Annotated in this window: 47 protein-coding genes, 3 tRNA genes, 3 pseudogenes and 1 riboswitch (1 of these 54 only partly in view); of the genes and pseudogenes, 31 read left to right on the forward strand and 22 right to left on the reverse strand. The window is 74.8% G+C overall.

The window, feature by feature from the left end; translation table 11 throughout:
* From ACZ5FU_RS21335 to ACZ5FU_RS21355, 5 genes are all read left to right on the forward strand, one after another.
* Window positions 1-139: the end of a transcriptional regulator gene (locus ACZ5FU_RS21335; protein ID WP_469046497.1), read on the forward strand. 446 nt of this gene lie to the left of the window's left edge; the window shows 139 of its 585 coding nt (coding positions 447-585); its start codon lies beyond the left edge, outside the window; it ends in the stop codon at window positions 137-139.
* A gap of 49 nt (window positions 140-188) precedes the next feature.
* The gene (locus tag ACZ5FU_RS21340) at window positions 189-662 is read left to right on the forward strand and encodes a GNAT family N-acetyltransferase (RefSeq protein ID WP_469046221.1); all 474 of its coding nucleotides are present in this window, start codon (window positions 189-191) and stop codon (window positions 660-662) included.
* Between the two features lie 30 nt (window positions 663-692).
* Window positions 693-1,052, forward strand: a complete 360-nt coding sequence (locus ACZ5FU_RS21345; protein ID WP_451531132.1) for an MmcQ/YjbR family DNA-binding protein — start codon at window positions 693-695, stop codon at window positions 1,050-1,052.
* 153 nt (window positions 1,053-1,205) lie between these two features.
* Window positions 1,206-1,279: transfer RNA gene (locus ACZ5FU_RS21350), tRNA-Pro, on the forward strand.
* A 224-nt stretch (window positions 1,280-1,503) separates the two neighbouring features.
* Window positions 1,504-3,321, forward strand: coding sequence for an ABC transporter ATP-binding protein (locus ACZ5FU_RS21355; RefSeq protein WP_468646948.1), 1,818 nt, complete (start codon window positions 1,504-1,506; stop codon window positions 3,319-3,321).
* 84 nt (window positions 3,322-3,405) lie between these two features.
* Here ACZ5FU_RS21355 and ACZ5FU_RS21360 read toward each other — a convergent pair whose 3' ends face one another.
* From ACZ5FU_RS21360 to ACZ5FU_RS21370, 3 genes and pseudogenes are all read right to left on the reverse strand, one after another.
* Window positions 3,406-3,792 (reverse strand): (2Fe-2S) ferredoxin domain-containing protein, encoded by a 387-nt coding sequence (locus tag ACZ5FU_RS21360; protein WP_451531137.1) that lies wholly within the window; start codon window positions 3,790-3,792, stop codon window positions 3,406-3,408.
* 47 nt (window positions 3,793-3,839) lie between these two features.
* On the reverse strand, window positions 3,840-4,379 hold the full coding sequence (locus ACZ5FU_RS21365; RefSeq protein ID WP_451531134.1) for an NUDIX hydrolase family protein: 540 nt from the start codon (window positions 4,377-4,379) through the stop codon (window positions 3,840-3,842).
* A 7-nt stretch (window positions 4,380-4,386) separates the two neighbouring features.
* Window positions 4,387-5,055: pseudogene (locus ACZ5FU_RS21370) on the reverse strand (amidohydrolase family protein); the annotation flags it as partial.
* Between the two features lie 211 nt (window positions 5,056-5,266).
* On the opposite strand from ACZ5FU_RS21370, the gene ACZ5FU_RS21375 reads away from it, so the two are divergent.
* Window positions 5,267-6,136 (forward strand): Cof-type HAD-IIB family hydrolase, encoded by an 870-nt coding sequence (locus ACZ5FU_RS21375; protein WP_469046223.1) that lies wholly within the window; start codon window positions 5,267-5,269, stop codon window positions 6,134-6,136.
* A gap of 78 nt (window positions 6,137-6,214) precedes the next feature.
* On the opposite strand, the gene ACZ5FU_RS21380 is transcribed toward ACZ5FU_RS21375, so the two are convergent.
* The 3 genes from ACZ5FU_RS21380 to ACZ5FU_RS21390 all read right to left on the reverse strand — a co-directional run bounded on the left by ACZ5FU_RS21380 (window position 6,215) and on the right by ACZ5FU_RS21390 (window position 7,427).
* Window positions 6,215-6,547 (reverse strand): DUF3140 domain-containing protein, encoded by a 333-nt coding sequence (locus ACZ5FU_RS21380; protein WP_451529322.1) that lies wholly within the window; start codon window positions 6,545-6,547, stop codon window positions 6,215-6,217.
* 110 nt (window positions 6,548-6,657) lie between these two features.
* Window positions 6,658-7,140, reverse strand: a complete 483-nt coding sequence (locus ACZ5FU_RS21385) for a Dps family protein (protein ID WP_451529323.1) — start codon at window positions 7,138-7,140, stop codon at window positions 6,658-6,660.
* Window positions 7,137-7,427 (reverse strand): WhiB family transcriptional regulator, encoded by a 291-nt coding sequence (locus tag ACZ5FU_RS21390; protein ID WP_451781176.1) that lies wholly within the window; start codon window positions 7,425-7,427, stop codon window positions 7,137-7,139. Before ACZ5FU_RS21390 ends, ACZ5FU_RS21385 begins: the two co-directional genes overlap by 4 nt.
* 224 nt (window positions 7,428-7,651) lie before the next feature.
* Between ACZ5FU_RS21390 and ACZ5FU_RS21395 the strand changes: the two genes are divergently transcribed.
* Both ACZ5FU_RS21395 and ACZ5FU_RS21400 read left to right on the forward strand, forming a co-directional pair.
* Window positions 7,652-8,839 carry a thiolase family protein gene (locus ACZ5FU_RS21395; RefSeq protein ID WP_469046499.1) on the forward strand — a complete coding sequence of 396 codons (1,188 nt, stop codon included), beginning with the start codon at window positions 7,652-7,654 and terminating at the stop codon, window positions 8,837-8,839.
* Between the two features lie 203 nt (window positions 8,840-9,042).
* Window positions 9,043-9,816 carry a sulfite exporter TauE/SafE family protein gene (locus tag ACZ5FU_RS21400; protein WP_451529325.1) on the forward strand — a complete coding sequence of 258 codons (774 nt, stop codon included), beginning with the start codon at window positions 9,043-9,045 and terminating at the stop codon, window positions 9,814-9,816.
* On the opposite strand, the gene ACZ5FU_RS21405 is transcribed toward ACZ5FU_RS21400, so the two are convergent.
* The gene (locus ACZ5FU_RS21405; protein ID WP_451529385.1) at window positions 9,805-10,602 is read right to left on the reverse strand and encodes an HAD-IIA family hydrolase; all 798 of its coding nucleotides are present in this window, start codon (window positions 10,600-10,602) and stop codon (window positions 9,805-9,807) included. The two genes, ACZ5FU_RS21400 and ACZ5FU_RS21405, sit on opposite strands and share 12 nt — an antisense overlap.
* A gap of 139 nt (window positions 10,603-10,741) precedes the next feature.
* On the opposite strand from ACZ5FU_RS21405, the gene ACZ5FU_RS21410 reads away from it, so the two are divergent.
* Window positions 10,742-11,488 (forward strand): cobalt-precorrin-6A reductase, encoded by a 747-nt coding sequence (locus tag ACZ5FU_RS21410; RefSeq protein WP_469046226.1) that lies wholly within the window; start codon window positions 10,742-10,744, stop codon window positions 11,486-11,488.
* A gap of 44 nt (window positions 11,489-11,532) precedes the next feature.
* Here the strand turns inward: ACZ5FU_RS21410 and ACZ5FU_RS21415 are convergent, their stop codons facing one another.
* Together ACZ5FU_RS21415 and ACZ5FU_RS21420 are read right to left on the reverse strand one after the other, a co-directional pair.
* On the reverse strand, window positions 11,533-12,195 hold the full coding sequence (locus tag ACZ5FU_RS21415; RefSeq protein WP_468646512.1) for a response regulator: 663 nt from the start codon (window positions 12,193-12,195) through the stop codon (window positions 11,533-11,535).
* Complete coding sequence (locus tag ACZ5FU_RS21420; RefSeq protein ID WP_451529328.1) at window positions 12,192-13,319, reverse strand: sensor histidine kinase; 1,128 nt, start codon at window positions 13,317-13,319, stop codon at window positions 12,192-12,194. The genes ACZ5FU_RS21415 and ACZ5FU_RS21420 overlap by 4 nt, the downstream gene beginning before the upstream one ends.
* A 268-nt stretch (window positions 13,320-13,587) precedes the next feature.
* Here ACZ5FU_RS21420 and ACZ5FU_RS21425 point away from each other — a divergent pair, with 268 nt between their 5' ends.
* A complete protein-coding gene (locus ACZ5FU_RS21425) occupies window positions 13,588-13,962 on the forward strand; it encodes a DUF6223 family protein (RefSeq protein ID WP_451529329.1) in 375 nt (124 codons plus the stop codon).
* Between the two features lie 366 nt (window positions 13,963-14,328).
* Window positions 14,329-15,158 (forward strand): IS5 family transposase gene (locus ACZ5FU_RS21430; RefSeq protein ID WP_469046501.1). Its coding sequence is split into 2 segments (ribosomal slippage): window positions 14,329-14,650 and window positions 14,650-15,158, totalling 831 coding nucleotides; the frame shifts between segments, so codons are not numbered across the junction.
* Between the two features lie 14 nt (window positions 15,159-15,172).
* Here ACZ5FU_RS21430 and ACZ5FU_RS21435 read toward each other — a convergent pair.
* The 3 genes from ACZ5FU_RS21435 to ACZ5FU_RS21445 form a co-directional block, all read right to left on the reverse strand.
* Window positions 15,173-15,730 (reverse strand): hypothetical protein, encoded by a 558-nt coding sequence (locus ACZ5FU_RS21435; protein WP_451529330.1) that lies wholly within the window; start codon window positions 15,728-15,730, stop codon window positions 15,173-15,175.
* A 92-nt stretch (window positions 15,731-15,822) separates the two neighbouring features.
* Entirely contained in the window at window positions 15,823-16,596 is a 774-nt protein-coding gene (gene cobF, locus ACZ5FU_RS21440; protein WP_451529331.1) for a precorrin-6A synthase (deacetylating), read from the reverse strand.
* 45 nt (window positions 16,597-16,641) lie between these two features.
* Window positions 16,642-17,166, reverse strand: a complete 525-nt coding sequence (locus tag ACZ5FU_RS21445) for a DUF309 domain-containing protein (RefSeq protein WP_451529332.1) — start codon at window positions 17,164-17,166, stop codon at window positions 16,642-16,644.
* Window positions 17,167-17,264: 98 nt separating this feature from the next.
* Here ACZ5FU_RS21445 and ACZ5FU_RS21450 point away from each other — a divergent pair.
* From ACZ5FU_RS21450 to ACZ5FU_RS21485, 8 genes are all read left to right on the forward strand, one after another.
* Window positions 17,265-17,341, forward strand: a tRNA-Pro gene (locus ACZ5FU_RS21450).
* 148 nt (window positions 17,342-17,489) lie between these two features.
* A complete protein-coding gene (locus tag ACZ5FU_RS21455) occupies window positions 17,490-18,062 on the forward strand; it encodes a TetR/AcrR family transcriptional regulator (RefSeq protein WP_451529333.1) in 573 nt (190 codons plus the stop codon).
* A gap of 208 nt (window positions 18,063-18,270) precedes the next feature.
* Complete coding sequence (locus ACZ5FU_RS21460; RefSeq protein WP_451529334.1) at window positions 18,271-19,449, forward strand: acyl-CoA dehydrogenase family protein; 1,179 nt, start codon at window positions 18,271-18,273, stop codon at window positions 19,447-19,449.
* 2 nt (window positions 19,450-19,451) lie between these two features.
* A complete protein-coding gene (locus ACZ5FU_RS21465; RefSeq protein WP_468837054.1) occupies window positions 19,452-20,210 on the forward strand; it encodes an SDR family NAD(P)-dependent oxidoreductase in 759 nt (252 codons plus the stop codon).
* Window positions 20,211-20,827: 617 nt separating this feature from the next.
* Entirely contained in the window at window positions 20,828-21,847 is a 1,020-nt protein-coding gene (locus ACZ5FU_RS21470; protein WP_469046227.1) for a substrate-binding domain-containing protein, read from the forward strand.
* A complete protein-coding gene (locus ACZ5FU_RS21475; RefSeq protein ID WP_469046228.1) occupies window positions 21,847-22,923 on the forward strand; it encodes an ABC transporter permease in 1,077 nt (358 codons plus the stop codon). The genes ACZ5FU_RS21470 and ACZ5FU_RS21475 overlap by 1 nt, the downstream gene beginning before the upstream one ends.
* A gap of 4 nt (window positions 22,924-22,927) precedes the next feature.
* Entirely contained in the window at window positions 22,928-23,842 is a 915-nt protein-coding gene (locus ACZ5FU_RS21480; RefSeq protein WP_469046230.1) for an ATP-binding cassette domain-containing protein, read from the forward strand.
* Between the two features lie 25 nt (window positions 23,843-23,867).
* The gene (locus ACZ5FU_RS21485) at window positions 23,868-24,467 is read left to right on the forward strand and encodes a GNAT family N-acetyltransferase (RefSeq protein ID WP_469046231.1); all 600 of its coding nucleotides are present in this window, start codon (window positions 23,868-23,870) and stop codon (window positions 24,465-24,467) included.
* Window positions 24,468-24,816: 349 nt separating this feature from the next.
* Here ACZ5FU_RS21485 and ACZ5FU_RS21490 read toward each other — a convergent pair whose 3' ends face one another.
* The 3 genes and pseudogenes from ACZ5FU_RS21490 to ACZ5FU_RS21500 form a co-directional block, all read right to left on the reverse strand.
* On the reverse strand, window positions 24,817-25,821 hold the full coding sequence (locus tag ACZ5FU_RS21490) for a Gfo/Idh/MocA family protein (protein ID WP_469046233.1): 1,005 nt from the start codon (window positions 25,819-25,821) through the stop codon (window positions 24,817-24,819).
* 92 nt (window positions 25,822-25,913) lie between these two features.
* Window positions 25,914-26,252 (reverse strand): annotated as a pseudogene (locus ACZ5FU_RS21495) (SDR family oxidoreductase); the annotation flags it as partial.
* Between the two features lie 5 nt (window positions 26,253-26,257).
* Window positions 26,258-26,662, reverse strand: a pseudogene (locus ACZ5FU_RS21500) (phytanoyl-CoA dioxygenase family protein); the annotation flags it as partial.
* Between the two features lie 190 nt (window positions 26,663-26,852).
* Between ACZ5FU_RS21500 and ACZ5FU_RS21505 the strand changes: the two are divergent.
* A complete protein-coding gene (locus ACZ5FU_RS21505; RefSeq protein WP_451529340.1) occupies window positions 26,853-27,884 on the forward strand; it encodes a LacI family DNA-binding transcriptional regulator in 1,032 nt (343 codons plus the stop codon).
* Between the two features lie 89 nt (window positions 27,885-27,973).
* Here ACZ5FU_RS21505 and ACZ5FU_RS21510 read toward each other — a convergent pair whose 3' ends face one another.
* The gene (locus ACZ5FU_RS21510) at window positions 27,974-29,134 is read right to left on the reverse strand and encodes a Gfo/Idh/MocA family protein (RefSeq protein ID WP_469046235.1); all 1,161 of its coding nucleotides are present in this window, start codon (window positions 29,132-29,134) and stop codon (window positions 27,974-27,976) included.
* Between the two features lie 272 nt (window positions 29,135-29,406).
* Here ACZ5FU_RS21510 and ACZ5FU_RS21515 point away from each other — a divergent pair, with 272 nt between their 5' ends.
* The 7 genes from ACZ5FU_RS21515 to lhgO all read left to right on the forward strand — a co-directional run bounded on the left by ACZ5FU_RS21515 (window position 29,407) and on the right by lhgO (window position 37,067).
* Window positions 29,407-30,057 carry a GntR family transcriptional regulator gene (locus tag ACZ5FU_RS21515; protein WP_451529342.1) on the forward strand — a complete coding sequence of 217 codons (651 nt, stop codon included), beginning with the start codon at window positions 29,407-29,409 and terminating at the stop codon, window positions 30,055-30,057.
* A 178-nt stretch (window positions 30,058-30,235) separates the two neighbouring features.
* Window positions 30,236-30,988: a PIG-L deacetylase family protein gene (locus ACZ5FU_RS21520; protein ID WP_451529343.1), complete on the forward strand. Its 753-nt coding sequence runs from the start codon at window positions 30,236-30,238 to the stop codon at window positions 30,986-30,988.
* Window positions 30,985-31,698 carry a 4-carboxy-4-hydroxy-2-oxoadipate aldolase/oxaloacetate decarboxylase gene (locus ACZ5FU_RS21525; protein ID WP_468646520.1) on the forward strand — a complete coding sequence of 238 codons (714 nt, stop codon included), beginning with the start codon at window positions 30,985-30,987 and terminating at the stop codon, window positions 31,696-31,698. Before ACZ5FU_RS21520 ends, ACZ5FU_RS21525 begins: the two co-directional genes overlap by 4 nt.
* Window positions 31,695-32,807, forward strand: coding sequence for a 4-oxalomesaconate tautomerase (locus ACZ5FU_RS21530; protein WP_469046237.1), 1,113 nt, complete (start codon window positions 31,695-31,697; stop codon window positions 32,805-32,807). The genes ACZ5FU_RS21525 and ACZ5FU_RS21530 overlap by 4 nt, the downstream gene beginning before the upstream one ends.
* Window positions 32,804-33,754 (forward strand): catechol 2,3-dioxygenase, encoded by a 951-nt coding sequence (locus ACZ5FU_RS21535; protein WP_451781193.1) that lies wholly within the window; start codon window positions 32,804-32,806, stop codon window positions 33,752-33,754. Before ACZ5FU_RS21530 ends, ACZ5FU_RS21535 begins: the two co-directional genes overlap by 4 nt.
* Window positions 33,755-33,965: 211 nt before the next feature.
* Complete coding sequence (locus tag ACZ5FU_RS21540; protein WP_469046239.1) at window positions 33,966-35,291, forward strand: MFS transporter; 1,326 nt, start codon at window positions 33,966-33,968, stop codon at window positions 35,289-35,291.
* Window positions 35,292-35,858: 567 nt separating this feature from the next.
* Window positions 35,859-37,067: an L-2-hydroxyglutarate oxidase gene (gene lhgO, locus ACZ5FU_RS21545; RefSeq protein WP_451529348.1), complete on the forward strand. Its 1,209-nt coding sequence runs from the start codon at window positions 35,859-35,861 to the stop codon at window positions 37,065-37,067.
* A gap of 84 nt (window positions 37,068-37,151) precedes the next feature.
* On the opposite strand, the gene ACZ5FU_RS21550 is transcribed toward lhgO, so the two are convergent.
* From ACZ5FU_RS21550 to ACZ5FU_RS21575, 6 genes are read right to left on the reverse strand one after another with little or no spacing between them, the layout of a single operon-like run.
* On the reverse strand, window positions 37,152-38,219 hold the full coding sequence (locus ACZ5FU_RS21550) for a class I SAM-dependent methyltransferase (protein ID WP_451781195.1): 1,068 nt from the start codon (window positions 38,217-38,219) through the stop codon (window positions 37,152-37,154).
* Window positions 38,216-39,379, reverse strand: a complete 1,164-nt coding sequence (locus ACZ5FU_RS21555) for a glycosyltransferase (protein ID WP_468646524.1) — start codon at window positions 39,377-39,379, stop codon at window positions 38,216-38,218. The genes ACZ5FU_RS21550 and ACZ5FU_RS21555 overlap by 4 nt, the downstream gene beginning before the upstream one ends.
* Window positions 39,376-40,230: an alpha/beta fold hydrolase gene (locus ACZ5FU_RS21560; protein WP_451529351.1), complete on the reverse strand. Its 855-nt coding sequence runs from the start codon at window positions 40,228-40,230 to the stop codon at window positions 39,376-39,378. The genes ACZ5FU_RS21555 and ACZ5FU_RS21560 overlap by 4 nt, the downstream gene beginning before the upstream one ends.
* 2 nt (window positions 40,231-40,232) lie before the next feature.
* On the reverse strand, window positions 40,233-40,550 hold the full coding sequence (locus ACZ5FU_RS21565; protein ID WP_451529352.1) for an acyl carrier protein: 318 nt from the start codon (window positions 40,548-40,550) through the stop codon (window positions 40,233-40,235).
* On the reverse strand, window positions 40,547-45,376 hold the full coding sequence (locus ACZ5FU_RS21570) for a type I polyketide synthase (protein WP_469046241.1): 4,830 nt from the start codon (window positions 45,374-45,376) through the stop codon (window positions 40,547-40,549). Before ACZ5FU_RS21570 ends, ACZ5FU_RS21565 begins: the two co-directional genes overlap by 4 nt.
* Window positions 45,377-45,384: 8 nt before the next feature.
* Window positions 45,385-52,428 (reverse strand): SDR family oxidoreductase, encoded by a 7,044-nt coding sequence (locus ACZ5FU_RS21575; protein WP_469046242.1) that lies wholly within the window; start codon window positions 52,426-52,428, stop codon window positions 45,385-45,387.
* Window positions 52,429-53,122: 694 nt separating this feature from the next.
* Between ACZ5FU_RS21575 and ACZ5FU_RS21580 the strand changes: the two genes are divergently transcribed.
* The 4 genes from ACZ5FU_RS21580 (at window position 53,123) to ACZ5FU_RS21595 (ending at window position 55,945) form a co-directional block, all read left to right on the forward strand.
* Window positions 53,123-53,199, forward strand: a tRNA-Pro gene (locus ACZ5FU_RS21580).
* Window positions 53,200-53,784: 585 nt separating this feature from the next.
* Window positions 53,785-54,549: a class I SAM-dependent methyltransferase gene (locus ACZ5FU_RS21585; RefSeq protein WP_451781203.1), complete on the forward strand. Its 765-nt coding sequence runs from the start codon at window positions 53,785-53,787 to the stop codon at window positions 54,547-54,549.
* A 237-nt stretch (window positions 54,550-54,786) separates the two neighbouring features.
* Entirely contained in the window at window positions 54,787-54,903 is a 117-nt protein-coding gene (locus ACZ5FU_RS21590) for a putative leader peptide (RefSeq protein WP_451529355.1), read from the forward strand.
* 145 nt (window positions 54,904-55,048) lie between these two features.
* Window positions 55,049-55,945, forward strand: coding sequence for a glutathione S-transferase C-terminal domain-containing protein (locus ACZ5FU_RS21595; protein ID WP_451529356.1), 897 nt, complete (start codon window positions 55,049-55,051; stop codon window positions 55,943-55,945).
* A 67-nt stretch (window positions 55,946-56,012) separates the two neighbouring features.
* Window positions 56,013-56,134: riboswitch (SAM riboswitch) on the forward strand.
* The last annotated feature ends 60 nt before the right edge of the window (window positions 56,135-56,194 follow it).

The following is a 56,194-nucleotide window of genomic DNA, read 5'->3' on the forward strand; positions in this document are numbered from 1 at the left end:
GGGCACCGGGCACCGGCCGGCCGCCGGCGACTGCCTGCGGCTGCGGCTGCGGCTGCGGCTGCGGGTGTGGGGGCCGACGCTGTTCCGGTGCGCGGGCGGGAAGGGCACGCGGTACGTGCCGGCGGTGGTGCCGGCGTGACGGCGACCCGGCTCGACGCCCCCCGACACTCCTCGGCCTGGCGGGCCGGTTGGCCGACCTGCTGGTCGACACGGTGCACGGCGGCGCCTCGGTGGGGTTCCTCGCCCCGCTCGACCGCGCGGAGGCCCTCGCCTGGTGGGAGGGGCGCGCGGCCGGGGTCGCCGCCGGACGGCTGGCGGTCTGGGCGGCCCTCGGCGACGACGGCCGGGTCACCGGCACCGTCACCCTGGCCCTCCCCGACAAGCCCAACAGCCGCCACCGCGCCGAACTCGTCAAGCTGATGGTCCACCGCGACGCCCGGGGGCAGGGCCTGGGCCGCCGGCTGCCGGCCACCGCCGAGGAGGCTGCCGCCGCTGCCGGCGTCACCCTCCTCCACCTCGACACCGAGACCGACAGCCCCGCCGAACACCTCTACCGCACCGGTGGACGGACCAGGGCGGGGGTCATCCCCGACTGCGCCGCCGACCCCTCCGGCGTCCTGCGGCCGACCACCCTGTACCACAAACACCTCGCCCCGGCCTGACTGTCGGTGCCTGCCGCTAGCCTGCGCAGCATGCCGGACGCCGAAGACGCACGCCGTGTCGCCCTGTCCCTGCCGGACACGGCCGAGAAGACCGCCTGGAACATGCCCACGTTCCGGGTGGCGGGAAAGATGTTCGCCACCCTGCCCGAGGACGAGACCTCCCTCGCCGTGCGCTGCCCCAAGGAGGAGCGCGACGAGCTGGCCCTCGCCGAGCCGGGGAAGTTCTGGATCGCCGACCACGAGGCCCAGTTCGCCTGGATCCGGGTCCGGCTGGCCGCCCTGGAGGACGAGGCCGAGCTGCGCGACATCCTCGCCGACTCCTGGCGCCAGGCCGCCCCGCCGCGCCTGCTGGAGGCGCACCCGGGACTGGGGGTGCCGGTGGAGGGCTGAGCGGCCGTTCGACGAGCGCGGCCCCGATGCACGCGAGCGCGGCCCCGATGCACGCGAGCGCGGTCCCGACAAACGCGTGCGCGATCACCGACCCGAGTGCGGTATTGTTTCCCTGCACGTCGGGCCGGGAGAAATCCCAGGTCAGGCGGGCAACGGGACGTGGCGCAGCTTGGTAGCGCACTTGACTGGGGGTCAAGGGGTCGCAGGTTCAAATCCTGTCGTCCCGACTTTTCGAAGTCGTGGTTCCGAGGCCGTCTTCTCCGTGACGAGAAGGCGGCCTTCGTCGTGTCCGCGACCGGGAGCGGGGCGGGGGCGGTTCCGGTCGCTCTCCGGGGGCGCACGGGAGCACCGGTGGCATCCGGCGGGTAATTCCTTGGACTCCCCCACAGCCGTCGCGGGAGACTGCGAGGGCCGGTCCGGGCCGGTTGCCGGACGACCGCACGGGGTGGGGATGGGACCGTCTGAAGCGCGCGAGGTCAGGCCCGGGAAGGGCGCCGTACTGCTGGCACTGCGGCACTACGGACGGGAGCTGGGCCGCCTGCGGTGGCTGGCCGCCCCCGCCCTGCTGTTGCCGGCGCTCGGCAACATCGGCATCAACTACATCGCCCCGCTCGTCGTCGCCAAGCTCGTCGGGCGGCTGGCCGGGGACCCCGGCATCGGGCTCGGCGCGGCCCTGCCGTACGTGCTCGGCTTCGCCGGGGTGCTGCTGCTCGCGGAGACGCTGTGGCGGATCGGGCTGCACTGCCTGAACCGTCTCGACGCGCTCGGCATCGAGCATCTGTACGTGATCGGCATGGACGAACTGTTCGCCAAGGACGCCGCGTTCTTCCACGACAACTTCGCCGGATCACTGACCAAGCGGGTGCTGAGCTTCGCCTCCCGCTACGAGGAGTTCGTCGACACGCTCACGTTCCAGATCGTGGGCCGTTTCGTGCCCCTGCTGTTCGGTTCGGTGGTGCTGTGGCGCTACGAGCCGCTGCTCGTCGTCGGACTGCTGACGATGATCGCCGTGACGGGGTGGTGCGTGGTGCCGCTGATCCGCCGCCGGCAGGCGCTCGTCGCCGAACGCGAGGAGGCCATCGCCCGGGTCTCCGGCCACGTCGCCGACAGCCTGATGAACATGGACACGGTCCGCGCGTTCGCGGCGGAGGAGCGCGAGGCCGCCGAGCACCGCTCCCGGGTCGCGGCGTCGCGCCGGCTCACCCTGCGGTCGTGGGACTACGGCAACCTGCGCATCGACACCCTGGTGGCGCCGATGTCCGTGCTGACCAACGCGCTGGGCCTGCTGCTCGCGGTCGCCCTCGGCGGGGGCGGCCACGGCGTGGAGGCGGTCGTGGTGGCCTTCACGTACTACTCCAACGCGACCCGGATCATGTTCGAGTTCAACCAGGTCTACCGCCGCCTGGAGAGTTCGATGACGGAGGCCGCGCAGTTCACCGAACTGCTGCTGTCGCCGCCCACCGTGCTCGACCCCGAGGCGCCGGAACCGCTGCGGCCCGCCGCCGCCGACGTCCGCTTCGAGCGGGTGACCTTCGCCCACGGCGGCGCGCGGCCGCTCTTCGAGGGGCTCGACCTGGCCGTGCCCGCCGGGACGAAGCTCGGCCTCGTCGGCCGGTCCGGCGGCGGCAAGACCACCCTCACCCGGCTGCTGCTGCGGATGACGGACATCGACGGCGGACGCATCCTCGTCGGCGGCCAGGACGTCACCCGGCTGCGCCAGGCCGACCTGCGCGGCCTGATCGCCTACGTGCCGCAGGAACCGGCGATGTTCCACCGCTCGCTGCGGGACAACATCGCCTTCGCCCGGCCGGACGCCACCGAGGCCGAGGTCCGCCGCGCCGCCGAGGCGGCCCATGTCACGGAGTTCGCCGACGCGCTGCCGGAGGGCTTCGCCACCCTGGTCGGCGAGCGGGGCGTCAAACTCTCCGGCGGCCAGCGCCAGCGGGTCGCGCTGGCCCGGGCGATCCTGCGCGACGCCCCGATCCTGCTGCTCGACGAGGCGACCAGCGCCCTCGACTCCGAGAGCGAGATCCTCGTCCAGGAGGCGCTGTGGCGGCTCATGGAGGGGCGGACGGCGCTGGTGGTCGCGCACCGGCTGAGCACCGTCGCCGGGATGGACCGGCTGGTCGTCCTGGACCGCGGCCGGATCGTCGAGCAGGGCACCCACCAGGAGCTGCTGGCCGCGGACGGCACCTACGCCAAGCTGTGGCAGCACCAGTCGGGCGGCTTCCTCGACGACACCCCGGCCCGGGCGGCCGATCTGCGCTGACCGCGTCACCGGCGGTCCCGGAGCCGCCGACGGTCCCGGAGCCGTCGACGGGCCGGGAGTCGCCGGCGGGCCGCCCGCCGCCCGTCACCCGCGGGTGCGGGCCGGGCGGGGCGGGCTGATGAACCGGAGCTCCAGAGCGGCCGGGGGCCTCGCGACACCCGGGCCGCCCGCCGCCGCCCAGGCCAGGATCTCCTCGGTGCAGTCGTCGTCCGTCGCGAAACCCACCCAGGTGGCCCGCCCGCCCGCCCGGCGGCCCGCGCCGGACGGCTGGACGACGATCACGTTGGCCTGGTCGCAGGGGCCCAGACAGTCCGTCGTGCGGACCGCGAAGGCGCCCGCCGACGCGGCGGCGGCCGCCCGCAGGCGCTCCAGCTGCCAGGCGTGGTCGTAGCCGGGGTGCTTGCGGGCGTCGCCGCAGCAGCAGCCCCGGCAGACCACCAGGGTGCAGGGCCGGCGCGCGGCGACCCCGATCGACACCACGCGCCGGGCGGGCGGGACGGAACGCGCCCCCACGCCGGTCAGGACGCCGACTGGCCGACGTGGGCCAGCGCCTGCCGCAGCAGGAAGCCGTGCCCGCCCGGCATCTCGCTCTGCACCGCGGGCGAGACCGCCTCCTGCGGGTCGAACCACACCAGGTCCAGGGCGTCCTGCCGGGGCCGGCAGTCACCGGTCACCGGCACGATGTACGCCAGCGACACCGCGTGCTGACGCGGGTCGTGGTACGGCGTGATGCCCTGCGTGGGGAAGTACTCCGCGACCGTGAAGGGCTGCAGGGACGTCGGGACGCGGGGCAGCGCCATGGGGCCGAGGTCCTTCTCCAGGTGCCGCAGCAGGGCGTCGCGGACCCGCTCGTGATGCAGGACCCGACCGGAGACCAGGGTCCGGCTGACGTTGCCGTCCGGTCCTATCCGCAGCAGCAGGCCGATCTTGGTGACTTCGCCGCTGTCGTCGACGCGCACGGGCACGGCCTCGACGTACAGGATCGGCATGCGGGAGCGGGCGAGTTCGAGTTCGTCCTGGCTCAGCCAGCCGGGCGTGGTATCGGTCAAGTCTGACATTGCTTGATCATACTTTCAGTCCGTCGGGAAGCCGGTAGACCTGGCGGGCGTCGTCCGCCCCGGCCCACCGCGCCCGGCGCAGCGCGTCGGGCAGGCTCAGTTCGTCGGGCAGGCCCGGTTCGCCGGCGTCCACCCGGTCCTGGAGCAGATCCCCCGGTCCCCGGCGGAACGCCGGCGCGCCGAGCCGGTAGAACCCGGCCACGCCGTAGGCGTCCGAGCCGTACAGCAGCTTGCGGAACGGTGTGATCTCCAGCGCCTCCTCCAGGACCGTCCGCGCCCGCACCGGGCCGACGTGGTGCAGGGTCAGCCCCACGTCCAGGTACACCTGCTCGAACACCGCGGCCAGGCAGGCGGCCTGCCGCCGGCAGGGCCGGCAGTGCGGGAGCAGCACGGGGATCGTGCCCGCGAACAGGTGCAGCCAGTCCATCAGCCGGGCCGGATCCGCCCGGTGCGGGCGGATGTCGTCGTCGCCGAAGCCGGTGTGCAGCTGGAGCGGCAGCCCCAGGTCGACGGCGGTCCACAGCAGGTGCCGTACGAGTACGGGCTCCACCAGGCGTCCGCCGCGCGCCGGCACGACGGGGGAGAAGGAGACCCGCGGGCCGTGCCGGCGGGTCACCGCGCGGATCGTCCGGCGCACCGGCACGCCGCGGCCGGCCGCCGCCACCGGGCCCGGGGCGGCCACCGAGATCTCGAACCGGCCCGGCGCGCACTCGGGACGGACCTGGCCGACGTCCGCCGTGTGCCGCCGGGCGATCACCGGTGTCCCGGGATCGGACGCACCCGCGGCCCCTGCCCCGGAGTCCGCACTCCGGAGCCCCTGGCCCGGGGGCGGTCCGGGATCCCCCGGTAGGGTGACAATCCGGTCACTCCCGTACAGGAAGCAGGACATGCCCTACTCCCACGCCCCCCGGCCGACCGCTCCCGAGCCGTCGGCCGGCGGCGCCGACATCCGTCTCGTCGTCACCGACATGGACGGCACGCTGCTCGACGACGACAAGCGGACGCCCGACGGGCTCGGGGAGGTCCTCGCGCTGCTGAGGGAGCGGGGGGTGCTGTTCAGCCCCGCCAGCGGCCGGCAGTACGCGACGCTGGCGCGGGAGTTCGCCGAGGTCGCCGACGGGATGGTCTTCATAGCGGAGAACGGCACCTATGTCGTCCGCGACGGCGAGGAACTCAGCTCCGACCCGCTGGACCCCGCCGTCGTCACCCGCGTCGTCGACGCCGTACGGCGGCTCGCGGCGGGCGGCGCGGACGTCGGGGCCGTCGTCTGCGGCAAGCGCTCCGCGTACGTCGAGCGGGCCGACGAGGCCTTCCTCGCGGAGGTCGGCCGCTACTACCTGCACCACCGGGTCGTCGAGGACGCCGCCGCCGTCGAGGACGACGTCATCAAGGTCGCGCTGTTCGACTTCGGCACGGTGGCGGAGACCACCGCGCCCGCCCTGGCCTCGTTCACGGAGACGCACCAGGTGGTCGTCTCCGGCGAGCACTGGGTCGACGTCATGAACCGCACCGCCAACAAGGGCGAGGCCCTGCGCCGGCTCCAGCGCGAGCTGGGCATCACACCCGCGCAGACCGTGGTGTTCGGCGACTACCTCAACGACCTGGAGATGCTGGACGCCGCCGACTGGTCCTTCGCCATGGCCAACGCCCACCCGGAGGTCGTCCGGCGGGCCCGCCACCTGGCCCCCTCCAACAACGACAACGGCGTGCTGCGCACCCTCGTCCGCCTTCTCGACCTGCCGGTGACGGGCCTCTGACGCGGGCGCCCCGCGGCCGCCCCGTGCCGGGCCGTACGCCGGACGGCCCGGCACGGGGCGGCCGCGGGGGCCGGCCGCTCACGGCCTGAGCGGGTCGTGGCCGATCGTCATGAGCCGGTGGCGCAGGGCGGTGTCCTCGGCCGCAGGCTCGTCCGCCGCGTCCGTCTCGTCGTCCACCGTCTCCACCACCTCCCGCATCACATGGAGGTCGTCCTCGGTGAGGTCGGTGCGCCGCTTCTGGAGGATCGCCAGCACGTGGCGGCCGGTCGGCGGGCCCGCCTCCTCGGGCAGGGCCTCCGTGTCCTCGTCGGCGTCCCGCACCCGGAGCCAGGCGGCCAGCTCCTGCGAGGTCATGTTCACCACGCGGTGGAAGTCCTCCCACAGCGCGTCGAGTTCGAGGGCGTCGGTCATGGCGTGCCTTTCCGTCGTGCCGCTGCGCTGTGCCCCTGTGCCGTGCCTCTGTGCCGTGCCGCCGGGCGTGGTCCGGCTCCGTGTCCCCGCCACGTGGTCCGCGCCGGCGGTCAGTCCTCGCGCGGCCAGTTCTCCGCCTCGAACATCCACCGCTGCTTCTCCAGCTCGGCGGTGATGCCGATCAGCAGGTCCTGGGTGACCGGGTCGGCCTTCTCGGTCGTCCCGATCCGCTCCCGCAGCCGGTCGACGGCCGCGCCCAGCGTCTCCGCGATCACCCGGACCACCTCCTCGTCGCGCAGCCAGCCGTCCTTCGGGGACGGCAGCGTGAACGCCGACGCGATCGTCTCCGGGCGGCCGTCCGGCGGCAGGCCGAGCGCGGCGGCCCGCTCGGCGACCGTGTCGGCGAAGGTGCGGGCGGCGGTGACCACCTCGTCGAGCTGGAGGTGGACCGAGCGGAACCGCGGGCCGACGATGTTCCAGTGCGCCTGCTTGCCGATCAGCGAGATCCCCAGCAGGTCGACGAGCGTGCCCTGCAGCGCGTCGGAGGTGACCTGGCGGGCCGGTTCGGGCAGGGGGCTCTTGACGACAGTCATACGGCGGTCCTCCTTCTCACGTCGTCTCGTGCGGTACGGAGCAGGCCGACGCGTTCCGCCTCGTCGGTGCCGCCCCACACGCCGGACGTCTGCCCCTCGGTGAGGGCGTACTCCAGGCAGTCGGCGGTCACCGGGCACCGTCCGCAGACCCGCTTGGCGTCCGCGGTCTCCCGCAACGCCGGTCCGGACGTGCCTACTGGGAAGAACAGTTCGGGGTCCTCGCCGATGCAGGCGGCACTGCGCAACCACTCCATGGGGGCGCGGGTGCCCTGGGGGAATCGGAGCAAACGCGGCTCCCGAAGGGGGGCGGACGCGGCTCCGGGCGGGGGCGCGCGGGGCTCCGGGGCGGTGCGCCGGGGACCGCGGAGCGGCACGCCGGTGGCCGTGGGACGGCCCGTGCCGCCGCCCGGTGACCTTCCCCCGGGGCATGACGGCGGTCTATAGTCCGAAACTAGCAGTGCTAATTAATCTGTCGGACCACAGCGTCGTCGTCGGTCAGGAGTCCCCAGTCGTGCGTCCCGTCCACTTCGCGGCCGCCCGCCGCACCCCCATCGGCAAACTGCGCGGCGCCCTGTCCGCCGTACGGCCCGACGACCTCGCCGCCGGTGTCGTCCGCGGCCTGGTCGCCGAGCTGCCCGCGCTCGATCCCGCCCGGATCGACGACGTGTACTGGGGCGCCGCCAACCAGGCCGGCGAGGACAACCGCAACGTCGCCCGCATGGCCGCCCTGCTCGCCGGACTCCCCGAGACCGTGCCGGGTGCCACGGTGAACCGGCTGTGCGCCTCGGGCATGGAGGCGGTCACCGCCGCCGCCCGCACGATCGCCGCCGGCGAGGCCGAGATCGTGCTCGCGGGCGGCTCCGAGTCGATGAGCCGCGCCCCCTTCGTGCTCGCCCGCCCCGACGAGGCCCTCCCGCACCGGGTGGAGACCGTCGACACCCGGCTCGGCTGGCGCCTGGTCAACCCCGCCATGAAGGACCTGCACGGTCTGCTGGCGATGGGCGAGACCGCCGAGGAGGTCGCGGAGCGGTACGGCATCCCCCGCGAGCGCCAGGACGACTTCGCGCTCCGCAGCCACCGGCGCGCCGCGCTCGCCCGCGACAAGGGCCACTTCGACGACGAGATCCTGCCGGTCCGGCTCCCGGACGGCACGGTCCTCGCCACCGACGAATGCGTCCGGGAGGACACCTCCTACGACAAGCTCGCCCGGCTCCGGCCCGTCTTCCGGCCGGACGGCACGGTCACCGCGGGCAACGCCTCCCCGATGAACGACGGCGCCGCCGCCCTCCTCCTGGTCAGCGAGGAGGCCCTGAACGAGCTGGGCCTGGAGTCCCTCGGCCGCTACGTCGCGGGCGCCTCCGCCGGCGTCCACCCCGACGTGATGGGCATCGGCCCGGTCCCCGCGACCCGCAAGGCGCTGGCCCGCGTGGGGTGGAACGTCGACGACCTCCAGGAGGCCGAGTTCAACGAGGCGTTCGCCGCACAGGCGTTGGCCTGCGTGGACCAGCTGGGCATCGACCCCGACCTGGTCAACCCCAGCGGCGGCGCGATCGCCCTCGGCCATCCGCTCGGCTGCTCCGGGGCCCGCATCCTCACCACCCTGCTGCACCGGATGCGGCGCACGGGCGCGGAGCGGGGCCTGGCGACCATGTGCGTCGGGGTGGGGCAGGGGAGCGCGGTGCTGGTCGAACGGCACTGAGGCCGCACGGCCCGGCGGTCGTGCGGTCCCGCGGCTTCACAGGCCTGGCGGCCTCACGGCCTCACAGGCCTGGCGGCCTCACGGCTTCACAGGCCTGGCGGCTTCACAGGCCTGGCAGCCTCGCGGCTTCACGGCCCCGCGGTCGGCGGGTCGTGAGGCTCCCGTCCGGTGGCCGATCAGGTGTGCGTAGCATCGGTCCCCGCATGAACACGATGACGTTGTGGCACATCACCGGCTGGGAGTTCGCCGCCCTCGCCCTCGCGACCCTCGTGGTCGGCTTCTCCAAGACGGCCGTCAGCGGGGCCAACACGGTCAGCCTGGCGGTCTTCGCCGCGGTCCTGCCCGCCCGCGCCTCCACCGGCGTCCTCCTGCCGATCCTGATCGTCGGCGACGTGCTCGCCGTCCTCACCTACCGGCGGCACGCCCACTGGCCCACGCTGTGGCGGCTGTTCCCGGCGGTGGCCGCCGGCGTCGTCGTCGGCACGCTGTTCCTGATGCGGGCCGACGACGCGACCGTGCGCACCTCCATCGGCGCGATCCTGCTGTTCATGACCGGGGTCACCGTGTGGCGGCGGCGCACCGCCGGGGCGGCCGACGCCCCCGACGCCGTGGTGACCCGCGCCGGCCGTCTGAAGGCCCGTTCCTACGGCGTCCTCGGCGGCTTCACCACGATGGTCGCCAACGCGGGCGGCCCGGTGATGTCGATGTACCTGCTGTCGGCGGGCTTCCGCAAACTCGGCTTCCTCGGCACCTCCGCCTTCTTCTTCCTCGTCGTCAACGTCTCCAAGGTGCCGTTCAGCGTGGGCCTCGGACTGATCGACGGCCGCTCGCTGCTGCTGGACGCGGCGCTCGCCGCGTTCGTCGTCCCCGGGGCACTGCTCGGCAGGTGGGCGGTGCACCGCATCGACCAGCGGCTGTTCGAGCGGCTCGTCGTCGCGGCGACGGTGGCGGGCGCCTTCCAACTGCTACTGCGCTGACCGTGGCCCCGCCAGCAGGGCGGGCAGGTCCGCGAACGAGTCGACCACGTGGTCCGGGGTGCCGTCGGCCGCCGCCAGCGTCTCCGGCAGGAACTTGCCGGTCCTGACCAGCACCCCGCCGATCCCCGCCCGTTGCGCCGCGAGGACGTCCGACTCGACGTCGTCGCCCACCATCAGCGCCTCCCCGGCGTCCACCCCGAGGCGCCCCAACGCGGCCGCGAAGAACGCCGGCGACGGTTTGCCCGTCACCTCGGCCGTCACCCGCGCGGCCGCCTCCAGCCCCGCGAGGAACGCCCCGGTGTCCAGCCGCAGTCCCGCCTCGGTGCGCCAGTAGAGGTTGCGGTGCACCGCCACCAGCCGCGCGCCCCGCCGGAGGTGCCCGAAGACCCGGTCCAGCGCCTCGTAACCGAACTCGGGTCCCGCTCCGCCGAGGACCACCACGTCCACGTCGTCCGCCTCGAGACCGACCAGGCGCACGCCGGCGAGGTCCTCCTCGATGTCCCCGCTGTTCAGCAGCGCGCACCGGGCGCCCGGGAACCGCCCGGCGAGGTGGGCGGCGGTGGCGGCCGGCGCGGTGAGGACGTCCTCGGCCCCCACCGGGAACCCGGAGTCCGCCAGCGTCGCCGCGATCGAGGCCCGGGTCCGCGAGGTCGTGTTGGTGACGAGGACGACGCCGAGCCCGGCCTCGCGCACCGCCCGCAGCGCCTCCACCGCCCCCGGGAGCGGTTTCCAGGAGACGGTGAGGACCCCGTCGACGTCGATCAGGACGGCACGTACGGCACGCACGGTTCCCATACGGGGACGATAGCGCCGGGTCCGGCAGCGCGCCGGAAGGATCATCCCGGGGCCGTCCGGGGCCGTCCGGGGCCGTCCGGTGCGGGCCCTCGCGGGTCCGCCGTCGCCCCCGCCCCGTACGCTCGACGCCATGTCCGCCCACGTCCTGGTCCTCGGCGGCACCACCGAGGCCCGCGAACTGGCCGCCGCCCTCGCGGTCCGCCCCGGTGTCCGGGTGACCTCGTCGCTGGCGGGGCGGGTGTCCCGGCCGGGGGCCCTCGCGGGGGAGGTCCGCAGCGGCGGGTTCGGCGGGGCCGACGGGCTCGCGGCCTGGCTGGCCGAGCACGGCGTGGACGCCGTGGTCGACGCCACCCACCCCTTCGCCGCCGGCATCACCGCGAACGCGGCGCACGCCGCGGCCGCCGCCGGACGGCCCCTGATCGTGCTGCGCCGGCCGGGCTGGCGGCCCGGTCCCGGGGACCGCTGGCACCCCGTCGGCTCCCTGGCCAAGGCGGCGGAACTGCTGCCCCGCCTCGGCGGCCGCGTCCTGCTGACGACGGGACGCCTGGGCCTCGCGGCCTTCGCTCACCTCACCGGGCAGCACTTCGTCGTCCGGTCCGTGGAACCCCCCACGCCGCCGATGCCGCCGGACACCGAAATCGTCCTGGTGCGCGGCCCGTTCACCGTCGCCGACGAGCTGGAGCTGTTGCGCGGGCACCGCATCGACGTACTGGTCACGAAGGACAGCGGGGGAGCGGCGACGGCCGCGAAACTGACGGCCGCCCGCCTGCTGGGCCTGCCCGTCGTGGTCGTGCGCCGGCCGCCGCTGCCGGACGGCGTGACGGCGGTGCCGGACGTGGCCGGGGCGCTGGAGCGGCTGGGGCTCGGCGCGCCGTGACGCGGACGCGGTCCCGCACCGGTCGGTGGGCGACGCGCCGGGGGTCAGGAGCCGCGCGGGGTGACCAGGCCGGATTCGTAGGCGAGGACCACGAGCTGGGCGCGATCACGGGCATGGAGCTTGGCCATGGCCCGGTTGATGTGGGTCTTGGCGGTCGAGGGGCTGATGACCAGGTGGTCGGCGATCTCGTCGTTGGACAGGCCGCGCGCGGCCAGGGCGACCGCCTCGCGTTCGCGGCCGGTCAGTTCCGCCAGCCCGCCGCCGACGCGGCCGGGGGGTGGCTGGGTGACGTACCGGTCGATGAGCTTGCGGGTGATCGTGGGGGCGAGCAGGGCGTCACCGCGGGCGGCGACGCGCACGGCGTGCAGGAGGTCCTCCGGCACGATGTCCTTGACGAGGAAGCCGGCGGCGCCGGCGCGCAGCGCGTCGAAGACGTACTCGTCCATGCCGTAGTTGGTCAGCATGACGACGTGCACCCCGGCCAGGGCCGGGTCCGCGGCGACGCGCCGGGTCGCTTCGATGCCGTCCATGACGGGCATCTGGATGTCGACGAGCGCGACGTCGGGCAGGTGCTCCCGGGCGAGCGCCAGGCCCTCCCGGCCGTCGGCGGCCTCGGCCACCACCTCGATGTCGTCCTCGAGGTCGAGCAGCGCGCGGAAGCCGCTGCGGATGAGCGGCTGGTCGTCGACCAGCAGGACACGGATCACGACGCTCCGTCCGTGGGGAGTTCGGCCTGGACGGTGAAGCCGCCCGCGCCGCGCGGCCCGGTGCGCAGGCGGCCGCCCAGGGCCGTGACGCGTTCGCGCATGCCGAGCAGCCCGAGGCCGGGCGTCGGCGTGGAGGGCGGGGCGGCCCTCCCGTCGTCGTCGACGCGGACGGCGAGGACGTCCGGCCGGTGGTCGATGAACACCGAGACGGTGGTCGCGGCGGCGTGCCGGGCGACGTTGGTGAGCGACTCCTGCACGATCCGGTAAGCGGTACGGCCCACCGCGGCCGGCACGTCGTGCGGATGTCCTTCGATCGTCAGTGTCGTCTCCAGGCCGGTCCCCCGGAACCGTTTCACCAGGTCCGGGATGTGCTCGAGGCCGTGCGGCGGGGTGGTGCCGTCGTCGCGCAGCGCCTCGAGGGTCGCACGCAGTTCCCGGCTCGCCTCCCGGCCGGCTTCCCGGATCGCCAGCAGGGCCTCCGGCACCCGCTCGCCCCGCCGCCGGGCCACGTGGACGGCGACCTCGCCCTGCACCTTGATGACCGAGATCTGGTGGGTGAGCGAGTCGTGCAGCTCCCGGGCGATGCGCAGCCGCTCCTCGTCGGCCCGGCGCCGGGCGGTCTCCTCGCGGGCGCGCTCCGCCTCGTCCGCCCGCCGTTCGGCCTGCCGCACCGCCTCCCCGGTGGCGAAGGCGGCGATCAGCCAGGCGATCTCCAGGGTGTTCCGGGCCTGCGCCAGGGCCTCGCGTGCGGGCCCGTCCCGCAGGGCCAGGGCGGTGAGGTGGAGCACGGCCACCAGGCCCACGGACGCGGCCAGTGCGGCGGCGCGGTGCCCGGCGCGCACCGCGCCGTGGACCGCGACCAGGCAGGAGACGGAGAGCACCTCGAACCCGGCCGCCAGAGAGCCCACCGCGGACAGCCCGGTGACGGCCAGGACCACGAGCGGTGCCCGGCGGCGCGCGGCCAGCGCCAGCCCGCCGGCCGCCAGCAGCACGCAGCCGAGCAGTTCGCGGTCCCCGGCCGGGTGCGAGCCGGACAGCCCGGTGCCCAGCAGCAGTGCCGCCACGCCCACGGCGATCGCGAGGTCGGCGACCGCGGCCGGGACAGCGGGCCGTCCTTCGTCCATGGGTGCACCGTAGCCGGACGCGGTGGTCGCCGAGTCCGGCTCACGGAGGAGCGGCCGGCTACCGCGGGTGCGGTACCGGGGCGCCGCCTGCCGCGTCCGCGGTATCCGGCTGCCGCGGACGCGGCAGCCGAAAGTGCCCGCGTTCGCCGGACGACCGCCAGGAGGCCGGGCGCGCATGCTCGAGGGACATCGGCCCTCGCAGCCGGCGACGGATCAGCGACGGATCAGCGACGGGTCAGCGACGGAGAAGAAGAAGGAGGAGAGCGGCATGAGTGCTTCAGCAGCGCTGACGGCGGCCGCCGAGGGCGGGATCATCGGCGACGGGCGGACCGGAGCCAACCTGGCCCTCGGGGTGGGGTTGCTCGGTCTGGCCCTCGGCCGGCTGGCCCTGACCCGCGCCGATGGCCGGACCGGCGTCGGCGACGCGCGCACCGGCGGGGTGTCGGCCATCGCGGTGGGGCTGGTCGGCACGGCCCTCGCGGTGCTGCACCTGGTTACCGCCAGCGGCGGTCCCGGCACCGGCAACGGGCTCGTCGGCGCCGTCGTCGCCGTCCCGCTGGGGCTGGGCGGCGTGCTCCTCGGCCGCCGGACGCTCACCCGCCTCCGCGGTGCCGACCGGTCGGCCGACCGGCCGACCGGCTGACGGTCACCGTGCCGCGGCGTGCATGCGGCCACCGCGCGCAAGTCCCTGGGTGGCGGCGGTGGCGATCGCCTCGGCAGCCCGGCGACCGCCACCGCCGCCCGTCGCAGCGGCCAGCCGTCCTCGATGACACACCGGGCCAGACGCAGCCTGCCGGTCGGGGTCAGTGGGGCATTACGGTGGGACACGAGGGCCTCCCGGGGTCGGTCGTAGATGTCGCAATCCACACCGAACCCAGAAGGCCCTCACCTGTTCAAGCACCCAGTCCGCGTGTCACCAACGTCCCGGGACAGCACACCTAGAGCGTGTCTCCTTGGTCTGTTCGTCGATTGATCGGATGTGTCTGTCCGGTGGGTGATCACTGATGCGATGTGGGACCGGATGGAGCCGTTGATGCCGGCCGATCCGGTCCGTGGTCGGCGATGGGCCGACCATCGTCGAACCCTGGAGGCCATCGCGTGGAAGTACCGGACCGGCTCGCCCTGGCGGGACCTACCGGACGAGCTCGGCTCATTCCAGACCGCTCACAAACGGCTGATCAGGTGGGCCGTGGACGGCACCTGGGGACGCATCCTCGCCGCGCTCCTGGCAGCGGCCGACGGCGCTGACGACATCGGCTGGACCGTGTCGGTGGACTCCACCGTCTGCCGGGCCCACCAGCACGCAGCCGGAGCCAGGAAAAGGGGGCTCCGGACCAGGCTGAGCCCGAAGACCACGCGCTCGGACGTTCCCGCGGCGGCCTGAGCACGAAGGTCCATCTCGCCAGCGACAGCCACGCACGACCCTTGGCCCTCCGCGTCACTGCAGGCCAAGCGGGCGACGCCCCGGCCTTCGAGACCGTCATGGCCGGCATCCGTGTTCCGCGAAGCGGACCCGGAAGGCCAAGGACCCGCCCGGACGTCGTTCTGGCGGACCGCGCGTATTCATCCCGCGCGATCCGTGAGCATCTCCGGCAGCGAGGTATCCGTGCCGTGATCCCGCAGCCCGCCGACCAGGCCGGACACCGACTGCGGCGAGGTCGCGCCGGTGGTCGCCCGCCCGGCTTCGACGCTGAGGCATACAAGCAGCGCAACGCCGTCGAACGATGCATCAACCGCCTCAAGCAGTGGCGTGGTCTGGCCATGCGAACAGACAAGCTCGCCCTCGCCTACCAGGCCGCACTGCACCTCGCTGCGATTTTCATGTGGACACGGCCCTGACTGAGGGCCAGAGTCTAGGACAGCGGCCGACCTCCGAGGCCAGCCCGGCTGACGCCGCGAGGTGAGAACGTCATCGGTCCTATCCATCCCTGGCGAACCAGGGCGATCTGAGAGGGCAACGGTGACACCGGATCGAGTGCCCTCCCGCGCGCCCAGTTCTCGATAAGCCCCTCGGTCGTCTCAACGGCGGACACCACCATGGTCACCTTCAGGTCCCCGTCGCCCCAGGTGTTCCACAGGGCCCAGCCCTCCGGCCTGGGATCAACGCCGATCCGTGCACATACCTCCTCGTACGCCTCCTTCACCCCGACCGGCATGGCCCCGGGCTTCAGTACCGAGGCTCCAACAAGGCGGACCAGAGGCCGGTCCTCCTCCAAGCAGCCATCGCCCTCGAAGTGGTAATGGCGCAAAGCACGAGCAAGCACGTTAACGCTGCGCTGCAGCGGTGTCGCCTCATCCGGGTCTGCCTGGAACGAGAGCCATCCTTCGTTGGACGCCTCCACACTGACGCGGTTGGCGAGGCGCTCGATCTCCCGGAGATAGTCCAGGTTACTGAGCTCGGGTGAGGTCATGGCCCGAAGTTTCGCACCATGCCGTCGACGCCGGCACAGGTTATCGGTCCAGCACGCACCACCCTGCGGACCGCACTTCCAAGAGACAGGCTCTAGTCGTCCCGGGGGTTGCGGCGCAGGAGGTAGGTGTCCATGATCCAGCCCTTGCGTTCGCGTGCCTCGGCGCGCAGACGCTCGATGCGGGGGCCGGCCTCGGCGAGCGGGCCGGAGACCAGGATCTCGTCCGGGGTGCCGATGTAGGCGCCCCAGTAGATGTCGACGTCCTGGTCGGCGTACCGGCGGAAGGCCTGGTGGGCGTCGAGCATCACCACCACGTCGTCCACCCCCTCCGGGAACCCCTCGGCGAGCCGCCGCCCGGTGGTGATCTGCACCGGCCCGGCCACCCGGTTCAGGCCCGTGCGGTGGCGGGCGACGAGCGCCGAGACGCTGCTGACGCCGGGCACCACGTCGTACGCGAAGGTCACCGCGCCCCGCGCCAGCACCTCCTCCAGGATGCCGAGCGTGCTGTCGTACAGCGCGGGGTCGCCCCACACCAGGAACGCGCCGCTCTCGTCCTCACCGAGCTCCTCGGCGATCAGCCGCTCGTAGATCCCGGCACGGGCGCTGCGCCAGTCGCCGACGGCGGGGGAGTAGGCGGCGCCACCCGCGCGGCGGTCCCGCTCCGGGTCGCGGGCCTCCACGACCCGGTAGCCGCCCTCCGGCAGATGCGTCTCCAGCATGTCCCGGCGCAGCCGCGTCAGGTCGCTCTTCACCTCGCCCTTGTCGAGGACGAAGAACACGTCCGTGCCGCGCAGCGCCCGGACCGCCTGGAGGGTCAGCTGATCGGGGTCGCCCGCGCCGATGCCGATGACATGAACCGTTCGCACGGCCACGAGTCTGCCGTACGCCACCGGCGGTGACGGTGGCGGGTGTCAGCGCAGCCGCGGTGCCGCGGCCCGCGCGTCCACCGCCGTCCCCGACCGCTCCACCTCCTCCGCCAGCCGCCGCGCCCAGCCGGCCAGCCCGGCGAGGTCCATCCCGTACGGATCCCACCGCCCGGAGCCGCCGGCCCACTCCTCCACGGACGCCGCCCCGCGCCGCAGCAGCCGCGGCCCGCCCGTGAGGTTGCCGCGGGCGGCGTGGGTGAGGCCGACCGCGAGCTGGGCCAGCCCCCGCCACAGCGTGCGCTCCGCCTCCGGGCCCGACTTCCAGGCGTCCTCGAACACCTCGTGGGCGTGGAACGGCTTCCCGGCGTCCAGCAGTGCCTGCGCCTCGGCGACGCTCTCTCGCGGGCGGCGTACGACGCCCTCGGGCTGGCGCTCCACCCCGGCGGCCCCGTACGGCAGCGGCCGCCCCAGCCCGTCCCGGGGGCGCGCGCTGCGCGCCCGCCCCTCCTCGTCCCGGTCCCGCACGTCTCCCGCGTCCCCCGCGTCCCTGTCGTGCCTCGTGCTGCCCATGGAGCGATTGTCCCGCGCCCACGCCCCTTTCGGCGCAGTGCCCCGGGTGGGGTAAAGTGCTGTTCGCGCGATCACGCGGGAATCCGCGGACGGCGCACCGGGACGTGGCGCAGCTTGGTAGCGCACTTGACTGGGGGTCAAGGGGTCGCAGGTTCAAATCCTGTCGTCCCGACCAGCGACATCGCAGGTCGGAAGCCGCTTTCTCACTCATGAGGAGGCGGCTTCGGTGCGTTCGGGGTTCTCGCCGGCGCGGCGGAGGCGGTGGGACCGCGTGCGCCGAGGTCCCCCGTTCCGGGGCGCGGCGGCGCGGATATTCTGGGATCATGCCGTCCTCCCGCCGCACCGCCCGACAGGCCGACCTGCTGGAACGACTCGTCGCGCTGCTGACGGCGGAGGGGTTCTCCGACCTCACCCTGGACGATCTCGCCGAGCGGCTGCGCTGCTCCAAGACGACCCTGTACCAGCTGGCCCGCAGCAAGCAGGGGCTGGTCGTGGAGGCGGTCAAGCACTACTTCCGGGGCGCGACCGAGGCCGTGGAGAAGCGGGTGGCGCAGACCGGCGATCCCTCCGACCGCGTCCGCGCCTACCTGACGGCCGTCGCCGAGCAGTTGCGCCCGCTGTCCCGCCGTTTCCTCGACGACGTGGCCGAGTTCCCGCCCGCGCGCGAGGTGTACGAGGCCAACACGCGCATGGCGGCGGAGCGGGTGCGCCGGCTGATCGCGGAGGGCGTCTCCGACGGGGCCTTCCGCGAGGTGCACGCGGCCTTCGTCGGCGAGGTCGCCGCCGCCACCATGCGCCAGATCCAGCAGGGCGAACTGAAGGCGCGCACCGGGCTGACCGACGCGGAGGCGTACGAGCAGCTCGCCTCGCTCATCGTGCACGCCGTCTCCTCCTGAGAGCCGCGGCTCCGGCCCCCACCGCTCCGGCCCCCACCGCTCCGGCCCCGACCGCTCCGATTCCGGCCACTTCGGTCCCGTCCGCCCGGATTCCGTCCGCTCCGTTCCCCTCGTTTCCGTCCCGTCCGCGGATGCCTCGGCACGCCGGTGTGCAGTACTGTGAATGATACTTTCGTACTCCTTCCAGTATCACTTCGTGGAGGTCGACATGCCTGCCACTCGCGCCCTGCCCACCGAGGAGGCCGTCGACCTCGTCGAGCTGACGCGCACCCTCGCGGCCAGGGAACTCGCGCCCAGGGTCGCCGACGCGGAGGCGGACGGGGCGTTCCCGCGGGACGTCTTCCGCACCCTCGGGCGCAGCGGCCTGCTCGGGCTGCCCTTCGCCGAGGAGGACGGCGGCGCGGACCAGCCGTACGAGGTGTACCTCCAGGTCCTGGAGGAGGTCGCGGCGGTCTGGTCCAGTGTGGCCGTGGGCATCTCGGTGCACGCGCTGTCCTGTTTCCCGCTGGCCCGCTTCGGCACCGAGGCGCAGCGGCGCGAGTGGCTGCCCGAGATGCTGGGCGGAGAACGGCTCGGCGCGTACTGCCTCTCCGAACCGCACGCCGGCTCGGACCCGGCGGCGATGCTCACGCGCGCCGTCCGCGACGGCGACGAGTACGTCCTCAACGGCGCCAAGGCGTGGACCACGCACGGCGGGTACGCCGACTTCTACACGGTCATGGCCCGCACCTCCGACGACCGCGCCCACGGCATCTCCTGCTTCCTCGTCCCGGCGGACACCCCCGGGCTCAGCGCCGATCCGCCGGAGCGGAAGATGGGCCTGACCGGGTCGGCGACGGCGACCATGCGCTTCGACGACGTGCGGGTGCCCGTCGAACGGCGGATCGGGGAGGAGGGGCAGGGCTTGAAGATCGCGCTCGCCTCCCTGGACTGCGGCCGGCTCGGCATCGCCGCCGTCGCCACCGGCCTCGCCCAGGGCGCCCTGGACCACGCGGTGCGCTACGCCCGCGAGCGCGAGACCTTCGGCAAGCCGATCATCGAGCACCAGGGTCTGGCCTTCGTCCTCGCCGACATGGGCGCGGCGACCGAGTCGGCGCGCGCCACGGCGCTCACCGCCGCCCGGCTCAAGGACGCCGGCCTGCCGTTCACCCGGGAGGCGTCGGTGGCCAAACTCGTGGCCACCGACAACGCCATGAAGGTGACCACGGACGCGGTGCAGGTCCTCGGCGGGTACGGATACACCCGCGACTTCCCCGTCGAGCGCTACATGCGCGAGGCGAAGGTCATGCAGATCTTCGAAGGAACCAATCAGATCCAGCGCATGATCATCTCGCGTGCGCTGGACCGGAACGAGGGCGGTGCGCTCACCGTCCTCGGCAAGGAGTGATGATGCAGCTCGAGAACACCGCCGCCCTCGTCACCGGCGGTGCGTCCGGCCTCGGCGCGGCCACCGCGAAGGCGCTCGCCGAGGGCGGCGCGCGGGTCTTCGCCCTCGACCTCGAGGACGGTATCGACAAGGCGCCCGAGGTGCCCGGCGTGAGCTACGTGCCCGCCGACGTCACCGACCCCGAGCAGGTGCGGGACGCCGTCGCCACCGCGGCCGGCTCGGGCGTGCCGTTGCGCACCGTCGTCAACTGCGCCGGCATCGGCCCGTCGATGCGGATCCTCGGCAAGAAGGGCGTCCACGACCTCGCCCTGTACGCGAAGGTGATCCAGATCAACCTGGTCGGCACCTTCAACGTCCTCGCGCTCGCCTCGGAGGCCATCGCCGAGACCGAGGCCGACGACGCCGGCCAGCGGGGCGTGATCGTCAACACCGCCTCCATCGCCGCCTACGACGGTCAGGTCGGCCAGGCCGCCTACTCCTCCTCCAAGGGCGGCGTGGTCGGGCTGACCCTGCCCGCCGCCCGCGATCTCGCCCAGTACGGCATCCGGGTGTGCACCATCGCCCCGGGCATCGTCGAGACCCCCATGCTGGCCACCGTCTCGGAGGAGTTCCGCGCCTCGCTCGCCGCCGGAGTGCCCTTCCCGCGCCGGCTCGCCCGGCCAGAGGAGTACGCCGGGCTCGTCCTGGCCGTCGTCGACCACGACTACCTCAACGGCGAGACCATCCGTATGGACGGCGCACTGCGGATGGCGCCGCGGTGACCCTCACGCTCTGACCGGTAGCCGGTAGCCGGTAGCCGGTAGCCGGTAGCCGGCGGCCGATGGCCGATGGCAGGAAGTCGGCAGTCGACAACCGGCAGTCGACAACCGGAAGTCGACAACCGGAAGTCGGCGGTCGGAAGGCGGCGGCGAAACGAAACGGGACGGGACGCACGGTGGACGTGCGGACCGTCCCGTTCCGTCTTCCGGCGTATGCCCGTACGCCGCCCGCGTGCCCACTCCGCGGCGGCGCCCGGGCGGGCCCCCGCGGACCGCCGGCCGCGGCCGGCCTGACGGACGGTCTGCCGGCCTGGCGGGCCACGGTCACCGGCTCCCGTCGTCGGGCACCTTCCCGCACGGCGGATGACGTTCCCCCGCACGGGGTAGAGATCGCCCCCTCAGGTCCGGGAGCCGCCCGCCCTCCCTGTCCTTGGTTTGTTCTTACATTCGCACCTGCTGGTGAAATGATGTCTGGACAAAGCATGGACAGGGGAAACGCCAGGGGATTGGATCCCGTCCCAGCAGCGCCGCAGTTCCCGGCCTCCGGGTCCGGGCCCGGATCCTCGTGATCGCCTCTCCTTTCCCGTCGTTCCCCTGTCGCACAGTGAGGTGCAGGAAAGATGGACAGATCTTCCCCCTCCCGTTCCCGCAGAATCGCCCCGGTCGTGGCCGTGGCCGCGGCGGCCGCGCTGACCCTCGCGGGCTGCTCCAGCGGTTCCGGCGGCAAGAAGGCCGAGGACGAAGGGGGCGAGGCCGCCGCCGGCAAGGCCACGACACCCCGCATGACCGTCGCGCTGGTGACCCACCAGTCTCCCGGGGACACCTTCTGGGACATCGTCCGCAAGGGCGCCGAGGCCGCCGCCGCCAAGGACAACGTCAAGCTGGTCTACTCCGCCGACCCCAACGCCGGCAACCAGGCCGGCCTGGTGCAGAACGCGATCGACCAGAAGGTCGACGGCATCGCCGTCACCCTCGCCAAACCCGACGCCCTCAAGGACGTCGTGGCCAGGGCGAAGGCCGCGAACATACCCGTCGTCGGCCTCAACTCCGGTGTCAGCGAGTGGAAGAGCCTCGGGCTGACGGAGTTCTTCGGCCAGGACGAGACCGTGGCCGGCGAGGCGCTCGGCACCAGGCTGAACTCCGAGGGCGCCAAGAAGGTCGCCTGCGTCATCCAGGAACAGGGCAACATCGGCCTCACCCAGCGCTGCGACGGGGTGAAGAAGACCTTCTCCGGCAGCACGGAGACCGTGTACGTCAACGGCACCGACATGCCCTCGGTGAAGTCGACGATCACCGCCAAGCTCAAGCAGGACGGCGCCGTCGACTACGTGGTGACCCTGGGCGCCCCGTTCGCGCTGACCGCCGTCCAGTCGGTCTCGGAGGCGGGCAGCAAGGCGAAGATCGCCACCTTCGACCTGAACAAGAACCTCACGAGCGCCATCGACCAGGGCACCGTCCAGTTCGCCGTCGACCAGCAGCCCTACCTCCAGGGCTACCTGGCCGTCGACTCGCTGTGGCTCCACGAGAACAACGGCAACTACCTGGGCGGCGGTCAGCAGCCGGTGCTGACCGGACCGGCCTTCGTCGACAAGTCCAACGTCGACGCGGTCGCCGCGTACGCCGCGAAGGGCACCCGGTGATGAGCACGACCCGGCACGCCGGGCCGGCGGTGACCCCGCCGCCGGCCCCCGGCCCGAAGGAGACCGACGGCCGGACCTCCCGACGCCCGCCGGCCCTGCGGCTGCTGGCCAGACCCGAGGTGGGCGTCCTCCTCGGCGCCGCCGCGGTGTACGTCTTCTTCCTGGCCGCGGCCGCGCCGGTGCGCGACGGCGGCTCGATGGCGAACGTCCTGTACCAGTCCTCCACCATCGGGATCATGGCCCTGCCGGTGGCGCTGCTGATGATCGGCGGCGAGTTCGACCTGTCGGCCGGCGTCGCCGTCGTCACCTCGGCGCTCACGGCGAGCATGCTCGGCTACCAGCTCACGATGAACGTCTGGGTCGGTGTGGTCGTCGCGCTGGCCGTGTCCCTCGGGATCGGCGCGTTCAACGGCTGGATGCTCGTCAGGACCGGCCTGCCCAGCTTCCTGGTCACCCTCGGCACCTTCCTGATCCTGCAGGGCGTCAACCTCGCGGTGACCAAGCTGGTCACCGGGAACGTCGCCACCGACGACATCAGCGACATGGACGGCTTCGGCCAGGCCAGGAAGGTCTTCGCCTCGTCGTTCGGCGTCGGCGGCGTCCAGGTGAAGATCACGGTGGTGTGGTGGCTGGTCTTCGCGGCCCTCGCCACCTGGGTTCTGCTGCGCACCAGGTACGGCAACTGGGTCTTCGCCGTCGGCGGCGACAAGGAGTCCGCCCGGGCCGTGGGCGTCCCGGTGACGTTCACGAAGATCTCCCTGTTCATGCTGGTCGGTCTCGGCGCCTGGTTCGTCGGCATGCACCAGCTGTTCACCTTCAACACGGTGCAGTCCGGCGAGGGGGTCGGCCAGGAGCTGATCTACATCGCCGCGGCCGTCATCGGCGGCTGCCTCCTCACCGGCGGCCACGGCTCGGCGATCGGTCCGGTCTTCGGCGCCTTCATGTTCGGCATGGTCCAGCAGGGCATCGTCTACGCCGGCTGGAACCCCGACTGGTTCAAGGCCTTCCTCGGCGTCATGCTCCTGGGCGCCGTCCTGATCAATCTGTGGGTCCAGCGCACGGCCACCCGGAGGTGACCCCATGACGAACGACAAGACCGCCGCCCTCGCGGCCGCCCCCTCGGCCGACGCCGGCCGCCCCCTGGTCGAACTCCGCGGCGCGGGCAAGTCGTACGGCAACGTCCGTGCCCTGCACGGCGTGGACCTGACCGTCCGTCCCGGCAGGGTCACCTGCGTGCTGGGCGACAACGGCGCCGGCAAGTCGACCCTCATCAAGATCGTCTCGGGACTGCACCGGCACACCGAGGGCGAGCTCCTCGTCGACGGCGAGCCGGTGCGCTTCACCACCCCGCGCGAAGCCCTCGACCGGGGCATCGCCACCGTCTACCAGGACCTCGCCACCGTCCCCCTGATGCCGGTGTGGCGCAATTTCTTCCTCGGCTCCGAGATCACCAAGGGCCCCTGGCCCGTGCGGCGCCTCGACATCGGGACGATGAAGCGGACCGCCGACGACGAACTGCGCCGCATGGGCATCGTCCTCGACGACCTCGAACAGCCCATCGGGACCCTCTCCGGCGGTCAGCGCCAGTGCGTGGCCATCGCCCGCGCCGTCCACTTCGGCGCCCGCGTCCTCATCCTCGACGAGCCCACCGCCGCCCTCGGCGTCAAGCAGTCCGGCGTCGTCCTGAAGTACATCGCCGCCGCCCGCGACCGCGGCCTCGGCGTCATCCTCATCACCCACAACCCGCACCACGCCCACCTGGTCGGCGACCACTTCACCGTCCTGCGCCTGGGCACGGTGGAACTCTCCGCCGACCGCAGCCGGGTCGGCCTGGAGGAACTCACCCACCACATGGCGGGCGGCACCGAACTCGCCGCCCTCAGGCACGAACTGGCACAGGTGCGCGGCGTCGACGTCGACAGGCTCCCCGAGGGACCCCCCGGGGAGCGGGGCATCGCCCCGCCCGCGGCGCGGGACGGCGAGGAGAAGGCCTGAGGGGGCGTCACCTAGGCTGCCGGACATGGACGCCCCGCACGACACCCCGCACGACACCGGCCTGCGAGCCGTACGACTGGAGGCCGGCGCCACCGGGTCGGCGCCCGCGCTCCTGCTGCGCCCGTGGCGCGCCGAGGACGCCGCCGGTGTGGCCGAGGCGTACCGGGACCCGGTGCTGCGCCGCTGGGCGGCCGTGACCGTGCGGGACGAGAGGGAGGCGCTGGACTGGCTGCGGGCGCAGCACGACGGCTGGGAGACCGGGACGCGCCTCGCCTTCGCCGTCCTGGAGACCCGGCCCGACGGCGGCGAGGGGCGGCTGGCGGGACACGTCGTCCTCAAGGCGCCCCACGGCCCCGAGCCGGAGGTCGGCTACTGGACCGCCGCCCCCGCACGCGGCCGGGGCGTGGCCCCGCGCGCCCTGGGCGCCCTCACGCGGTGGGCCTTCACCGCCTTCCCCGAGGCGACCCGCCTGCGGCTGCTGCACACCGCCGCCAACACCGCATCCTGCCGGGTCGCGGAGAAGGCCGGCTACGGCTTCGACGCCGAACTGCCCCCCGCACCACCGGAGTTCCCGTTCGACGGCCACCTCCACGTACGGACCGCCACCGGGCACGGTCCCGGGTGAGCACCACCCGTGGCCGGCCGGAGCCGCCGCTCCTCGCCCCGCCCGGACCGCCGACGGGCGCCGGCGACGGCCCGCTCCTGCTCCCGTGCCGGTACTGAGGGAGTCCGCGCCGCCCACGCCCCCGTGCGGCCGGGCCCCGCGGGGAAGTCTCCCGGCGGGAGCGGGCCCCGACACGCCCGCCGGTCCGTGCGCCAGGAGGAACCGTGGCCGCCACCGCGCCGTCGGCTCCGGGACTGCCGTCGTCGGACACTCTCCCCGGTTCCGAGGTTCCGGGACGAGGCGGCCGTCCGGCGGTGAGGTGACGGGAGGGGGGCGGCACCCGGCGGCGGGCCCGGTGCCCGCCGGCCGGTCAGGCGGCGCGCACCTCCGCGATGGTCACCGGCCGGTGCTCGCGCAGCGACAGCGTGCACGCCTCCGCGATCCAGCCGGCCTCCAGGGCGTCCTCGACCGTGCACGGCGAGGGCCGGGTGCCGGCCACCACCTCGGTGAACGCGGTGAGTTCGGCCCGGTAGGCGGCGGTGAAGCGGTCCATGAAGAAGTCGTGCGGGGTGCCGGCGGGGAAGGTCGCGCCCGGCTCCACCGAGCGCAGCGGCAACTTGTCCTCCAGACCCACCGCGATGGAGTCCAGGAAACCGTGGATCTCCATGCGGACGTCGTAACCACGCGTGTTGTGGCGGGAGTTGGAGACCGCGGCGATCGTGCCGTCGTCCAGGGTGAGGAGCGCGCCCGTGGTGTCGGCGTCGCCCGCCTCCCGGATGAAGTCCGCGCCCCGGTTCCCGCCGGTCGCGTACACCTCGCGCACCTCGCGGCCGGTGACCCAGCGGATGATGTCGAAGTCGTGCACCGAGCAGTCCCGGAAGATGCCGCCCGACGCGGCGACGTACGCGGCCGGCGGCGGCGCCGGGTCCAGCGTGGTCGACCGCACGGTGTGCAGGGCGCCCAGCTCGCCGGAGCGCACGGCGGCGCGCGCGGCGGCGAACCCGGCGTCGAAGCGGCGGTTGTAGCCGATCTGGATCGGCACGTCCTCGTCCCGCACGGCCCGGAGCACCTCGACGCCCTCCCGCATGGTCCGCGCGACCGGCTTCTCGCAGAAGACGGGCACGCCCGCCTCGACGGCGGCCAGGATCAGCGCCGGGTGGGCGTCGGTGGCGGCGGCCACGACGACGCCGTCCACCCCGGCCGCCAGCACGGCCTCCGGGGAGTCCGCGACCTCGGCACCGAACCGGTCGGCGGCGGCCTTGGCGGCCTCGGTGAAGGGGTCGGCGACGACGAGCGACTCGACGGCGTCGAGTCCGGACAGGGTCTCGGCGTGGAAGGCGCCGATGCGGCCGAGGCCGAGAATGCCGATACGCATGGGGGTGCAGCTCCTTGGAGGTCGTACGGAGGGGGAAGCCGTACGGGCGGAGGTCGTACGGGGAGGGCAGTCGCCGGTGGGAGGGGGAGTCGGTCGAGGCCGCCGAGCACGTTCTGGTCCCAGTCGATCACCGAACCGGTGACCACGCCGGACCGCTCGGACGGCAGGAACACCACGAAGTCGGCGATCTCGTCCGGTCGGCCGAGCCCGCCCATCGGCAGCCGGGCGGCCGCCCGCTCGCGCCAGTCGTCCCCGGCGCCGTGGAAGGCCCGCTGCGTCGCGTCCTCGCCCTCGGTCGCCGTCCAGCCGGTGTTCGGTCCGTCGACGCGGACCCGGTCGAAGCGGTGGGCGTGCGCCGCGTTGCGCGTCAGACCCGCCAGGCCCGCCCTGGCGGCGACGTACGGGGCGAGGAACGGCTGCCCGCCGTGCGCCGGCAGTGGTCGGCGAACGCCTCCGGGTCGTACCGGGCCGCCTTCTCCAGCGCGTTCCCCACGCGGTCGTCGGCGCCGGGCTTCGCGAAGTGGTCGCCGGCGGCCCCGCCGGACGCCCGCTGCCCGGCGATCAGGGCGTCGAACACCGCCGTCAGCCGGTCCACGACCGCCGTCTCGGGAAAGGCGCCCCGGACGACCACGACGCCGGGCCCGTCGGTGAGGGCCCGGACCGACTCGGCCCCGACGTCCCGGGCGTCGCCGTCGCGCAGCCGGTCGCCGTCGTACCCGAGGACGCCGTGCTCCACGCGGGAGGCGTGCGGGTGGTCGGCCGCGTCGGTGCCGCGTTCGACCAGCGCGCGGAAGGCGTCGAGGTCGCAGTCCCGCGCGGACAGCCAGGGGGTGAAGGACATCGTCGTCCTCTCGGTGACGAGGGCGGTTCGGTGACAGGGGCGTTCGGTGACGGGGGCGTTCGGTGACGGGGGTGTCCGGGCGGCAGGGACGTTCGGTGACAGGAACGGTCCGGTGCTGTCATTCTTGTCAGCACAAACCCCTCGAACAACCAGCAGGAAGCCATCAAAAACCCCTCAAGGAGCCGACGGCGTGGGCCACCCCTTCCCGATCCGCGAGATCGCCCGCCAGGCGGGCCTCAGCGAGGCGACCGTGGACCGGGTCCTCAACGGCAGGGGAGGGGTGCGCGAGAGCACCGCGCGGGAGGTCCGCCGGGCGATCGCCGACCTCGACCGGCAGCGCACCCAGGTCAGGCTGGTCGGCCGCACCTTCATGATCGACATCGTGATGCAGGCGCCGGAACGGTTCTCCACCGCCGTGCGGGCCGCCCTGGAGGCCGAACTGCCGTCGCTGCGCCCGGCGGTCGTCCGCTCCCGCTTCCACTTCCGGGAGACCGGGCCCGTCGCCGGACTGGTCGCCACCCTGGACCGGATCGCCCGGCGCGGCTCGCAGGGCGTGGTCCTCAAGGCCCCGGACGTCCCCGAGGTCACCGCCGCCGTCGGCCGGCTCACCGAGGCCGGCGTCCCGGTGGTGACGTTCGTGACCGACCTGCCCGCCTCCGCCCGCCTCGCCTACGTCGGCATCGACAACCGGGCCGCCGGCGCCACCGCCGCCTACCTCATGGACCAGTGGCTGGGCGAACGGCCGGGCAATGTGCTCACCAGCCTCAGCAGCGGCTTCTTCCGCAACGAGGAGGAGCGCGAGATGGGCTTCCGCGGCGCCGTGCGCGCCCGCCACCCGCACCGCGCGCTCGTCGAGATCACCGAGGGCCAGGGCCTCGACGCCACCCAGTACGACCTGGTGCGCGCCGCCCTCGAACGCGACCCGGAGATCCGCGCCGTCTACTCCATCGGCGGCGGCAACATCGCCACCCTGCGTGCCTTCGCCGACCTCGGCCGCGCGTGCGCCGTGTTCGTCGCCCACGACCTCGACCACGACAACACCCGCCTGCTGCGCGAGCACCGGCTGTCCGCCGTGCTCCACCACGACCTGCGCCAGGACCTGCGGGAGGCCTGCCACGTCGTGATGCGCGCCCACGGCGCGCTGCCGCCGGCCGGACCCGTGCTGCCGTCGCCGATCCAGGTCGTGACGCCGTACAACCTGCCGGCGGCCGCCGTCGGGTGACCGTGTGCGGCGTGCCGCCGGCCGCCTGCCGCCGACGGGTGGCGGTGTGCGACCGCCGTGGGCCGGCGCACGGGCGCGGCACCGGTCCGCTACGCCGCGGGGACGTCCACCCAGGTCCCGCTCGCGGCCGAGCGGATCATCGCGTCCAGTACGGCCGCACCGCGCACGGCGTCCGCGAGGGTCGCCCCGTACGGGGTGCCCTCGGCGACGGAGCGCAGGAAGCGGTACGCCTCGATCACCTTCAGGTCGTCGTAGCCCATGGCGTTCGCCGCGCCCGGCTGGAAGGCGCCGAACTCACCGGCGCCGGGGCCGACGTACACCGTGCTGACCGGCTGGTCCTGGTAGGCGGTGCCGCGGCCGACCGCCAGCTCGTTCATCCGGCGGAAGTCCCAGGACACCGCGCCGCGCGTGCCGTGCACCTCGAAGCCGTAGGCGTTCTGCTCGCCGACCGAGACCCGGCAGGCCTCCAGGACGCCGCGGGCGCCGGAGGCGAACCGCAGCAGGCAGTTGACGTAGTCCTCGTTCTCGACCGGGCCGCGTACGCCGCCGGTGGCGAGGGTGTGGCCGGCGGTGGCGCCGGTGGGGCGGGCCCGCTCGGGGACGAAGACGGCCGTGTCGGCGGTCAGCGAGGTGATCTCGCCGAGCAGGAAGCGGGCCAGGTCGGCGCCGTGCGAGGCCAGGTCGCCCAGGACCCCGCTGCCGCCGCGCTCCCGCTCGTAGCGCCAGGTCAGGGCGGAGTCGGGGTGGGCGGCGTAGTCGCTGAAGAGGCGGATGCGGACATGCGTGACCGCGCCGATGTCGCCGGCGGCGATCAGCTCGCGGGCCGCCTCGACGGCGGGCGCGTTGCGGTAGTTGAAGCCGACCGTGCTCTGGACGCCGGCCTTCGCCACCGCGTCCGCGACCGCGCGGGCGTCGTCGGCGCCGAGGCCCACCGGCTTCTCGATCCACAGGTGCTTGCCGGCCTCCGCCATCGCCACACCGATCTCGCGGTGCAGGAAGTTCGGCGCGGTGACGCTGACCGCCGCCACCCGCGGGTCGGCGGCGACCTCCCGCCAGTCGCGCACCGCCGAGGCGAACCCGTACTGCCCGGCGGCCTCCTCGGCCCGGCCCGGCACCTCCTCGGCGACCGCGACCAGCTCGGGCCGCAGGGCGAGCCCCGGGAAGTGGTGCGGCACGCGCGCGTACGCCCGTGTGTGCACACGGCCCATCCAGCCGAACCCGACGACGGCGACACCCAGCGGATCACTCACGGCAACAGCCCCTTGTGGACCGGTCCACACCTTGTCCGGACCACCCTGATCTTCCGTTTTCCGGGGTGTCAAGAGTGCCGCGACCACCGGCCGGCCCGCGACCACCGGCCGGCCCGCGAAGGGGCCCCCGGGCCGCCCCTCGCGGGGACGGCGCCGTCACGGACCGATCGCGCCGGCCCGTCGACTGCGGCCGCAATGTGGCGAACAAAATTGTTGACAATGTTGTCTGGCTAGATTTAGTTTCGACAGGCACTCACTCAGGGAGGGCAACGATGCCGAAAGAAGCCCGTCCGAGCACCGGGGAGCAGGCCAAGCAGCATGCGCTCGCGCAGCTGCGGCAGGCGATCCTGCACGGCGAGATGGCACCGGCACAGCGGCTGGTGGAGAACGAGCTCGCCGAGCAGTTCGGTGTGACGCGGGCCAGCATCCGCGCCGCGCTCATCGATCTGGAGTCCCAGGGACTCGTCGAACGGATCCGCAACCGCGGCTCGCGGGTGCGGGTGGTGAGCGTGGACGAGGCGGTCGCCATCACCGAGTGCCGGATGGTCCTCGAAGGGCTGTGCGCGGCGAAGGCCGCCGTCGCGGCCAGCGACGAGCAGCTGGACCGGCTGACCGACCTCGGCACCGCGATGAGCAAGGCCGTGGCCGCCGGCGAACCGGTGACCTACTCCGAGCTGAACCACGAACTGCACGTCCGCATAAGGGAGTTCTCCGACCAGCGGACCGCGCAGGAACTGCTGGAGCGGCTCAACGCCCAACTGGTCCGGCACCGCTTCCAGCTGGCGCTGAGGCCGGGGCGTCCGCAGCAATCCCTGAACGAGCACCTGACCATGATCGAAGCGATCAGGGCCAGGGACCCGCAGGCGGCCGAGACGGCCGTCCGCGCCCACCTCACCAGCGTGATCGAGGCACTGCGCGACTGATCACGGCTGTGCGGGGCGGGCGCCCACCTGTCACCACGGCGACCGAGCCGAAGGGGCGCGCCGGTGTCCGGAGCGCGAGCGTGCGTGCGGCCCGCGGGGCCGGCCGCGCGGTCGCGGTCCGCGCGGACACCGGCGGGAGCGCCCCGGAGGCGAGTCGCCCCACAAGGGAGATTGCAGCATGACCCAGGCCACAGCGCCCGCCGGCCCACCCCGATCGACCCTCGTCGTCACCGCGCACGCCGGTGACTTCGTGTGGCGCGCGGGCGGTGCCGTCGCCCTGGCCGCCTCGCGCGGGGAGAAGGTCACCATCGCGTGCCTGACCTTCGGCGAGCGCGGCGAGTCCGCCAAGGCATGGCGCGAGGGCAAGCGGCTGGACGAGATCAAGGCGATGCGCCGCGACGAGGCCGAACGCGCCGCCGCCACCCTCGGTGCCGAGGTGCGTTTCTTCGACGCGGGCGACTACCCGCTGGTCGCGACCGCGGAACTGACCGACAAGCTGGTCGAGGTCTACCGTGAGACCCAGCCGGACGTCGTCCTCACCCACCCCGTGGAGGACCCGTACAACGGCGACCACCCGGCCGCCAACCGGATGGCCCTGGAGGCCCGGGTCCTGGCCCAGGCCATCGGCTATCCGGGCCCCGGCGAGATCATCGGCGCCCCGCCCGTCTTCTACTTCGAGCCGCACCAGCCCGAGATGAGCGGCTTCCGGCCCGAGGTCCTCCTCGACATCACCGAGGTGTGGGAGACCAAGCGCAAGGCCATGGAGTGCCTCGGCGCCCAGCAGCACCTGTGGGACTACTACACCGACCTCGCCGTCCGCCGCGGCGTCCAGCTCAAGCGCAACGCCGGCCCCAACCTGGGCCTCGCGCACCGGACGATGGCCGAGGCGTACATGCGCCCCTACCCGCAGATCGCGAAGGAGCTGGCATGAGCGGCGTGATCGTCACCGGCCCCCCGAAGGCGGACGCGAAGGACGTCGAGGCGCTCGCCGCCTTCGGAGTGGCCACCGTGAGCGAGGCGATGGGGCGGACGGGCCTGCTGGGCCCGGAGATCCGGCCCGTCCAGCAGGGCGTGCGGATCGCGGGCACCGCCGTCACGGTGCTCAGCTGGCCCGGCGACAACCTGATGATCCACGCGGCCGTCGAGCAGTGCGGCGAGGGCGACGTCCTCGTCGTCACCACCACCTCGCCGTCCACCGACGGCATGTTCGGCGAACTGTTCGCCACCGCGCTCCAACGGCGCGGCGTGCGCGGCCTGGTCGTCAACGCCGGCGTCCGCGACACGCAGGAACTGCGCGAGATGGACTTCCCGGCCTGGTCGCGGGCGGTCTCCGCGCAGGGCACCGTCAAGGCCACCGGCGGCTCGGTGAACGTGCCGGTCGCCGTCGACGGCCAGGTGATCCGCCCCGGTGACGTGATCCTCGCCGACGACGACGGTGTCGTGGTCGTCCCGCGCGAACGCGCCCGCGCCGTCGCCGCGGCGTCCGAGGCCCGCGAGGTGAAGGAGGCGGCGTCCCGCGCCGCCTTCCTCGACGGCGAACTCGGACTGGACCGTTACGGGTTGAGGGACACACTGAAGCGGCTCGGCGTCGAGTACCGGACGTACGAGGAGTACGCCTCGGGCGCGGGGGAGTCCTCGTGAACGGTGTGCCCGAGGAGGTGCCGTGCCTGCTGATGCGGGGCGGCACCTCCAAGGGCGCCTACTTCCTCGCCGCCGATCTGCCCGCCGAACCCGCCCTGCGGGACGACCTGTTGCTGCGGATCATGGGCAGTCCCGACGAGCGCCAGATCGACGGCGTGGGCGGCGCGCACCCGCTCACCAGCAAGGTGGCCGTGGTCTCGCCCTCCGCCGACCCGGACGCCGACGTCGACTACCTGTTCCTGCAAGTGGCTGTGGAACGGGCCGAAGTGAGTGACCGTCAGAACTGCGGGAACATCCTCGCCGGCGTCGGCCCGTTCGCCGTCGAGCGCGGGCTGGTCCCGGCGGGCCCGGAGGAGACCTCGGTCCGCGTCCGCATGGTCAACAGCGGCGACCGGGCCACGGCGACCTTCCCCACGCCCGGCGGCCGGGTGGACTACACCGGCGAGGCGGAGATCTCCGGCGTGCCGGGCACCGCGGCACCCGTGCTGATCGAGTTCCCGCCGGGCCCGAGACCGCTCCTGCCCACCGGCAGCGCCCGCGAGGAGATCGACGGCGTCCAGGTCACCTGCGTGGACAACGGCATGCCGACGGTCCTGATCGCCGCGGCCTCGCTGGAGGTCACCGGCCACGAGCCGCCCGCCGAGCTGGAGGCCGACCGGGACCTGGCCGGCCGGCTCCACCGGATCCGGCTGGAGGCGGGCCGCCGGATGGGGCTCGGGGACGTGACCGACACCACCGTGCCCAAGCTCACGCTGCTGGCCCCGCCCCGCGCCGGCGGCGCCGTCACCACCCGCACCTTCATCCCGGTGCGCTGCCACCCCTCCATCGGCGTGCTCGGCGCGGCGGGTGTCGCCGCGGGCCTGCGCGTCGAAGGAGGCGTCGGCGCCGGCCTGGCGCGCGTCGCATCCGGAAGCGACCGGATCCGCATAGAACATCCCACCGGGTTCCTGGACGTCGACAGCAGCCTCGGCACCACCCCCGAGGGCCTGCCCCGCGCCCGCCGCACGGCCGTGGTCCGCACGGCCCGCAAGCTCTTCGACGGCACCGTGTTCCCGCGGTCCGCCGGGACGGCACCGATCCACCCGCACCCCCTTGGAGGTCAACGATGACTCCGCCGCTCGGCGACATCGCGCACATCGGCCACGCCCAGCTGTTCACCCCGGACCTGGACGCCAGCGTCGGCTTCTTCACCGACTACCTGGGCCTCACCGTCAACGGCCGGGACGGCGACACGGTCTACCTGCGCACCTTCGACGACTACGAGCACCACAGCCTCGTCCTCACCGCCCGCGACACCCCCGGCCTGGGCCGGCTCGCCCTGCGCACCTCCAGCGAGGAGGCGCTCCGGCGCCGGGTGGCGGCGGTCGAGGCGGCGGGCGGCACCGGCCACTGGACCGAGGACGAACCCGGCCTCGGCAGGCTGTACGTCACCACCGACCCCGACGGCCACGAGCACGCCCTGTACTGGGAGAGCGAGCACTACCGGGCCCCCGGCGAACTGCGGCCGGCGCTGAAGAACCAGCCGCAGGCCAAGCCCAACCGCGGCGTGGGCGTGCGACGGCTGGACCACGTCAACTTCCTCGCCGCCGACGTCCTCGCCAACGCCGGGTTCCAGCAGGACGTCCTCGGCGCCCGCCCCACCGAGCAGATCCGGCTCGACACCGGGAGGATCGCGGCACGCTGGCTGACGTACACGAACAAGTCGTACGACGTCGTCTACACCTCGGACTGGACCGGCAGCAGCGGTCGGCTGCACCACGTCGCCTTCGCCACCGACACCCGCGAGGACATCCTGCGCGCCGCCGATCTCGCCGTCGACAGCGGTGTGTTCATCGAGACGGGGCCGCACAAGCACGCCATCCAGCAGACGTTCTTCCTGTACGTCTACGAGCCCGGCGGCAACCGGATCGAACTGTGCAACCCGCTGACCCGCCTGGTGCTCGCGCCCGACTGGCCGCTGATCACCTGGACCGAGGAGGAGCGCGGGAAGGGCCAGGCCTGGGGCCTGAAAACCATCGAGTCCTTCCACACCCACGGCACCCCGCCGGTCGCGTGACCCCCCTCCCGGCCCCCTGGCCGCCCACCGGTCGCGTGACGCCCCTCCCGGGCGCCCCGGAAGGCCCCTGACGGCCTTCCGGCAGCTCCTGCCGGGCCTCGCCGCCCCGACGCGGAACCGATCGTCGATGAGATTGTTGACAAAAGTGTTGACGAAAATCGCCGCAGGTCTCTAGCGTCGGGGCACCCCGCCCGTACGAGAGGAAACAACGATGTCCTCCTCCCCCTCCCCCCTGTCCGCCCGCGGCAGCGGACTGGCCCTCCTGGCCGTCGGTCTGTGCTGGCTGGCCGTCCTCTTCGACGGCCTGGACATGTTCATCTACGGCTCCGTCCTCCCGCACCTGCTGGAGACCAGGACCTTCGGCCTCACCCCGGACCAGGCCGGCGACCTCGGCAGCTACGCCACCTTCGGCATGCTGATCGGCGCGCTCGCCGCGGGCACGGTCGCCGACCGGATCGGCCGCAAGAAGCTGATGGTCGCCTGCGTGACCCTCTTCTCGCTGGCCTCGGGCCTGTGCGCCCTCGCCGACGGCGTCGCCGTCTTCGGCCTCGGCCGGACCCTCGCCGGCATCGGCCTCGGCGGACTGCTGCCGACCGCGATCAGCATGGTCTCCGACTACGCCCCGCGCGGCCGCGGCGCCCTCGTCATCGGCCTGCTGATGACCGCCCACCACGCCGGCGGCATCCTCTCCGCCTACGTCGCCAAGTGGCTCATCGACCCCGTCGGCTGGCGCGCCGCGTTCTGGGTGTGCGTGCTGCCGCTGCTGTTCGTCCCCGTCCTCGCCCGGTTCCTGCCCGAGTCGCTGAGCTTCCTCGTCGCCAAGGGCCGCACCGCGGAGGCCCGCGAACTGGCCGCCCGCCACAACGTCGAACTGCCCGCCGCCGAGCCCGCCGGCGCCGGCGACCGCTGGACCAACCTGGCCGGCCTCTTCCGCGGCGGCGAGTGGTCCCGGACCCTGCTGTACTGGGCGGCCTCCTTCGGCGGTCTGCTCCTCGTCTACGGCGTCGCCACCTGGCTGCCCACCCTGATGCGTGCCGAGGGCTACGAACTGGGCTCCGCGCTGTCCTTCGTGGTCGTCTTCAACCTCGGCGGCATCGTGGGCATGCTGGTCGCCGGCCGGGCCGCCGACCGCTTCGGCGCCCCGCGCATCTCGGCGATCTGGTTCGCGCTGACCGCCGCCGGCGTCTACCTGCTCAGCGTCCACATGCCGATGACGGTCACGATGATCGTCGTCTTCCTCACCGGCGTCTTCCTCAACAGCGCCCAGACGATGATCTACGCGACGGTCTCCATCCGCTCCGCCCCGGACCACCGCGCCACCGCGGTCGGCTGGACCTCGGGCATGGGCCGCTTCGGCGCCGTCTTCGGCCCGTGGCTCGGCGGCCGGCTCCTCGCCGCGGACCAGGGCGAGTGGGGGTTCACGGCCTTCGCGCTCGCCGGCGTGTCCTCCATGGTCCTCATCGGGATCGCGGCCCTGCGCGCCCCGCGGACGGCCGCCCAGGACAGCCCGCGCGAGCAGCCGCTGGCCGCGCACTGACCGTCCCGGTCCGGGCGGCCGGCCGGGGGCTGCCCGGACGCCGGGCCGCTCCGGCGGACCGCCCGGGCGGTTCCGGCGGGCTCCCGGGTCGTTCCGGCAGGGTCCCGGGCCCTCGCCACGAGGGGGTCCTCGGGATCAGGGCCTCCGTGACGAGCGTGACGAGGTCCCCGGATTCCGGCCCGGCGACGGGAGCGCGACGCGTCGCACGGGTCCCGCGGGCACGCACGGACGCCGGCCACCGCACCGCGCAGGTGCCGGGGGCCGGCGTCCTGCGCACCACCGCTTCCCGACCGGTCATCCCGCCGTCCCTCCTCCCGCCGTCCCCTGCCTCCGTTCCCCCTCACGCCGCCCCCCTGCCCCCGTTCCCCCTCCCGCCGTCCCCTGCCTCCGTCCTGCACCCTTCGACCCGCGTCCGTCGTTCGGCCGGTTCCGCCGTCCGGCACCGCGTACAAAGAGCAGGGTGAGGGATTCCCGCGGTTCTCCCCGCGGGTCGAGACGGTCGCCGTCCACCTCGGTGGCCGGCGGGACGAGCGGAGGCTGAGCACATGAGCACACGGGAGCGCGCCGATGGCTGACGAGACGATCGGGATCGTCGGCGCCGGCATCGTCGGACTGGCCACGGCCCGCGAGATCGCCCTGCGCCGGCCCGGCACCCGGGTCGTGGTGTTCGAGAAGGAGCGGGAGGTCTCGCTCCACCAGACCGGCCACAACTCGGGCGTGGTCCACGCCGGCATCTACTACACCCCCGGCAGCCTCAAGGCCGGCCTGACGGTCCGGGGCGTGGCCCTGCTGCGCGAGTACTGCCAGGACCGCGGGCTGCCGTACCGGGAGATCGGCAAACTGGTGGTCGCCGTCCGCGCGGACGAGGTCGGCCGGATGGACGCCCTCTACGAGCGGGCCAGCCGCAACCACGTGCCCGACCTGCGGCGGATCCCCCGCGAGGAGATCCGGGAGATCGAACCGCACGCCGGCGGGGTCGCCGCCCTGCACTCCCCGCGCACCGCGATCACCGACTACCCGGCGATCGCCCGCGCCTTCGCCGAGGACGTCGTCGCCTCCGGCGGCGAGGTCCGGCCCGGGTTCCCCGTCACGGGCGTCGAGGAGGTGCCGGGCGGCATCGAGGTGGCCTCGGGGCGGGAAACGGTCCGCGTGGACCGGCTGATCCTGTGCGCGGGCCTGCAGTCCGACGCCGTGGCGCAGCTGGCGCGGGACACGCGGGAGCCGCGGATCGTCCCGTTCCGGGGCGAGTACATGCTGCTCAGACCGGAGCGGACGGACCTTGTCCGCGGCCTGATCTACCCCGTGCCCGACCCGCGCTACCCCTTCCTCGGCGTGCACTTCACCCCCCGCGTCGACGGCTCGGTGGAGGTGGGGCCCAACGCCGTCCTGGCCCTGGCCAGGGAGGGCTACACCCGCACCCGCATCTCCCCGCGGGACCTCCTCGGCCTCGCCGCCTACCCCGGCACCTGGCGGATGGCGGCGAGGCACTGGCGCACCGGCCTGCGGGAGTACCGCGGCTCCTTCTCCGCGGCGGCCTTCATGAAGGACGCCCGGCTGTACGTCCCCGGCGTGGGCGTCCGCGACGTGGTGCGCGGCGGGGCGGGGGTGCGCGCCCAGGCCCTGGACCGCGACGGCACCCTCGTGGACGACTTCCGCGTCCACCGGCTGGGCCGCGTCACCGCCGTGCGCAACGCCCCCTCGCCGGCCGCCACGGCCTCCATGGCGATCGCCGAGCACATCGCCGCCGCCGTCTTCGGAACCGGCCGCACCACCTGAGAGGGCCCCGCTGCGACAGGGCACGGCACGTCCCGGGGGGTGGGAGCGCGTTCCCGCCCCCCGGGACGTGCCGTGCCCGGCTCCTCAGTCGCGCCGCGCCACGATCCGGTAGGCGTTGGACAGGCCCAGCCGGTGCGACAGCGGCCGGACGGCGAACCGGTCGAGGAGGGTGCCCGCCACCAGCACCGGGACGCCGGCGAGGAACAGCGCGGCCCGCAGCGCGCGGCGCGCCCGGCCGGGCCGCTCGGGCAGCCAGGGCGCGTCCTCGGGCGGCGCCGCACGGTCCAGCGCCAGCCACACGGCCGCCAGCAGGTCCACCGGGTCGTGCGCCTCGGCGTGCTGCTCCGCGACCACCGTGAACCCGAGGTCCGCCAGCCGCTCCCGCAGGTTGGCGACCGGCACGAAGTGCAGGTGCTGCGGCTGGAGCCACGGCAGCCACCACCGGCCGAGGAGACGGGCGTAGCGGCTCTGCGGGTCCGGGACCTCGATCAGCAGGTGCCCGCCGGGCCGGACGGCCTGCCGGGCCGCGCGCAGCTCCCGGTCGGGGTCGGTGCTGTGCTCCAGGTAGTGGAACATGCTCACCACGTCGTAACGGGCGGCCAGTCCGGGCGCGAGGTCGGGGAAGGCGCCCCGGTGGCCGTGCCGCACCCGGCCCTCGCGCTCGGCGAGTTCGACGCCGTCGGTGAAGTCCAGCCCGTCGAACACCGTGTCCGGCAGCACCTGCGCGGCGACCGCGCAGAAGTGCCCGTGCCCGGTGCCGACGTCCAGCCACGTCTTCGGCCCGGCGTCGTGCGGCAGCATCGACACCGCCCGCCCCCGGTACATCCTCGTGCGCCCGCCGAAGGTGTCGCCGAGCTTCTTCTCGCCGAGCCCGTCGTAGAAGTCCCGGTAGTAGAACTCCAGCCCCTCCGCGCTGAGCCGGGGGTTCTGGAAGGTGTGCCCGCAGTCCCCGCAGCGGTCCAGGACGAACCGGCCCGGCTTGTGCTGGAGCAGGTCCGTGGTCCGCAGCCGCGTGGTCAGCCGGGCCGAACCGCACCAGGGGCAGTCGGCGCGGCGCGGCTCGAAGAAGCGGTCCACGCCCGCCGCGAGGTCGTCCCGGTAGCCCGGCCGCAGGGCCGCGATCCGCTCGGTCCGGTCGATCCGGTCGCTCATCGCGTCTCCTCGGCGAGTTCCTCGAGACGGTCCGCGGCGGCGGACGCCCCGCCGGCGGCCCGGAAGGCGGCCCCGATCCGCTCGGCCGCCGCCCGGTGGCCCGTCGTGTCCAGTACGGCGTCCAGGGCCTCGCCGAGCCGTCGCGCGCCGGTGCGGCCGAACCGCACCCGCACCCCGGCCCCCGCGTCCGCGACCTGCCCGGCCACCACCGGCTGGTCGTCACGGATGGGGGCCACCACCAGCGGGACCCCGTACCACAGCGCCTCGCACACCGTGTTGTGCCCGGCGTGGCAGACCACCGCGGCCACCCCCCGCTCCAGCAGCGCGAGTTGGGGGACGGAGGGGACGACCAGGACGTCCTTGTCGCCGTCCGGGGGCGCCTCCAGGGTGCCGCCGGGATCGACGACCACCCCCTGCACCCGGTCCGCCCGGTCGCGCAGCGCCTCCACGCACACCCGGAGGAAGCGGCCGCCGACGTCGGTGTTGGCCGTGCCGAGCGTCACCAGCACGGTCCCGCGTCCGGAGTCGAGCCACTCCCAGGGGAAGCCGGCCGCGGCGGGCCGGGCCGCGATCGAGGGGCCGACCCAGCGGACGCCCTCGGCGGGGCCCGCCAGCTCCGGTGTGCTGAAGGCGAGGACGAGCCGCGGCGAGAACCGCGGATCGGCGCCGCCGGCCGGGAGCCCGGCCGCGGCCCGCAGCCGTCCGAGCCGTTCCTCCAGCCACGCGCGGACCTTCGGCAGCCCCGCCAGCGGATCGGTGAACTCGGCGGAGGTGGTCGCCGAGGTCGCCCACGGCACGCCCAGGCGTTCCGCGACCAGGGCGCCCGCGAAGGCCTGCTGGTCGGCGACCACCACGTCCGGCCCGAACCGCTCCACGGCCGCCCGCACCCCCGGCGCCATCGCCTCGGCGAGCGGCAGCAGGTACCACTCCCACAGGAACCTCAGCGCCTCGGGTCCGCGCAGTTCGGGAGGCCGGCTCCCGTCCGGCGCCCCGGCGCACGCGAACACCTCGGCGCCGGGTCCCGCCAGCCGGCGGACCAGCGCGGGATCGGGGCACGCCCACGCCACCCGGTGCCCCCGGCCGGCGAGGGCGGCCGCCACGCCCGCGGCCGGGTTGACGTGCCCGGTCAGCGGCGGCACCACGAACAGGTACCGGCTCACCGGACCTCGGCCCCCGTACGCCCCGCTCCGCGCGCGGGCACGCGGGCCCGGCCGCCCGCGCCCTCGGCCTCCCGCACCAGCGCCAGGACGTGACCGCCCACCGTCGCGGCCGCCTCCACCAGCACCGAGTGCTCGTGCCCCGCGATCACCACGGTCCGGCAGTCCGGCAGCGACGCCTCGAGCCGGGGCGCCAGTTCGGCGAGGTCGGAGTCGCCGCCGTAGACACCGAGCACCGGGCAGTCCACCGCCGCGATCTGATCGTCCGTCAGCACCCGGCTGGCCGGGATGTCCCTGCCCAGCGTGGTGTCGCGGGCCAGGCGGGCCGCGCCCCTGGCCAGCCGGGCGGTGTTGTGGCCGCGGTGCGCGGTGATCCAGGCGATGGCGTCGGGCTCGTTGTGCGCGAGCTGCGTCACCACCCGGTCGAGGATGCCGCCCAGCTTCACCGCCCAGGCGGCGGTGGCCGGTTCGGACTCCACCAGCGTGAGGCTCGCCGCCCGCTCCGGATGCCGGGCCGCGTAGCCGAACGCGACCGTCCCGCCGTAGGAGTTGCCCACCAGGTGCACCGGGCCGCGCACCGCGAGGCGGTCCAGGAGCGCCTCCAGGTCGTCGACGTTGTCGTCCAGGGTGTAGCCGTCGGCGGGGCGTTCGCTGCGGCCGTGACCGCGCAGGTCGTACATGACCACGTCCAGGCCCGCGGCGGCGAACGCGGGGGCCACGGTGAAGTAGTAGCTGGCCAGGCTGTCGGTGAGCAGACCGTGCACCAGCACCACGGTGGCGACGGCCGGCCGGCCGTCGCGGGGGCCGATCCGCTGCACGTGCAACCGGACGGCGCCGGTGTCGACCATGGCCATGATCAGTTCGCCTCCGCGGCCCTCAGGCCCGCCACGACGTACTCGACGAGCCGTCCGACGGTCAGTTCGATGATCTCGTCGAACTCCATGCCGGCCAGGAACTCCGCGAAGTTGACCCGGTCGCCGTACCGCTCCTGGAGCAGTCCGGCCAGGGTGACCAGGTCGATGCTCTCCAGCTCCAGGTCCCGGTTGAAGGTGGTGTGCGGGCCGATCTCGACGTCGTCCAGGCCGTACTCGTCCTCCATGAGCCGGCCGAGCATCTCCGTGAGGTCGGCGAGGACGGCCGCCTCGTCGGCGGCGACGGGGGTGGGGGAGGTCATCGGTCGTACTCCTTCGCTTCGGTGGGACCCGTCGTCCAGGCCACGACGTACGCGCGGTCCGGCAGACGGGGCGGGTTGGCGGCCGGTGCGCAGTGCACGGTGTAGGAGCGTTCCAGGCGGCCCGCGACGGTCAGCCGGTCGCCGGCCGGGGCGGCGTCGAGGACGGTGAAGTCCCGCGGCCGGCCGCGCAGCCCGGTGCCCTCCGCCTTGGCGACGGCCTCCTTCGCCGCCCAGAAACGCGTGAACCACCACGCCTCGGAGCCGCCGGGGGACCCGTCGGACGTCAGCGCGCGCAGCAGCCGCAGCTCGTCCGGGCCGAGGGCGGCGGCCAGGGTCTCGGGAGTCCGGTCCGCGACCTCCTCGATGTCGATGCCGGGACCCGGCCACGGGGTGTGGGGCCGCACGATCGCCACCCCCGCCTCCGCGCAGTGCGCCAGCGACACGTCCAGCTCCGGCAGGACCCTGCCGTGCGCACCGGTCACGTACGGCCGGCCCACCTCGTCGTTGTGCACCCGCAGCTCGGCCGGGAAGACCGGCCCCTCGCCCCGGTCCCACAGCCACCGCCGTACGGCGTCCTTGACGGCGATCCGGCCCAGCAGCCACTGCCGGCGGCCCCGGGGGGCGTGCTCGGCGTACCGCGCGCGCTCCGGACCGGCCAGCGAGTTGCGCATGATCAGTTCGCGGGACGCCAGGTCGGGCCAGCGCTCGTGGAGCAGCGACCAGCCGCCCGGACGGGCCTCGGAGAGCGTGTTGCGCTCCGGGAAGCGCTCGACGGGACGGGTCTTCGGGTCGTTGTCGAAGCGGCGGTCCTGCCAGCCGCGCAGCTCCGCCCACACCGTGCCGCCGACGGTCAGCTGGACGTCGGCCTCCAGGAAGGCGTCGGTGAGCGAGGTGACCCGCACCAGGCACCCCACCGGGGTCCCGGGCGCCGGGTGCGGCCCGTGGAAACGCATCTCGCGCATGCCGACCGGGAACACGACGGTGCGTTCCGTGCGGGTCGCCATGATCCAGTAGCCGAGGATCTGACCCACGTTGTCCAGCAGGGCGCCGGGCGCGGACGGCGTGGTGATCACGCCCCGGACGTGCCGGTCGCCGATCGCGGTGAGGTCGGTGACGCCCTGGAACGCCGGGCCGTGGAACATCCAGCGCTCGGCGTAGAGCTGTTCGGCGGTGTGCTCGGGGACCCGCTCGTCGGCGGTGCCGGCCGGCCAGGGGGCGGGCGGCACCGGGTGGGCGGCGGCGAGTTCGACGGTGGCGCGGGCCCGCGGCCCGAAGGAGACCTCCAGCCGGTCCGGGCCCTCGGGGACCGCGGTGACGGGGACGTCGACGGCGGGGGTGGCGGTGAGCCACTCCTCGAACCGCGCCCCGTGCACGGCGACCGGCACCCGGCCGGGCGCGGCCCGCCGCGCGGTGTCCATGATGTGCTGCACGATCGTCGTCGCCGGCACCACCGGCCACCGGTCGGCCACGTCCGGCCAGCCGGGCCGCTGCGGGAAGAAGCAGTGGTCCAGGAGGTACGGCATCGCCTCGGGGGAGACCCGGACGGTCGTACGGTACGGGCCGGGCGGCGGTCCGGTGAGGGGCGGCGGTCCGGTGGGCGCCGACTCGGCCGGTGGTGTCCCGACGGGGCGGGCCCCGGTGACCGGTGTCCCGGTGGGCGCCGGCTCGGCCGGTGGTGTCCCGACGGGCCGGGCCCCGGCGAGCGGCGGTCCGGTGACCGGTGTCCCGGTGGGCGGTGTCCCGGTGAGGGGCGGTCGGGCGGGCGGCGGCGCGGCGGGACTCCCGGCGCGGGCCGGCGCGGTCAGCAGGGCGGCCGCGGTGTCCGCCGTGTCCTGGAGCAGCGCGGACAGTTCGGCGGCGACCGGCGAGCCGGGCGCGAGGGCGTCGAGGGCGTCCAGGCCGGCGGTCGCGGGGCTCACCGCCCGTCCCAGCCCGGCCCGCAGCGCGTCGAGCCGGGCGGGCGGGAGCGACACCAGGCCGCCGCCCAGGTCCAGTTCGACCGGCTGCCGCCGGGGTCGTACGGCGCCGGCGCGCGCCCCTCGAGCGGCTGCCGGGGCGGGCACCGGGGCCACCTCGGCGCCCGCCGCCCACAGCGCGGTGGCGACCCGGCGGAGCTGGGCGAGACCCGTGCGGTGCGGGGAGTTGGCGGCGACGACCAGATGGTCGTGGTCCCCGAGCGTGTCGCCGACGAGGGAACCGAGCTGCCCCGGACCCACCTGGACGAACGCCCGGTGGCCCGCGGCGTGCAGGGCCTCGGCGAGCTGCCGGAAGCGGACCGGCTCCAGCAGGTGCCGGACGAACAGCTCCCGCACCCCCGCCTCGTCCCCGGGGAAGGGCGCGGCGGTCGTCCCCGACCACACGGGGGTGTGCGGCGGGTGCAGCCGGAACCGTCCGGCGGCCTCCCGGATCGGGCCGAGGTGGGGTGCCAGCATCGGCGTGTGGAAGCCGGAGCGGAACGGCAGCACCTGGCTGAGGACACCCCGGGCGCGGAAGTCCCGCACGAACTCCCCGACCGCCCCGTCCGGGCCGCACACCATCGACTGGCCGGGCGCGTTGTCGTGCGAGAGCACCAGGCCGGCCCCGGCCCACCGCTCCTCCCGCAGGGCGGCCAGCACGCGCTCCGCCGGCGCGCCGACCGCCCCGAAGGAGAGGCCCGGCACGGTGAGGGCGCCGGGGTCGAAGTCCGCCATGAAGGCGTCGACCTCGTCCCCCGCGTACAGCCCGCCCGCCGCCATCGCCGTCCACTCGCCGAGGCTGTGCCCGGCGACCGCGTCCGGCACGATCCCGGCCCGGCGCAGCGCCGTGTCGAGGAGACGGCCGACGGCGACGACGCCCAGCCCGTGTCGGCCGAGGTCGCCGGCGCCGTCCTCGGCGAGGACGGGCGCGGACAGCCCGAAGTGGTCGGCGACGTCGTCCACCCGGGGGGTGAAGTCGCCCTCCAGGCCGGGGAAGAGGAAGGCCAGCCTGCCGCCGCCCGCGCCCAGCAGGGGGGCGGGCCGGAACCAGACGTCGCTGCGGCCGTGCCAGGCACGCCCCTTGGCGACCGCCCGGCGGGCCAGCGCGAGCCGCCGGTCCGTCGGGCCGACGATCCCCAGCCGGACCGGCCCGGCCCCCGGACCGGGACGGGCCGGATCGAGTCCGGCGGCGCGCACGGCGCCGTCGTCGGCGTCGAGCAGGGCGGCCAGATCCTGCGGAGAACCGGCGGCCAGCAGCAGCACCGGCTCGGTCTCGACGACCTGTGCCGCCGGCCGGACGGCGGCCGGGCCGCGGCCCCCGGACACCGGGCGGACGGCGGCCGGGTCAGGAGCCCCTGGTACCAGGGGCGCGGCGGCCGGATCAGGAGCCTCCGGCACCGGGCGGGCGACGGCCGGGCCGCGGCCCCCTGGCGCGGGGCGGGCGGTGGCCGGGCCGCGGGTCCCCGGCGGTTCCTCCAGGACCACGTGCGCGTTGATCCCGCCGAACCCGAACGCGTTGACCGCGGCCCGCCGGACCGGCCGGTCCGGGGTGCTCTCCCAGGGGACGGCCTTCTCCAGCGTGCGGAAGCGGGTGCGGGCCAGCGCCGGGTGCGGATCGTCGCAGTGCAGGGTCGGCAGCAGCGTCGCGTGGTGGACCGCGAGGGCGGCCTTGACCAGTCCGGCGACCCCGGCGGCCGGCATGGCGTGCCCGATCATCGACTTGACCGAGCCGAGTACGGCCTCCCCGTCACCGGGCCCGAACACATCGGCCAGCGTGGCCAGTTCGGCCCCGTCACCGGCCGGGGTGGCGGTGCCGTGCGCCTCCAGCAGGCCGATCGATCCGGAGGCGGCCGGATCGAGCCCGGCCGCCCGCCACGCCTGCCGCACGGCCTGCGCCTGACCGCCCGGATCCGGGTTGACGAGCCCGGCCGCCCGGCCGTCGCTCGCCACACCGGTGCCCCGGACGACGGCGTAGATCCGGTCGCCGTCGCGTTCGGCGTCGGCGAGCCGCTTGAGGACGACCACGCCCGTGCCCTCGCCGATCAGGATGCCGTCGGCCTCCCGGTGGAAGGGCCGGATGCGCTGGCTGGGGGAGAGGGCGCGCAACTGTGAGAACACGCTCCACAGCGTGATGTCGTGGCAGTGGTGGACGCCTCCGGCGAGCATCAGGTCGCAGCGGCCGCCGGCGAGTTCGCGCACCGCCTGGTCGACGGCGACCAGCGAGGAGGCGCAGGCCGCGTCCACCGTGTAGGCGGGGCCGCGCAGGTCGAGCCGGTTGGCGATCCGCGAGGCGGCGAGGTTGGGCACCAGACCGATCGCCGACTCGGGGCTGTCGGTCCCCAGCCGTTCCGTGAACGCCTCCCGTACCAGGTCGAGCCGGTCTCGCGGCAGGTCCGGCAGCAGCTCGCCCAGGGTGCGCACGAGCTGGCCGGCGGTCCGCACCCGCTGGTCCAGCCGGACCAGGCCCGGGGTGAGGTACCCGCCCCGGCCGAGGACGACGCCGGTGCGCGCCCGGTCCGCCAGGCGGTCCGCGCCGCCCGCGTCGTCGAGGGCGGCGGCGGCCACGTGCAGCGCGATGAGCTGGTCGGGCTCGGTCCCGGCCACCGAGTTCGGCATGATCCCGAACCGGGTGACCTCGACCCGCGCGAGCCCGTCCACGAAGCCGCCCCGTCGCGCGTACACCCGGTCCGCGACGGCCGGCTCGGAGGCGGTGCCGGGACGGTAGTAGTCCGCGTCCCAGCGCCCGTCGGGCACCTCGCCGACGGCGTCCACGCCGTCCCGCAGGTTCCGCCAGTAGGCGTCCAGGTCGGGGGCGCCCGGCAGCAGCACCGCCATCCCGACGATGGCGACCGGCACTTGACGGTACGTCACGTCGGCGGTCACCAGCCCGAGGCGGTGTGGACGACGGCCGTCGCCGACTCCTCGCCCCAGGCCAGCTCCCGCAGCAGCGCCGCGGTGCCCTCCTGCGGGTCGATCAGCCGGATGCCGCGCCGGGCGTACTCGCGGGCCAGCTCCGCGCCCACCATGCCGCCGTGCCCGGCGGCGGGCGCCCAGGGGCCCCAGTGCACGGTCAGCGCGCGCCGGCCGGTGCGGGCGGCGAACGCGCCGCCCAGTGACTCCAGGGCGTCGTTGGCCGCCGCGTAGTCGGCCTGGCCACGGTTGCCGAGGACGGCGGAGATGCTGCCGAACAGCACCGTGAACGCGGGCGCGACGGGCAGTTCCTCCAGCGCCGCGAGCAGCGCCCGGGCCCCGCCGGCCTTCGTGCCGTAGACCCGGCGGAAGGACTCGGCGCTCTTCTCGGCGACGAGCCGGTCCTCGATGACGCCGGCCGCGTGGACCACGCCGTCGAGCCGGCCGTGCTCGGCGTGGATCTCCTTCACCGTCTGGCGGACGGCGTCCGGGTCGCGGAAGTCGGCCGAGCGGTAGCGGACCCGGCTGCCGAGCGCGGTGAGTTCCGCCAGGGTCGCCCTGATCTCCCGCTGGGCGAGCAGGAGTTCGGCGGCACGGTTGATCTCGGCCGGCTTCGCCCCGCCGCGCGCGGCGAGCGCGGCGCGCAACTGCTCCGGGGTGCGGGCGGCCGCGGTGTCCGCGTCCTCCGGGGCGTCCGGGACGGGGGTGCGGCCGAGGAGTTCCAGACGGCAGCGAGCCGCACCGGCGAGCGCCGCGGCGAACTGCGCGGTGATGCCCCGCGCCCCGCCGGCCAGCACCACCACGGAGTCCCGGTCCAGGCCCAGCGCGGCGGCCTCGGCCGCGCCGTCCCCGGCCGGTCCGGCCCCCGTGCCGGCGAGGGCGCCGAGGGGTGCCTCCACCAGTTCGAACCCGTGCCGCCCGGCCGCCGACCGCACCACGACCGGCACGCGGTCCGGGGCGGCGGCCTCCAGCGCCACGGCCTCCGCGACCGCGGCGGGCGAGACGTCGGCGAGTTCGACGACCCGCGCCACCGTCCGCGGGTACTCCCGGGCCACGGTGCGGAACAGGCCGCGCAGCCCCGCCGACCGCGCGTCGTCGCCGGCCGGCCGGACGGCCAGCAGCCACCGGGGCTCGCCCGCCAGGGCCGCCTTCAGCACCGGGAACGCGTCCGGCAGCACGGGCGCGTCGTCGTCCGCGAGCGCGCCGAGGTACAGCACCCCGTCCACCGGCCCGTCCCCGTCCCCCGGGAGATGGTCCCGGCCGCGTACGACGACCTCGGCGCCCGACGCCGCGAGGGCGGCCGCCACGCCGGGCACGTCACCGAGGACGAGCCAGCGGGTGCCGGGCAGCAGGGCGGGGTCGGGGCCGTCGGGACTGTCGGGGGCGGCGGCTCCGTCCAGGAGCACCGGGCGCAGCACGTGCCGGCGGGGCGGCTCCCCGGCCACGGCCTCCGCGGACGCCACGGGCGCGGGCGTCGAGGACACGGACGCCGAGGACACGGACGCCGAGGGCGCGGACGTCAGGGGAGCCGGCCCGTCCGCGGACGCCGGCGTCTCCGGAGCCGCCGTCTCCGGTGCCGCGGGCGCGCCCAGCCGGGCCGTGAGCCAGTCGGTCACCGCCGCCGCCGTACGCGCCTTCGCCAGCTCCTCCAGCTCCGCGTCGGCCATCGACGTGAAGTCCGCGCCGCTCCCGGCGCCCAGCCGCCTGGCCAGTTCACCGGCGATCTCGGCCCGCTTGATGGAGTCGATGCTGAGGTCCGCCTCCAGGTCGAGGTCGGGTTCGATCATGTCGACCGGGTAGCCGGTGCGTTCGCTGATGATCTCCAGGACCGTCCGCTGGACGTCCACGGGCCCGGCGGCTTGCGGCGCGGCCTCCGGCTCCGGCTCCGGTCCCGGTGGTGCCGCCGGGGCCGGGAGGGCGGGCCCCTGCGGCACGGCCGCCGCCGCGGGCAGCGGCGCCCGCGGGGGGAGGGCGGGCGCGGCGGCCGGGGCGCCGGGCACGCCGCCGAAGTAGGTGAGCAGCACGTCCCGCTGGGCGGCGATCATCTCCCGGCTGGTGCGCAGGAACTCGGCGACGAGCGCGTCCCGGTCGGACGGGAGGCCGTGCGGGGGTTCGGTCGTCACAGTCGTCTCCAGGGTGTCCGCGGTGTCCGCGACGCGTCGGGCCGGTGCGAGGGCACCGGGGAGGAGGGCGCCGGCGGCGGTGCGGACGAGCTGCCCGTCCACCGTCCAGCCGGGGATCCGGGGCGCGGGGGCGCGCAGCGCGTCGACGGCGTCCCGGCCGCGCAGCAGCCGTCCGGTGCGCACCGAGAGCCCCGCGACGGCCAGCCGGGCGAGGGCGTCGAGCCAGTCGCGCAGGCCGCCGCCGGGGCGGGGTTCGCAGGCGACCGCGGTGTGCGGGCGCTCGCCGAGGATCTGCCCGACCAGCCGGGTCAGCACCGATCCGGGGCCGGCCTCGACGAAGACGCGCGCGCCCGCCTCGTACATCGACTCGATCTGGTCGACGAAGGAGACGGGGGCGCCGATCTGCGCGGCGAGCTCGGCCCGGACCGCGTCCGCGTCCGCGGCGTACGGGGCGGCGGTGCGGTTGGACCACACCGGGAACTCGGGGGCGTGCACCGGGCGGGCCGCGAGCGCCGCGGCGAAGCGGTCGCCGGCGCCGGCCACCAGCGGGCTGTGGAAGGCGCACGCCACCGGTATCCGCCGCGCGTCGAGACCGGCCCCGCGCAGCAGCCGTACGGCCTCGGCGACCGCGTCGGTGGGACCGGAGACGACCGTCTGGCGGGGGGAGTTGCGGCCTGCGACGACGACGGTGTCCGGAGCGCCGGCCGCCTTGAGGGCCTGCTCCGTCTCCTCGGCGCCGGCGGCGACCGCGGCCATGGTCCCCGGGTCCTCCCCGGCGGCCCCGAGGATCGCCGCCGCCCGCTCGCCGCTCAGCTCCAGCAGCGTCTCGGGGGCGAGGGCCCCGGCGGCGCAGAGGGCGACCAGCTCGCCGTAGCTGTGCCCGGCGGCCATGTCCGGTTCCACGCCGGCGGCCGTGAGCAGGGCGTGCGCGGCGAGCCCGGCCACCCCGAGGGCCGGTTGCGCCACCCGCGTGTCGGTGAGGGCGGCCCGCTGCCGGTCCCGGGCGGCGTCGTCGAACGCGGCCGGCGGGTACAGCGCGTCGGCGTGTGCCCGCCCCAGCTCCAGGTGCGGGCGCAACTCGGGGAGCGCCACGAACAGTTCGGCGAGCATGCCGGGGCGCTGGCTGCCCTGCCCGGGGAAGAGGAAGGCGACCTTGCCGCCGTCGGCGTCCCCGGCGCCGGCCAGGTGGACCCCGCGGGCGGGGGCGGTGCCGACCGGGGCGGTACCGGCGGGGGCGGTACCGGCGGGGGCGGTGCCGGCCGGGGCGTCGAGCACGGCCCGCAGCTTCGCGGTCAGGTCGTCCACGTCGCTCGCCACGACCGCGATCCGCACCGGGTCGGTGCTCGCGTCCGCGCGCCGTGCCGCGCCGAGCGCCAGGTCGCGCAGGCGCCACGGGCGGCCGTCCGCCCCGGCGGCCCGCAGGACCTCCCCGGCCGCGTGCCGGGCCGACTTCTCGTCCCGGCCGCGGAACACGAACAGCTCGGCCGGCCAGGCGTCCAGTCCCCGCGCCGGCGGCACCCCGCCGGCGTGCGCGGCCAGCACCACGTGGAAGTTGGTGCCGCCGAAGCCGAACGCGCTGACCCCGGCCAGGCGTTCGGCGGCGGGAGCGGCCCACGGCCGGGCCTCGGTGTGGAAGGCGAACGGGCTGCGGTCCGCCTCCCAGGCCGCGTTGGGCGCCCGGACGTGCAGCGTCGGCGGCCGGACGCCGGTGTACAGCGCGAGCACCGCCTTGATCAGGCCGGCCAGCCCGGCCGCGCACTTGGTGTGCCCGATCTGCGACTTGACCGAGCCGATCGCGCAACCGCCCGCCTCGGCGCCCGCCTCCTGGAACACCTCCTCCAGGACGGTGAGTTCGGTGCGGTCGCCGACCACCGTGCCGGTGCCGTGCGCCTCGACGAGGCCGACCCGCGCCGGGGAGACGCCCGCGCTCGCGTAGGCCCGCCGCAGCGCGGACCGCTGGCCCTCGGGGCGGGGCGCGGTCAGCCCGAGGGAGCGGCCGTCGCTGGAGGAGCCGAGACCCTTGACGACGCCGTAGATCCGGTCGCCGTCGCGCTCGGCGTCCGCGAGCCGCTTGAGGACCACGCAGGCCACGCCCTCGCCCAGGGCGATGCCGTCGGCCGAGCCGTCGAAGGCGCGGGAGCGGCCGGTGGGGGAGAGGGCGTGCACCGAGGAGAACAGGACGTAGTCGTTGATCCCGTTGTGCAGGTCGGCGCCGCCGCACAGCACGACGTCGCTGGTGCCGGCGAGGAGTTCCTTGCAGGCGGCGTCGACCGCGGCCAGCGAGGAGGCGCAGGCGGCGTCGACGGTGTAGTTGGCGCCGCCGAGATCGAGCCGGTTGGCGATCCGGCCGGAGATGACGTTGGCGAGCATGCCGGGGAACGAGTCCTCGGTGAGCCGCGGCAGCTGCTCGTCCAGGCCCCGCGGCACCGTCCCGTAGTAGGAGGGCAGCACGGCCCGCAGGGTGGCCGCGTTGGAGAGGTCGCTGCCGGCCTCCGCGCCGAACACCACCGAGGTGCGGGAACGGTCGAACTCCCGCCCCCCGTCGCCGTACCCGGCGTCCTCCAGGGCCCGCCGGGCCGCCTCCAGGGACAACAGCTGGACCGGCTCGATGCGGCCGAGGGAGGCGGGCGGGATGCCGTAGCGCAGCGGGTCGAAGGGGATCGGCGGCAGGAAGCCGCCCCACTTCGACGGGGTGGACGCGCCGTGGTGCACGGCCGGGTCCCAGCGGTCGGCCGGGACCTCGCCGACCGCGTCCACGCCGCCCACGACGTTCGCCCAGAACGTGGACAGGTCGGGCGCCTCGGGGAACATGCAGGCCATGCCGACCACGGCGATGTCGAGCGGCGCGGGCGCCGCGGGGCGCGGTGCCCGCCCGAAGCCGAGTTCGGCGGCCCGCCGGGACAGGAACGCGGCCGCTCCCGTGGTCACGGACGCGTGCAGCGCGGCCAGGGTCGTGGTCGCCGAGCGCAGCACGGCCACCTCGCCCGCCATGAACATCCCCTCGGCGAGCTGTCGTTCCTCGTCGACGGGCATGAGAGCGCCGTCCGCACCGCGCGTCGTCCCCTTGCTGGCGAGGCGCAGCCGTCCGACGTTGAGCCGCTCCAGCTCCTCCCAGATCCGCCGGTCGGGGACGCCCTCGGCGCGCAGCCGGGCCTCCTCCTCGCGGTAGCCGGCCGCGAACGGGCTGGGCACGCAGCGCGTGGCGTGCCCCGGCGCCGACTCCAGCAGCGTGGTGCGGTCGGCGGCCAGCACCTGCCGCTGGAACAGCGGCCGGATCGCCCCGTGCGCCACCGCCTCCTCGGTGAACAGGTACGCCGTGCCCATCAGGACGCCGACGGCCGCCCCGCGCGCGGTCAGCGGCGCGGCGAGCGCGGCGACCATCGCGGCCGACCGCTCGTCGTGAACCCCGCCCGCGAAGAACACCTCGAGGTCACCGGCGTCGCCGCCGTCCTCCACGTGGTCCTCCAGCACGGCGAGCTGCGCCTCCCACAGCGGGAAGCTCGCCCGCGGTCCGACGTGCCCGCCGCACTCCGAGCCCTCGAACACGAACCGGCGCGCACCGGCCTGGAGGAACTGCCGCAGCAGACCCGGCGACGGCACGTGCAGGAAGGTCCGGATCCCGTCCCGCTCCAGCGCCTGCGCCTGCGCGGGCCGCCCGCCCGCGATGATCGCGTGCGTCGGCCGTACCTCCCGCACGGCCTCCAGCTGCGCCGCCCGCACGTCCTCCGGCGCGAAGCCGAGCACACCGACCCCCCAGGGCCGGCCGGCCACCGCGTCCCGCGTCTGCGTCAGCATCGCCCGCGTGCGCTCGCCGTCGGCCAGCGCCAGCGCCAGGAACGGCAGCGCCCCGTCCGCGGCGACCGCCGCCGCGAACCCCGCGCCGTCGCTGACCCGCGTCATCGGCCCCTGGGCGACCGGCAGCCGGGTGCCCAGCGCGCGGCTCATCGGCGAGTCCTCCGCCGGCGTCCCCACGGTCCCCTCGTCGCCCGGGGCGTCGCGCACCGCGCCACCCGCGGTGTCGGGCACCGCCTCGCCGACGGCGTCGCGCACCGCGTCGCGCAGTGCCCGCACCGTCCGCCGCGCGTCCCCCCAGCGGTCGGCGAACCGGGCGGCGAGGAAGCCGTCCTGGCCCACCGGCAGCAGCCGGGTGTGCGGGTCCCGTCCGCCGAGCAGGGCCGCGACCTCCTCGGGGCCGGCGTCCGCGGGGAGCCGCGGGGCGTCGGGGCCCCGGCGCAGCAGCACCCGATGGCCGGCCACGACGACGGTCTCCGAACCGTCCAGGGGGCGCAGCACGGCGGCCGTCGCCTCGGGCAGCGAGGACTCGGCCAGCAGCGCGAGCTGCCCGTCGAGGACGACCCCGGCCGCCCCGCCGGCCACCGCGGCGGCGGCCGTGCGCGGGCCGATGCCCCCGCAGGCCCACACCGGAAGGTCCGGCTCCGGGGCGGAGAGCAGTTGTTGGAGCAGGACGAAGGTGCTCAGCGTCCCGGTCCGGCCGCCGCACTCGCCGCCCCGCGCGATCAGACCGTGCGCGCCGGCGCGGGCGGCCTCGCGGGCGCCCGGCAGATCGGTGACCTCGACGAGGACACGGTGCCGTGCGACGAGCCCGTCGAGCGGCCAGGCCGAGTCGGCGGCCAGCACCACGGTGTGCGGTCCGTCGGTTCCGAGGTCGGCGGGGGACAGCCCGCAGCGCGGGCCGACCCTGACCCCGAAGCCGTTCGGCGCCGAGCGCCGCAACCGGGCCAGCGCCTCGCGCGTTCTTCGGCCGCCGTCGCCGAGATCGAGCACGCCGAGGCCGCCGGCCCCGGCGATCGCGAGGGCGAGCCCGGCATCCGGTTCGCCGAACGGGGTAATGCCGATGATCATGTCCTCGGGGCGCACGGTGGACGTCATCGATTCTCCGAATCAAGGGAAAACTGCACGGTGGGGGTTTGCGGGAGGGCAAAGGCGTGCACCGGTTTCCCGGCGGGAAAAGATCACCGCGGAAGACCGTGAAAAAGTTCTTGTTCGAAGCGCGTCGAAAGGTAGTGGGCTTATTACTCGCCGGTCAACGTTTGAACGACCGATCGTTTTCCCGGCGCATCGATTCGGTCACTTCCGGAGAAAGGCCACGGCGTAGGAAAACGGATCTATTGCTTTTCTTGCCGACCCGGTTCATCCGGTCCACACATTGTTGAAACACGCACGAGCGACGGAAATGGGTTCCTTTGGATCGCTTGTCCGGAAAGCGGGGCCGAGGGATCCGTCCCCCGACGGCTCCCGGGGAAAATCCGCGTGTCGTGTCCGGGCGACCGGGAAGGGTCCGGATCCGCCCGTCCCCGTTCCCGCTCTCCTGCGGCGCCGTCCCGCCGTCGGGCCGGGCGGTCGCCCTGCTTCCGCCGCTCGGGCGGTCGGGCGGACGGCAGGGGTCAGGGGGCGGGGGGGCTGGGGCCCGGCCCGCGTCGCCCCGCCGGTCCCCGTCCGCCGCGCCGCGCCGCGCCGTCCGCCGGGTCGGGTTCCGCGTCCCGTCCGGCCGCGACCGCGGCACCGGTACGCGTGCGGTAGTGTTTACCTGCGCGTTCCCACGGTTCACCGGCGCGGGACGCGGCGGGACGTGGCGCAGCTTGGTAGCGCACTTGACTGGGGGTCAAGGGGTCGCAGGTTCAAATCCTGTCGTCCCGACCAGCACGACGTGGTCGGAGGCCGTCTTCTCGGACGAGGGGGCGGCCTTTTCCGTACCCGGACCGGGTCCGGTCACGCGACGGATCTGAGCGCCACCGCACGCACGACCCCGACGCCGCACGCACGGCCGTGACACCGTACGACCTCGCCGCCGCACGGCCCCGGTGCCGCCGTACGGCCCCGACGCAGTACGACGGTGCCACCCGAGGCCCCGTCACCGCACGACCCCGTCACCGTGCGGCCTCGGGCGCCGCCCTCCCGCGACGGATGCCGCGTCACGACCGCCCCCGGGTACCCCCGCGGCATCACCTTCGCCTCCTCCGGCAGGACCGCGTCCCCCGGCCGGGTCCCGCCGGGTCCCGGCGGAACGCCTCCCGGGCCAGGGCGTCCGCCACCGGCACCGCCGCGTGGCGGGCGCGGTCCAGCGGTTCGCCGTCGTCCGCCAGGCGCAGGGTGGGCAGGACCCGCCGGACGCCGTCGGCCGTCCGGCGTTCGTGCGCGCGGTCGGCGGCCCGGGTCCGGCGGCGGCCGCCGTCGCGGGCGGCAAACCGTTGGACAGCCCCCGGACGCCGGACCATCGTGGGTCCCATGGATCAGCTGGATCAGCAGCAGCTCTGGGACGCCGACACCGCGAGCCGTTACGACACTCCCGGCACCGGCATGTTCGCCCCCGAGGTCCTCGGACCGACCGTCGACCGGCTGGCCGAACTCGCCTCTGGGGGAAGGGCGTTGGAGTTCGCGATCGGAACAGGACGGGTGGCGGTGCCGCTCGCCGCGCGCGGCGTGCCCGTCACCGGCGTGGAGCTGTCCCGCCCGATGATCGGGCAACTGCGCACCAAGGCCGACGAGTCGGCGATCCCGGTGGTCGTCGGAGACATGGCGACGACCCGCGCACCGGGGGAGTACGCGCTCGTCTACCTCGTCCACAACACGATCTCCAACCTCCTCACCCAGGCCGAGCAGGTCGCGTGCTTCCGCAACGCCGCCCGTCACCTGACACCCGGCGGGCGGTTCGTCGTCGAACTGTGGGTGCCCGAACTGCGCAGGCTCCCGCCGGGGCAGGAGGCGACCGTCTGGCACGCCGAACCCGGCTACATCGGTCTGGACACCTACGACGTCCTGCGCCAGCACGTCGTCTCCCACCACTTCCGGTTCGACGGGAGCGGCCGGCGGGCACGGCTGGACCGCAGCCCGCACCGCTACGTCTGGCCGGCCGAACTCGACCTCATGGCCCGGTTGGCCGGCTTCGTCCCGGAGTCGCGGCACGCGGACTGGACCGGCTCCGCGTTCACCGCCGAGTCCCGTTCCCACGTGTCGGTGTACCGGCTGCCGGACCCCACGGCCACGGAGTGAACGGCGGGGCGGCCCCGGCGCGTACCGCCGACGGGGGACCGGGCCGGACCCGGCGCGGTCCCTCTCCGCGGGCCCCTCCGCACCTCTCCCCGTGCCTGCTCCACGGCTGCTCCTCGTGACCTCTCCCCGCGACCCCTCTTCACCCCCCCCCGACCCATCTCGTGGACGCCCTCTTGACGGCGGCCGGGGGTGGCTCGACACTCGGAACCGGGAATCCTAGTGAAAAGGTAGGGAAACATGGGGTGTGAGTCGGCCGACGGCCGCACGAGCGGCACGGCGCCGTCGTCACCCCTTCTCACCTCCCGCCGCCACATCGACCTGCTGCGTGTCTGCAGCGCGATGCCCCAGGGCTGAACCGGCCCGTTCCCCGTGCGCCGCCCCCTCGGCGGTGTCCCCGCGGCACCGCCCTCCCGCGGCGTGCGCGGGACCCGGCCCGCGCCCTCCCGTCCCACGTCGCAGCCGCCGCGCGTCCCGCACGCGCCCGCCCCAGGGGAGAGTCATGTCCGTCACACCGCAGGCCGCCCACCCGTCCGCCCGGCCGGCCCCCGCCTTCCGGGGCCGCATCGGCCACGACGCGCGCAGCGGCCACTACGCCGTGCCGCGCCGCTACCGGCTCCACCTTTCCCCGGCCGACCCCGACGGCCTGCGCATCGCGGTCGTCCACGGCCTGCTCGGCCTGGACCGGGCCTGTCCCGTGACCCTCCTGCCCGCCGTCCCGGACTGTCCGGACGGCGGGCACGCGCACCTGCGTCCGCTGTACGACGCCAGCGCCCACCACTACACCGGCCCCGCCCTCGGACCGGTCCTCAGCGACGACTGGTCCGGGCGGATCGTCTCCACCCACGCCCCCGACATCACCCGCGACCTCGCCCGGCACTTCGGTGGTGGCGGCACCTCGCTGTACCCGTGCGGCCGGGAGTCGGAGATCGAGGCCGTCGAGCGGATGTGCGCCCTGGGCGTCGAGGACGCCGCACAGCGCGCCGGAGCGGCCGACGCCGGAGCGGCGGCGGGTACCGAGGCCCTCGACACGCTGCTCGGCACGCTCGGCGTCCTCGACCAGGGACTCGGCGCGCACCCCTACCTGCTGGGGGAACAGATCTGCGCGGCGGACGTCGAGTTGTGGGTGACGCTGGTCCAGCTCGACACCGTGCACCGTCATCACCTCGACGCGGACGCCGTGCGCCGCATCGCCGGCTTCACCGAACTGTGGTCCTACGCACGCCGGTTGACCGCCCACCCCGCCTTCGGCGGCCGGCTCGACCTCGACGGTGCCGGCCGCCGCCACCGGGCCCGCTGCCAAGGCCTGGAAGCCGCCGGATCGGCAGTCCAGATCCTGGACTGGACCGCCCACGCCACTCCCGCCCCGAGCGCGGAGGCGCAGGTGGAGCGGCCCTGAGTCGGTCCACCTGCCGGACCGGCGTTGACATTCGCCGGGGCGGCTGTCTTAACTTACGGACCAGAACGGTCATGAGCGTCAGCGACAAGCCCTGGCTTGCTGACCGGCAACCCTCGCTCGGCGGTGGGGTGCCCCAGGTGACGACCGGACCGGATGACGTTTCGGCAGACGTTTCGGTAAGCGCGAGGGCCCCACGGGGCCGGACAGTGACGGTGACGGCCATGAACGCAGCTCTTCGGACGGCTCCCC

The organism is Streptomyces sp. NPDC031554, from assembly GCF_055580685.1.

Bases quoted from the DNA above. Each gene is read 5' to 3' on its own strand.
- ACZ5FU_RS21345 (WP_451531132.1), top strand. From the start codon at position 693: ATGCCGGACGCCGAAGACGCACGCCGTGTCGCCCTGTCCCTGCCGGAC.
- ACZ5FU_RS21355 (WP_468646948.1), top strand. From the start codon at position 1,504: ATGGGACCGTCTGAAGCGCGCGAGGTCAGGCCCGGGAAGGGCGCCGTA.
- ACZ5FU_RS21365 (WP_451531134.1), bottom strand. From the start codon at position 4,379: ATGTCAGACTTGACCGATACCACGCCCGGCTGGCTGAGCCAGGACGAA.
- ACZ5FU_RS21375 (WP_469046223.1), top strand. From the start codon at position 5,267: ATGCCCTACTCCCACGCCCCCCGGCCGACCGCTCCCGAGCCGTCGGCC.
- ACZ5FU_RS21380 (WP_451529322.1), bottom strand. From the start codon at position 6,547: ATGACCGACGCCCTCGAACTCGACGCGCTGTGGGAGGACTTCCACCGC.
- ACZ5FU_RS21385 (WP_451529323.1), bottom strand. From the start codon at position 7,140: ATGACTGTCGTCAAGAGCCCCCTGCCCGAACCGGCCCGCCAGGTCACC.
- ACZ5FU_RS21400 (WP_451529325.1), top strand. From the start codon at position 9,043: ATGAACACGATGACGTTGTGGCACATCACCGGCTGGGAGTTCGCCGCC.
- ACZ5FU_RS21410 (WP_469046226.1), top strand. From the start codon at position 10,742: ATGTCCGCCCACGTCCTGGTCCTCGGCGGCACCACCGAGGCCCGCGAA.
- ACZ5FU_RS21420 (WP_451529328.1), bottom strand. From the start codon at position 13,319: ATGGACGAAGGACGGCCCGCTGTCCCGGCCGCGGTCGCCGACCTCGCG.
- ACZ5FU_RS21425 (WP_451529329.1), top strand. From the start codon at position 13,588: ATGAGTGCTTCAGCAGCGCTGACGGCGGCCGCCGAGGGCGGGATCATC.
- ACZ5FU_RS21435 (WP_451529330.1), bottom strand. From the start codon at position 15,730: ATGACCTCACCCGAGCTCAGTAACCTGGACTATCTCCGGGAGATCGAG.
- ACZ5FU_RS21445 (WP_451529332.1), bottom strand. From the start codon at position 17,166: ATGGGCAGCACGAGGCACGACAGGGACGCGGGGGACGCGGGAGACGTG.
- ACZ5FU_RS21455 (WP_451529333.1), top strand. From the start codon at position 17,490: ATGCCGTCCTCCCGCCGCACCGCCCGACAGGCCGACCTGCTGGAACGA.
- ACZ5FU_RS21460 (WP_451529334.1), top strand. From the start codon at position 18,271: ATGCCTGCCACTCGCGCCCTGCCCACCGAGGAGGCCGTCGACCTCGTC.
- ACZ5FU_RS21465 (WP_468837054.1), top strand. From the start codon at position 19,452: ATGCAGCTCGAGAACACCGCCGCCCTCGTCACCGGCGGTGCGTCCGGC.
- ACZ5FU_RS21470 (WP_469046227.1), top strand. From the start codon at position 20,828: ATGGACAGATCTTCCCCCTCCCGTTCCCGCAGAATCGCCCCGGTCGTG.
- ACZ5FU_RS21475 (WP_469046228.1), top strand. From the start codon at position 21,847: ATGAGCACGACCCGGCACGCCGGGCCGGCGGTGACCCCGCCGCCGGCC.
- ACZ5FU_RS21480 (WP_469046230.1), top strand. From the start codon at position 22,928: ATGACGAACGACAAGACCGCCGCCCTCGCGGCCGCCCCCTCGGCCGAC.
- ACZ5FU_RS21485 (WP_469046231.1), top strand. From the start codon at position 23,868: ATGGACGCCCCGCACGACACCCCGCACGACACCGGCCTGCGAGCCGTA.
- ACZ5FU_RS21490 (WP_469046233.1), bottom strand. From the start codon at position 25,821: ATGCGTATCGGCATTCTCGGCCTCGGCCGCATCGGCGCCTTCCACGCC.
- ACZ5FU_RS21515 (WP_451529342.1), top strand. From the start codon at position 29,407: ATGCCGAAAGAAGCCCGTCCGAGCACCGGGGAGCAGGCCAAGCAGCAT.
- ACZ5FU_RS21520 (WP_451529343.1), top strand. From the start codon at position 30,236: ATGACCCAGGCCACAGCGCCCGCCGGCCCACCCCGATCGACCCTCGTC.
- ACZ5FU_RS21525 (WP_468646520.1), top strand. From the start codon at position 30,985: ATGAGCGGCGTGATCGTCACCGGCCCCCCGAAGGCGGACGCGAAGGAC.
- ACZ5FU_RS21535 (WP_451781193.1), top strand. From the start codon at position 32,804: ATGACTCCGCCGCTCGGCGACATCGCGCACATCGGCCACGCCCAGCTG.
- ACZ5FU_RS21540 (WP_469046239.1), top strand. From the start codon at position 33,966: ATGTCCTCCTCCCCCTCCCCCCTGTCCGCCCGCGGCAGCGGACTGGCC.
- lhgO (WP_451529348.1), top strand. From the start codon at position 35,859: ATGGCTGACGAGACGATCGGGATCGTCGGCGCCGGCATCGTCGGACTG.
- ACZ5FU_RS21550 (WP_451781195.1), bottom strand. From the start codon at position 38,219: ATGAGCGACCGGATCGACCGGACCGAGCGGATCGCGGCCCTGCGGCCG.
- ACZ5FU_RS21560 (WP_451529351.1), bottom strand. From the start codon at position 40,230: ATGGCCATGGTCGACACCGGCGCCGTCCGGTTGCACGTGCAGCGGATC.
- ACZ5FU_RS21565 (WP_451529352.1), bottom strand. From the start codon at position 40,550: ATGACCTCCCCCACCCCCGTCGCCGCCGACGAGGCGGCCGTCCTCGCC.
- ACZ5FU_RS21575 (WP_469046242.1), bottom strand. From the start codon at position 52,428: ATGACGTCCACCGTGCGCCCCGAGGACATGATCATCGGCATTACCCCG.
- ACZ5FU_RS21585 (WP_451781203.1), top strand. From the start codon at position 53,785: ATGGATCAGCTGGATCAGCAGCAGCTCTGGGACGCCGACACCGCGAGC.
- ACZ5FU_RS21590 (WP_451529355.1), top strand. From the start codon at position 54,787: ATGGGGTGTGAGTCGGCCGACGGCCGCACGAGCGGCACGGCGCCGTCG.
- ACZ5FU_RS21595 (WP_451529356.1), top strand. From the start codon at position 55,049: ATGTCCGTCACACCGCAGGCCGCCCACCCGTCCGCCCGGCCGGCCCCC.